The 57,671-nt window shown below is 42.6% G+C and carries 53 protein-coding genes and 4 pseudogenes (1 of these 57 running past the window's edge); 21 read left to right on the forward strand and 36 right to left on the reverse strand.

Annotated features, from left to right (window positions below; genetic code table 11):
* A pseudogene (locus FTU90_RS11225) lies at positions 1-110 on the forward strand (IS5/IS1182 family transposase); the annotation flags it as partial.
* Entirely contained in the window at positions 92-352 is a 261-nt protein-coding gene (locus tag FTU90_RS11230; RefSeq protein ID WP_180072685.1) for a Shedu anti-phage system protein SduA domain-containing protein, read from the forward strand. The pseudogene FTU90_RS11225 and the gene FTU90_RS11230, both read left to right, overlap by 19 nt.
* Positions 353-463: 111 nt before the next feature.
* On the opposite strand, the pseudogene FTU90_RS16140 reads toward FTU90_RS11230, so the two are convergent.
* A pseudogene (locus FTU90_RS16140) lies at positions 464-568 on the reverse strand (arsenate reductase (glutaredoxin)); the annotation flags it as partial.
* Between FTU90_RS16140 and FTU90_RS11235 the strand changes: the two are divergent.
* A pseudogene (locus tag FTU90_RS11235) lies at positions 562-690 on the forward strand (arsenical resistance protein ArsH); the annotation flags it as partial. The pseudogenes FTU90_RS16140 and FTU90_RS11235 sit on opposite strands and share 7 nt — an antisense overlap.
* A 109-nt stretch (positions 691-799) precedes the next feature.
* Here FTU90_RS11235 and FTU90_RS11240 read toward each other — a convergent pair.
* From FTU90_RS11240 to FTU90_RS11250, 3 genes are all read right to left on the reverse strand, one after another.
* Positions 800-2,938, reverse strand: coding sequence for a TonB-dependent receptor (locus FTU90_RS11240; RefSeq protein ID WP_159138669.1), 2,139 nt, complete (start codon positions 2,936-2,938; stop codon positions 800-802).
* Between the two features lie 391 nt (positions 2,939-3,329).
* On the reverse strand, positions 3,330-5,732 hold the full coding sequence (locus tag FTU90_RS11245; RefSeq protein ID WP_159138668.1) for a glucose/quinate/shikimate family membrane-bound PQQ-dependent dehydrogenase: 2,403 nt from the start codon (positions 5,730-5,732) through the stop codon (positions 3,330-3,332).
* A gap of 170 nt (positions 5,733-5,902) precedes the next feature.
* Positions 5,903-7,144, reverse strand: coding sequence for a carbohydrate porin (locus FTU90_RS11250; protein WP_159138675.1), 1,242 nt, complete (start codon positions 7,142-7,144; stop codon positions 5,903-5,905).
* A 482-nt stretch (positions 7,145-7,626) separates the two neighbouring features.
* Between FTU90_RS11250 and FTU90_RS11255 the strand changes: the two genes are divergently transcribed.
* A complete protein-coding gene (locus FTU90_RS11255) occupies positions 7,627-8,235 on the forward strand; it encodes a DUF805 domain-containing protein (protein ID WP_004732088.1) in 609 nt (202 codons plus the stop codon).
* Positions 8,236-8,259: 24 nt separating this feature from the next.
* Positions 8,260-8,775: a hypothetical protein gene (locus FTU90_RS11260; protein WP_159138667.1), complete on the forward strand. Its 516-nt coding sequence runs from the start codon at positions 8,260-8,262 to the stop codon at positions 8,773-8,775.
* Positions 8,776-8,897: 122 nt separating this feature from the next.
* Here the strand turns inward: FTU90_RS11260 and FTU90_RS11265 are convergent, their stop codons facing one another.
* Positions 8,898-9,545: an HAD-IA family hydrolase gene (locus FTU90_RS11265; RefSeq protein ID WP_100329157.1), complete on the reverse strand. Its 648-nt coding sequence runs from the start codon at positions 9,543-9,545 to the stop codon at positions 8,898-8,900.
* 98 nt (positions 9,546-9,643) lie between these two features.
* Between FTU90_RS11265 and FTU90_RS11270 the strand changes: the two genes are divergently transcribed.
* A complete protein-coding gene (locus FTU90_RS11270; RefSeq protein WP_100355901.1) occupies positions 9,644-10,411 on the forward strand; it encodes a hydroxymethylpyrimidine/phosphomethylpyrimidine kinase in 768 nt (255 codons plus the stop codon).
* 74 nt (positions 10,412-10,485) lie between these two features.
* On the opposite strand, the gene FTU90_RS11275 is transcribed toward FTU90_RS11270, so the two are convergent.
* The 17 genes from FTU90_RS11275 to acnD all read right to left on the reverse strand — a co-directional run bounded on the left by FTU90_RS11275 (position 10,486) and on the right by acnD (position 24,739).
* Entirely contained in the window at positions 10,486-11,541 is a 1,056-nt protein-coding gene (locus FTU90_RS11275) for a DUF1176 domain-containing protein (protein WP_159138666.1), read from the reverse strand.
* Positions 11,542-11,571: 30 nt separating this feature from the next.
* On the reverse strand, positions 11,572-11,790 hold the full coding sequence (locus tag FTU90_RS11280; RefSeq protein ID WP_159138665.1) for a hypothetical protein: 219 nt from the start codon (positions 11,788-11,790) through the stop codon (positions 11,572-11,574).
* Between the two features lie 32 nt (positions 11,791-11,822).
* The gene (locus FTU90_RS11285; protein WP_159138664.1) at positions 11,823-12,263 is read right to left on the reverse strand and encodes a nuclear transport factor 2 family protein; all 441 of its coding nucleotides are present in this window, start codon (positions 12,261-12,263) and stop codon (positions 11,823-11,825) included.
* 487 nt (positions 12,264-12,750) lie between these two features.
* Complete coding sequence (locus FTU90_RS11290; protein WP_005097963.1) at positions 12,751-13,116, reverse strand: 5-carboxymethyl-2-hydroxymuconate Delta-isomerase; 366 nt, start codon at positions 13,114-13,116, stop codon at positions 12,751-12,753.
* 124 nt (positions 13,117-13,240) lie between these two features.
* Positions 13,241-13,579, reverse strand: a complete 339-nt coding sequence (locus tag FTU90_RS11295; RefSeq protein ID WP_005097964.1) for a zinc ribbon domain-containing protein YjdM — start codon at positions 13,577-13,579, stop codon at positions 13,241-13,243.
* A gap of 122 nt (positions 13,580-13,701) precedes the next feature.
* Positions 13,702-14,148 (reverse strand): SRPBCC domain-containing protein, encoded by a 447-nt coding sequence (locus FTU90_RS11300; protein WP_005169565.1) that lies wholly within the window; start codon positions 14,146-14,148, stop codon positions 13,702-13,704.
* Between the two features lie 239 nt (positions 14,149-14,387).
* On the reverse strand, positions 14,388-14,777 hold the full coding sequence (locus tag FTU90_RS11305) for a ribonuclease E inhibitor RraB (protein ID WP_074383475.1): 390 nt from the start codon (positions 14,775-14,777) through the stop codon (positions 14,388-14,390).
* A gap of 259 nt (positions 14,778-15,036) precedes the next feature.
* On the reverse strand, positions 15,037-15,969 hold the full coding sequence (locus FTU90_RS11310; protein ID WP_180072687.1) for a DUF4041 domain-containing protein: 933 nt from the start codon (positions 15,967-15,969) through the stop codon (positions 15,037-15,039).
* Between the two features lie 585 nt (positions 15,970-16,554).
* The gene (locus FTU90_RS11315) at positions 16,555-17,220 is read right to left on the reverse strand and encodes a pseudouridine synthase (protein WP_005169561.1); all 666 of its coding nucleotides are present in this window, start codon (positions 17,218-17,220) and stop codon (positions 16,555-16,557) included.
* Between the two features lie 83 nt (positions 17,221-17,303).
* On the reverse strand, positions 17,304-18,017 hold the full coding sequence (locus FTU90_RS11320) for an SIMPL domain-containing protein (RefSeq protein WP_180072689.1): 714 nt from the start codon (positions 18,015-18,017) through the stop codon (positions 17,304-17,306).
* 96 nt (positions 18,018-18,113) lie between these two features.
* Positions 18,114-18,362: a DUF6868 family protein gene (locus FTU90_RS11325; protein WP_005097975.1), complete on the reverse strand. Its 249-nt coding sequence runs from the start codon at positions 18,360-18,362 to the stop codon at positions 18,114-18,116.
* Positions 18,363-18,893: 531 nt separating this feature from the next.
* Positions 18,894-19,157, reverse strand: coding sequence for a hypothetical protein (locus tag FTU90_RS11330; RefSeq protein ID WP_159138661.1), 264 nt, complete (start codon positions 19,155-19,157; stop codon positions 18,894-18,896).
* Between the two features lie 113 nt (positions 19,158-19,270).
* On the reverse strand, positions 19,271-19,492 hold the full coding sequence (locus FTU90_RS11335; RefSeq protein WP_005097977.1) for a hypothetical protein: 222 nt from the start codon (positions 19,490-19,492) through the stop codon (positions 19,271-19,273).
* A gap of 149 nt (positions 19,493-19,641) precedes the next feature.
* On the reverse strand, positions 19,642-20,019 hold the full coding sequence (locus tag FTU90_RS11340) for a hypothetical protein (RefSeq protein WP_171509129.1): 378 nt from the start codon (positions 20,017-20,019) through the stop codon (positions 19,642-19,644).
* Between the two features lie 272 nt (positions 20,020-20,291).
* Positions 20,292-20,435, reverse strand: a complete 144-nt coding sequence (locus tag FTU90_RS11345; protein ID WP_004645925.1) for a zinc ribbon-containing protein — start codon at positions 20,433-20,435, stop codon at positions 20,292-20,294.
* Positions 20,436-20,545: 110 nt separating this feature from the next.
* A complete protein-coding gene (locus FTU90_RS11350) occupies positions 20,546-22,054 on the reverse strand; it encodes a hypothetical protein (protein WP_159138660.1) in 1,509 nt (502 codons plus the stop codon).
* A 69-nt stretch (positions 22,055-22,123) separates the two neighbouring features.
* Positions 22,124-24,739 carry a Fe/S-dependent 2-methylisocitrate dehydratase AcnD gene (gene acnD, locus FTU90_RS11355; protein ID WP_159138659.1) on the reverse strand — a complete coding sequence of 872 codons (2,616 nt, stop codon included), beginning with the start codon at positions 24,737-24,739 and terminating at the stop codon, positions 22,124-22,126.
* Positions 24,740-25,523: 784 nt separating this feature from the next.
* On the opposite strand from acnD, the gene FTU90_RS11360 reads away from it, so the two are divergent.
* Both FTU90_RS11360 and FTU90_RS11365 read left to right on the forward strand, forming a co-directional pair.
* Complete coding sequence (locus tag FTU90_RS11360) at positions 25,524-27,632, forward strand: multicopper oxidase family protein (protein ID WP_159138658.1); 2,109 nt, start codon at positions 25,524-25,526, stop codon at positions 27,630-27,632.
* Positions 27,633-27,748: 116 nt separating this feature from the next.
* A complete protein-coding gene (locus FTU90_RS11365; RefSeq protein WP_180072691.1) occupies positions 27,749-28,474 on the forward strand; it encodes a folate-binding protein YgfZ in 726 nt (241 codons plus the stop codon).
* 52 nt (positions 28,475-28,526) lie between these two features.
* Here FTU90_RS11365 and FTU90_RS11370 read toward each other — a convergent pair whose 3' ends face one another.
* A complete protein-coding gene (locus FTU90_RS11370; RefSeq protein ID WP_005097984.1) occupies positions 28,527-28,772 on the reverse strand; it encodes a hypothetical protein in 246 nt (81 codons plus the stop codon).
* Positions 28,773-29,199: 427 nt separating this feature from the next.
* On the opposite strand from FTU90_RS11370, the gene FTU90_RS11375 reads away from it, so the two are divergent.
* The gene (locus FTU90_RS11375; protein WP_159138657.1) at positions 29,200-29,997 is read left to right on the forward strand and encodes a tetratricopeptide repeat protein; all 798 of its coding nucleotides are present in this window, start codon (positions 29,200-29,202) and stop codon (positions 29,995-29,997) included.
* Positions 29,998-30,012: 15 nt separating this feature from the next.
* Positions 30,013-30,255, forward strand: a complete 243-nt coding sequence (locus FTU90_RS11380; RefSeq protein WP_005097986.1) for a hypothetical protein — start codon at positions 30,013-30,015, stop codon at positions 30,253-30,255.
* A 1-nt stretch (position 30,256) separates the two neighbouring features.
* On the opposite strand, the gene FTU90_RS11385 is transcribed toward FTU90_RS11380, so the two are convergent.
* The 3 genes and pseudogenes from FTU90_RS11385 to FTU90_RS11395 all read right to left on the reverse strand — a co-directional run bounded on the left by FTU90_RS11385 (position 30,257) and on the right by FTU90_RS11395 (position 33,714).
* Positions 30,257-31,183: an AEC family transporter gene (locus FTU90_RS11385; protein WP_005097988.1), complete on the reverse strand. Its 927-nt coding sequence runs from the start codon at positions 31,181-31,183 to the stop codon at positions 30,257-30,259.
* Positions 31,184-31,245: 62 nt separating this feature from the next.
* On the reverse strand, positions 31,246-32,355 hold the full coding sequence (locus FTU90_RS11390; RefSeq protein ID WP_159138656.1) for an NADH:flavin oxidoreductase/NADH oxidase: 1,110 nt from the start codon (positions 32,353-32,355) through the stop codon (positions 31,246-31,248).
* Between the two features lie 93 nt (positions 32,356-32,448).
* Positions 32,449-33,714, reverse strand: a pseudogene (locus tag FTU90_RS11395) (carbohydrate porin).
* Between the two features lie 397 nt (positions 33,715-34,111).
* On the opposite strand from FTU90_RS11395, the gene mutM reads away from it, so the two are divergent.
* Together mutM and FTU90_RS11405 are read left to right on the forward strand one after the other, a co-directional pair.
* The gene (mutM, locus tag FTU90_RS11400) at positions 34,112-34,972 is read left to right on the forward strand and encodes a bifunctional DNA-formamidopyrimidine glycosylase/DNA-(apurinic or apyrimidinic site) lyase (RefSeq protein ID WP_159138654.1); all 861 of its coding nucleotides are present in this window, start codon (positions 34,112-34,114) and stop codon (positions 34,970-34,972) included.
* Positions 34,969-35,253 carry a peptidylprolyl isomerase gene (locus FTU90_RS11405; RefSeq protein ID WP_005097992.1) on the forward strand — a complete coding sequence of 95 codons (285 nt, stop codon included), beginning with the start codon at positions 34,969-34,971 and terminating at the stop codon, positions 35,251-35,253. Before mutM ends, FTU90_RS11405 begins: the two co-directional genes overlap by 4 nt.
* 101 nt (positions 35,254-35,354) lie before the next feature.
* On the opposite strand, the gene mscL is transcribed toward FTU90_RS11405, so the two are convergent.
* Positions 35,355-35,795 carry a large conductance mechanosensitive channel protein MscL gene (gene mscL / locus FTU90_RS11410; protein ID WP_005097993.1) on the reverse strand — a complete coding sequence of 147 codons (441 nt, stop codon included), beginning with the start codon at positions 35,793-35,795 and terminating at the stop codon, positions 35,355-35,357.
* Positions 35,796-35,977: 182 nt separating this feature from the next.
* Positions 35,978-37,816 (reverse strand): translational GTPase TypA, encoded by a 1,839-nt coding sequence (gene typA / locus FTU90_RS11415; RefSeq protein WP_005097994.1) that lies wholly within the window; start codon positions 37,814-37,816, stop codon positions 35,978-35,980.
* 174 nt (positions 37,817-37,990) lie between these two features.
* Here typA and FTU90_RS11420 point away from each other — a divergent pair, with 174 nt between their 5' ends.
* The 3 genes from FTU90_RS11420 (at position 37,991) to FTU90_RS11430 (ending at position 41,925) form a co-directional block, all read left to right on the forward strand.
* Positions 37,991-39,361, forward strand: a complete 1,371-nt coding sequence (locus tag FTU90_RS11420) for a uracil-xanthine permease family protein (RefSeq protein WP_005097996.1) — start codon at positions 37,991-37,993, stop codon at positions 39,359-39,361.
* Between the two features lie 66 nt (positions 39,362-39,427).
* A complete protein-coding gene (locus FTU90_RS11425) occupies positions 39,428-40,462 on the forward strand; it encodes a methyltransferase (protein ID WP_074383488.1) in 1,035 nt (344 codons plus the stop codon).
* Positions 40,462-41,925, forward strand: a complete 1,464-nt coding sequence (locus tag FTU90_RS11430; RefSeq protein ID WP_005097999.1) for an amino acid permease — start codon at positions 40,462-40,464, stop codon at positions 41,923-41,925. Before FTU90_RS11425 ends, FTU90_RS11430 begins: the two co-directional genes overlap by 1 nt.
* A gap of 51 nt (positions 41,926-41,976) precedes the next feature.
* On the opposite strand, the gene FTU90_RS11435 is transcribed toward FTU90_RS11430, so the two are convergent.
* A complete protein-coding gene (locus tag FTU90_RS11435) occupies positions 41,977-42,510 on the reverse strand; it encodes a peptidase C39 (protein ID WP_159138652.1) in 534 nt (177 codons plus the stop codon).
* Positions 42,511-42,613: 103 nt separating this feature from the next.
* Positions 42,614-43,678, reverse strand: a complete 1,065-nt coding sequence (gene omp38 / locus FTU90_RS11440; protein WP_159138651.1) for an outer membrane protein Omp38 — start codon at positions 43,676-43,678, stop codon at positions 42,614-42,616.
* A 375-nt stretch (positions 43,679-44,053) separates the two neighbouring features.
* Between omp38 and FTU90_RS11445 the strand changes: the two genes are divergently transcribed.
* Both FTU90_RS11445 and FTU90_RS11450 read left to right on the forward strand, forming a co-directional pair.
* On the forward strand, positions 44,054-44,575 hold the full coding sequence (locus FTU90_RS11445; protein WP_159138650.1) for a GspH/FimT family pseudopilin: 522 nt from the start codon (positions 44,054-44,056) through the stop codon (positions 44,573-44,575).
* Between the two features lie 110 nt (positions 44,576-44,685).
* Positions 44,686-45,861, forward strand: a complete 1,176-nt coding sequence (locus tag FTU90_RS11450; protein WP_159516686.1) for a thiolase family protein — start codon at positions 44,686-44,688, stop codon at positions 45,859-45,861.
* A 174-nt stretch (positions 45,862-46,035) separates the two neighbouring features.
* Here FTU90_RS11450 and FTU90_RS11455 read toward each other — a convergent pair whose 3' ends face one another.
* From FTU90_RS11455 to FTU90_RS11470, 4 genes are all read right to left on the reverse strand, one after another.
* Entirely contained in the window at positions 46,036-47,022 is a 987-nt protein-coding gene (locus FTU90_RS11455; protein WP_074383493.1) for a diaminopimelate dehydrogenase, read from the reverse strand.
* Between the two features lie 287 nt (positions 47,023-47,309).
* Positions 47,310-47,795, reverse strand: coding sequence for a DUF934 domain-containing protein (locus FTU90_RS11460; RefSeq protein ID WP_005098005.1), 486 nt, complete (start codon positions 47,793-47,795; stop codon positions 47,310-47,312).
* Entirely contained in the window at positions 47,788-49,431 is a 1,644-nt protein-coding gene (locus tag FTU90_RS11465; protein WP_005098006.1) for a nitrite/sulfite reductase, read from the reverse strand. Before FTU90_RS11465 ends, FTU90_RS11460 begins: the two co-directional genes overlap by 8 nt.
* Positions 49,432-49,687: 256 nt before the next feature.
* The gene (locus tag FTU90_RS11470; RefSeq protein WP_180072693.1) at positions 49,688-50,809 is read right to left on the reverse strand and encodes a CaiB/BaiF CoA-transferase family protein; all 1,122 of its coding nucleotides are present in this window, start codon (positions 50,807-50,809) and stop codon (positions 49,688-49,690) included.
* A gap of 213 nt (positions 50,810-51,022) precedes the next feature.
* Here FTU90_RS11470 and FTU90_RS11475 point away from each other — a divergent pair, with 213 nt between their 5' ends.
* The 4 genes from FTU90_RS11475 (at position 51,023) to FTU90_RS11490 (ending at position 56,343) form a co-directional block, all read left to right on the forward strand.
* A complete protein-coding gene (locus FTU90_RS11475; RefSeq protein WP_005169495.1) occupies positions 51,023-52,033 on the forward strand; it encodes an AraC family transcriptional regulator in 1,011 nt (336 codons plus the stop codon).
* Positions 52,034-52,203: 170 nt separating this feature from the next.
* Positions 52,204-53,409, forward strand: a complete 1,206-nt coding sequence (locus FTU90_RS11480) for an acetyl-CoA C-acetyltransferase (protein WP_180072695.1) — start codon at positions 52,204-52,206, stop codon at positions 53,407-53,409.
* 296 nt (positions 53,410-53,705) lie between these two features.
* The gene (locus tag FTU90_RS11485; RefSeq protein ID WP_180072697.1) at positions 53,706-55,841 is read left to right on the forward strand and encodes a 3-hydroxyacyl-CoA dehydrogenase NAD-binding domain-containing protein; all 2,136 of its coding nucleotides are present in this window, start codon (positions 53,706-53,708) and stop codon (positions 55,839-55,841) included.
* Positions 55,842-56,001: 160 nt separating this feature from the next.
* A complete protein-coding gene (locus tag FTU90_RS11490) occupies positions 56,002-56,343 on the forward strand; it encodes a hypothetical protein (protein WP_034608399.1) in 342 nt (113 codons plus the stop codon).
* 70 nt (positions 56,344-56,413) lie between these two features.
* On the opposite strand, the gene FTU90_RS11495 is transcribed toward FTU90_RS11490, so the two are convergent.
* Complete coding sequence (locus FTU90_RS11495; RefSeq protein ID WP_180072699.1) at positions 56,414-56,845, reverse strand: GNAT family N-acetyltransferase; 432 nt, start codon at positions 56,843-56,845, stop codon at positions 56,414-56,416.
* On the reverse strand, positions 56,839-57,671 hold the 3' portion of the coding sequence (locus tag FTU90_RS11500; RefSeq protein ID WP_180072701.1) for an SAM-dependent methyltransferase. It continues 391 nt past the right edge of the window; the window shows 833 of its 1,224 coding nt (coding positions 392-1,224); its start codon lies beyond the right edge, outside the window; it ends in the stop codon at positions 56,839-56,841. Before FTU90_RS11500 ends, FTU90_RS11495 begins: the two co-directional genes overlap by 7 nt.

The following is a 57,671-nucleotide window of genomic DNA, read 5'->3' on the forward strand; positions in this document are numbered from 1 at the left end:
AACTTAAACATTTTCGGATATTAACAGAACGCTATAGAAATAGACGGAAACGATTTGGTCTAAGAATGAATTTAATTGCTGGAATGGTGAATTGGATGCTCTTAAATTAACTTTCGCAAGAGATCTAGTTAACTATAATAATAATGGTGAAACAATCGCACAGAACTCTTACGATTCAAAAACAATATTAATTATTGGCAATTGGTCTGAAATTGATACAGATAACAAGAAAAACCAAGAAATAAAAAAGAAGACTTTTGAGCTATTTCGTCAAAATTCTAAGAATGTTGAAATTATTACCTTTGATGAACTTTATGATCGAGCCAAGTTTATTGTTGATCACCATCAATAGTTGGGACTTTATCTAGAATAAGTTTTCAATAAAATAAAAAACATATTAAATAAAAAGCCACCCTTGCGGTGGCTTTTTTATGATCTGATTTATCGTCTTCAATTCTGGAATTTATTTCAACCGCTTCCCTGCTTCATCAATAATCATTTCCCCATCTTCCTTGCTAAAAGCTGCGCGCTGCGGAGCAGAAAGAATATCTAAAACAACTTCTGATGGAGGAACTTTACAAGTTCACCCTCCTCACTCGCGGTCAGTCTGCTTATCTCACCGATCGATATTCTGAACGAGTCGAAAGTGCTGAGGAATTATCGAAACGGGTGAATCAGCAAAAGATCTAGTTTTATCTCAAATCCTCTGATCAACTTTTCAAAACTTAAATATTAAAAAATCCCGCTCAGGAAGCGGGATTTTGTTTTTTGAAAATTTAACAGCCCTAAATCATTTCAATTAAAATTCTTTTGTCACACTCAAACCAACGCTCCAGTTCCGCCCTTCTGCCGGCTCAAAGAAACGGTTATTGCTTTCATTAACAATCACCGAACCAGAATAGTCTTTATCAAACAGGTTATCGACACGCGCAAAAGTTTTGACAGACCAATCTTTCATATTCCAATTATAGCCAATATTTGCACCAGCGACTGTGTAGCTTGGTGCAGCATCCGAATTCAAGTCATTCACATAAATACGGTCTGAGTAACGCACATCGAGTCCTGCATGTAAGCCACTTTCAGGCTTCCAACCCAGACTTAAAAATGCCTGATTTTTAGCAATTCCCGGAATATAGTTTCCGGCTGCTACCCTTGGAACTAAAACAGTTACAGGCGTACTAGTACTTAGGATTTCAGGAATATCTGCATCAAAAGTAGCATCAATATAGCTATAACTTGCTTGTGCTTTTAAATCACGCCATATATTTTTATTCCAGGAGAGTTCAACACCTTCTCTTAAAGTTTTATCGGCATTACGGAAAGTAGAGCGACCATTGTCATTACCTGCAGAAACAATGTCATCCTGAGTCGTCGTATGGAAAACTGCAACAGTAAAATCACCTAAAATATTGGCAGATTTCAATCCCATCTCATAAGTTCTACTTTCTGCTGCTTTTAGATCAAGTGTGCGACTACTGCCATCTGCTGGATAAGACATTTCGGTAAAGGTCGGCGTTTCAAAGCCTTGTGCATAACTGACATAAGTCATCAGCTCAGGTAAAATCTGCCAGCTTAAAGCCATGGATGGCAATAATTTCTCATAAGTGGTTTTACCTGAATTATCACCATTTACATCAGTAATATAATGATCTTCTGATTTAAAATGCACATTGCTATAACGTAGCCCAGCATCTAGAGTCCAATCGGGAGCAAAGTGATAAGAAGCTTGCAAATATGGATCTAAATTCCACAGGGTATTGTCTTCATCACGACGTAACTCACCCTTAACTCCAAAAGTATTCCCTACATAATTTAGATAACCTTTTCTGTCTTCGGTCATGGCATCAACAGCAAGTCCAGCAATCAGTTTAGTATTTGGTAAAACATCTCTACCTGTCCAACGTAAGTCTGCACCATAAAACTGACGATCAAAATCAATTACACCACCTGGGTGTTTTTCTAATGACTGAAAAAACTTAGAAATTGATTGGTACTGGATAACGTCACGCTGCCCCCAATAGGCCACGCCATATAACTCATGCTGATCATTGATTGACTTATTCCAAGTAAGACCTGTTTGAAATTGCTCAATTTCTTTTCTTGTATTAAATCCCTGAATTCTACTGTCTATTTGTTTTGGATTTGCTTCCCAATCCTTTCTCTCTAGACCGCCCGGATCATTTGCTGCAATTTTAACGTAGTTATTGACCCAGTTAATTTTACTGCCATCTTCCAGATCCCAAGTCAGTTTCGCATTATTCAGGACTTTATGCGCACTGCTGTGGTCACGAAAACCATCGGTATCAAAATAAGATGAGCTGATGATATAAGCTGGTTCATCGGCATTTTCTGAACCACCTTGCAAAACCAGCTTGGTCTGCCCTTTATTCTGGCTCCCTGCAGAATGCCCCAGTTCAATCGAGTCAGCACCTTGCCCCTCTCGCGTGGTGGTTAAAATCGTTCCCCCCGAAGAGTTGCCATAGAGCGATGAAAATCCACCACCCAATACTTCAATATGGTCCAGACTGTTCAAATCAATATTCGAAGTTTGTCCCTGTCCATCCGGCATCGTCGCAGGGATTCCATCTACATATAAACGCACACCACGCACACCAAAACTGGAACGTGCCCCAAAGCCTCGCATCGAAATTTGCAGGTCTTGAGCATAGTTTTCACGATTATTTAACTGTAATCCCGGAACACCTTTTAATGTTTCAGAAAGGTTCACATTCAGGCTGTTATCTTGTTCTTGATTCAGATAATACACTGACGCCGGTGTGGTCAATCGCTCCCGATCGGTACGGGTCGCTTGAATGAAAATCGTGTCTAACCTTTGGACTTCTTGTGTGTCATTTTCTGCATAAATGTTCTGACCTGCGCAAGCAATCAGGCAGGACAAGGTCGATCTCACGAATGGAAATTTCGGGTTTTGGTACATAAATGACAGGCCTTATTTGAAAGTGGTTTAATGCGGCAAATACCTTATCGAGATGGCGTACATCTCATGATTCAATTCATTTTGTTTTAAGCATCGATATCCAATAAATGCGCTGATTCGATGACATATAGTTCGCTCAATGGATAGAAAAACTTTGAGCTTAAAATTCTGTGTTTGATAAATTCAGACTTGATTAATCCTTTATCTGAATTGCGCTTAAAATCAGCCATATACAAAGAATATTATTTTAATGCGATCTGAATGAAATTGAGCTTTCAGCAACAAATCAACATCATTTCTCTGTGTCCTTAAAACTCGATGTAGGCATTCAACAATACATAATAAAAAAGCCTGACGAATCAGGCTCCTTCATACTGATTTAAAAGTTTAACTATTTATTGTCTGGCAAGGCATAAGCCACCAGAGAGTCACCCATTTTGGTGCCAAAGGAACCATGACCACCCGCCATAATGACCACATACTGCTTGCCATTGGCTTCATAAGTCATTGGCGTAGCCTGACCACCTGCAGGAAGACGGCCTTTCCACAATTCATCACCGTTGTTCACGTTGATGGCGCGAATGTAGTTATCTTGAGTTCCACCCACAAACATTACATTACCCGCAGTTGAAATAGGCCCACCCAGCATCGGCACACCCATTTTGAATGGCGGCAATGGAATGCCCGGCATACTGTCACGAATGGTACCGATGCGGCGTTTCCAGGCCACTTCATGAGTATTTAAGTCCACACCTGCAACAAATCCCCATGATGGCTGTTTACACGGTAGACCGAATGGAGACAGGAACGCACTGATTTCAACACCATAAGGCACACCATACATCGGTTGAACACCTGCTTCTGTGCCTGCACCTTTAGCCGTCTTAGGACGGTTCGGATCTTGAGGAATCAGTTTCGATACAAATGGCAGGCCAATCGGGTTGGTCAATGCAATTTGACGGTCTGGATTCACCGACATGCCCCCCCATTCAAACACACCCAGGTTACCCGGGAAGACCAGCGTCCCATTTTCAGAAGGTGGGGTATAAATGCCATCATAATTCAGTTTATGGAATGCAACACGGCAGACCAACTGATCAAACATGGTCGCACCCCACATCTGTTTATCGGTCAATTTATCTTGTGGTGCCAGGTTAAAATCAGAGAATGGTTGAGTCTTAGAATAGAACTCGCCTTTGGTTTGAGGTCCGCGTTTCACAGATTGTGGTACCGGTTTTTCGGTAATCGGCACAATGGCTTTACCATTACGGCGATCCAGCACAAAAGCATTCCCGGTTTTGGTCAAGACATAAATGGCTGGAACCATATTGCCATTTTTATCTTTAATCTCGGTCAATGTCGGCTGTGAAGGTACGTCCATATCCCACAAATCATGATGGGTAGTCTGGAAGTTCCATACCAGCTTACCGGTCGTTGCATTCAAGGCCAGCATCGAGTTGGCATAACGCTCGTCCAGTTCAGTCCGGTGACCACCGTAAATATCCGGGGTACCGACACCCGTTGGTACGTAGACGATATCCAGCTCTGCATCATAGGCCAAAGGTGCCCAAGCATTTGGAGAGTTATGTACAAATTTTTGACCCGGTGCAGGAATCAAATTCGGATCTTCAGCGCCTGTGTCAAATACCCAAAGCAGTTCACCGGTATTGACATCATAACCACGGATCACACCCGATGGTTCTTCAGTTGAATAGTTATCTGTAGTTGAACCCGCAATAATGATCGTAGTGCCGGTTACTACAGGCGGTGAGGTTGGAATATAACCGCCTGGATATGGGAATGGCATATCTTTTTGCAGATCAACTTCGCCATTTTTACCAAAGTCAGAGCAGACTTTACCGGTGGTTGCATTTACCGCAACCAGACGCCCATCATTGACCGGTAAAATGACTTTTTGTGGACATTCAGCCGAGGTGGTTTTCTTCGCAGCGAGACTGCTTTCAAAACCAGCCGTATTGTTGACATCATAATAAGATACGCCACGGCAGGTTAAATGCTGATAGGTATGATCAGCTTTTAATTTCGGATCATAGGTCCATTTCGCCTTACCGGTTGCCGGATCAAGCGCTGTCAATTTCTGGTGAGTGGTACAGATGTACATGTTATCACCCACCTTAATTGGGGTAACCTGATTGGTGGTTTCACCCGAGTCATTTTCAGTCTTGAATTCGCCCGTGTGATATTCCCAAGCCACCTGCAAATCTTTGACATTTTCAGTATTAATCTGCTTTAACGGTGAATACCGTAAACCGGACTGGGTACGACCATAAGCAGGCCAGTCTTCATCTGCCACACCCGGGATTGGCTGGTGGGCTGCAGGCTGCTGAGATTTTAATTCACCGCGAATTTCTTGCGGGTCATTAAATACAGCATAAATCATGACAGCGATGGTAATAGCCAGTGAACCACCCAGGACAATTTTCGCACCTTTGCTTTGATCAAAACCGCGTGTTACTGCCGGAATCAGCAGGGCCAGACCAAACAGCCCTAAAATATCTAAACGCGGCGCAAGTGCAAAGAAATCTGAACCGACTTCCCACAGCCCCCACACCACTGTCGCCAAAACGAATATGGCATAAACAAGGAGTGCAGCACTTTTTCGTTTATACAAGAGAACTGCGGTCGCAATAAAGAGAATACCTGCAATGATGTAGTACCAAGACCCACCCAGCACTGCAAGATAAATCCCTCCAATCAGCAGTCCTATACCGAAAACAGCGGCAATGACCGCTAAAATCGTTTTCAGTACCGAACCTGATGATGAAGTATTCATATTGAACACCTATAAAAGTTTTTTTGAAAGTCCATGCACATGACAGGCATGAGCACCCTTATTGTTAAATTCTGAGTTATAAATACATCAATGTCTTAAGCAGGCATTGCCCATTACTGCAACAAAGCACCTAGAGATTCAATAGTGTATTTGCAACTAAAAACTATATTTTAAAATGAAGTATTAAACTTGATTCCGCCCACCCAGACATTTTCACCATCTTTATATGCACCGACGTGACGCACATATTGCACATTCGGGCGAATGGTGAGCCAATTAGTGGCATGTAAGCCATAATAAATTTCTGCATCGATTTCTTGATGACGATCAGTACTGACATCGTCATTCATGTTGATGCGTGCAATACCAAATGCGATTTCATCTTGAGGGCGTGAATCCATTGCACCCTTATAAACCAGCCCGATATTTTGCATATCACTGACATTATTGGTTTTGGAGTCATGCACTGTCGCATTCACAAAGCCGGTCAAACCACGCGAAGCATCTCCGTCATGTGCAGTTAATTGTTGCTTGGCAACGATCCAGCCACCATGGTGATGATCGGTTTGATCTGGATTGGAAATGACTTCAGCTTCCGACGTGCTGTAGTAATAACCGGCGCGGTATTCACCTGGCAATTTTTGTGTGCCCAGTTTAGGCATCCAGACCACTTCTGCAGGAAGCATTGCCCCTTTGGAGCCGTCCGTACTCAGATTAAACCCTTTACCACGTTCCAGATTCTCAGGGTTGTATTCATAAACACCGACCTGGGCATAAAATTCAGGGTTAATGTTGTATTTGACTCGTGCAGCCCATTGGCTTACCGGCCAGTTGTACCACTGATCGCCAACCCAATTCCCGACTTGTGAACCGCATAGGGCCAGATTCTGGAAATCGCAGTCAAAACTGTTGAAGTCTTCGCCTTCACCAAAGCGTCCGACTTTCACATCCAGTTTTTGTTCCAGGAATTTTTTCTTGATCCATAAATCAGTCAGGCGCCAGGTTTGACCACGGCCCCAGACTTCTTGCACTGAACTCAGATGGCCATTTAAAGCAGCAGCGCTTTGAGACAGTGACTGACCGTTACGCTGGGTCACTGTTATTTGTGCTTCGGTGTCTTGCCAGCCTGCAATTTTTACCAGATCCAGATGTGCCCCAAAAACAAACTGGTCCGCATATTCAGTTTTATGGTTTGAAGATCTTTGCGCATCGATCAAGGTTGCCATTTCACCGGTATAACCAAAACTGAAATCATAACCTTGGTTTTGGAGCGCTGTACGCTGCCCGTTCCAGTCACCGAGCATCCACGGGCTTTCTGAACTGAAAGCAGCTTCAGCATGCACAGTGGTCGTGGTTAAGATGAAAGAGGCACAGCAAAGGTAAAAGGCCTTCGATAATGGGGAGAGATACATTGAATGTGACACCTTCATCACCATATGAAGCTTTTTATTGTACGCCTGTTGATTTAAAAAAATTGTTACTAATAGATAAAAAGTATGAACAAAATGTTATATTTATTAGTATTATTATATACTTTTTGTAAATTTTAAATTTATAAGTATTTGTTTATCATTATATTAAATTTAATAACATCAAACCATAGCTCCAAAGAACAATTTGATATTCATCAGATAGATTTAGCTTTATTTTCTTATAATAAGTTCAGCGATAAGTCAGCGCCATTAATGTTTAATATTCTTCATTTCAAAGCATGCAACGCCATATTTTTTGTTGATTGAATACTGAATCACTATTGCGATAAGGCTTTTAAAAACATAAGAAAATTTCCGCCATTCCCCTATGAATTTTTAAAAATTAGATTATGCTAAAGTTATTCTGATAAGAAATTGCGTCGCTTTAAAACAATAATCTAGCTTAATAGACGAGAACAAGCATGAAAGGTTCAATCCTTGATTTTTCTATTCAACACAATACCGGTTTTATCTCGGGGGATGATAATCAGCGCTATAGCTTTAATGGCGCAGACTGGCGTAGTGAGCGTCCACCTTCACGCGGTGATCGGGTCGATTTTATCGTCAATACCGCGGGTGAAGCATCTGAGGTTTATTTAACCTCAGGGAGTTCTATTTATCTGGGAGAAAAAATTTCCAGTCAGCTTGGCAAATATTCAAATCTGGATCAAGCCGAGGAAAATTACAGCAGCATTGACTGGTTTGTAAAATGTCTGACCAACTATGCAAACTTTTCCGGCCGTGCACGCCGTAAAGAATTTTGGTTCTTTATGCTGTTTTGTGTAATTTTAGGCATTGTTGCTGAGGTAATTGATACAGTTTTAGGCACTAAACCGCTGGTGAATAGCCTGCTTAATCTGGCACTTCTAGTCCCAAGTCTGGCCGTTGGCGCGCGTCGCTTGCATGATGTAGGACGCTCTGGTTGGTGGCAATTACTGACGCTTACCGTGATTGGCATACTGGTACTGATCTGGTGGTGGGCAACTGAAACCAAGCAACAAAACAATGAGTATGGTGCTCCTGCCAAATAACCGAACCTTACAAATCCCGTCTTGATGCGGGATTTGTTTATCGATTATTTAATGACTAAATATCAGCAAAATCAGACTTTCTCCATGCTGCAAGATCAATTAGTGAAATTTCCAGATGCTGTATGGGTGCAAATCTATAAAGATAAAATGCAGCTGATGAATATAGATGGCACGATTACGCATACCCTGCTACCCGATGTGCCCTATGCCCATCCGCGGAGTATTATTGCCGACTTTGATGCAGCCGCGATGACGCTGAAACAACTGTTACCCTCATCGGTAATGAAGAAGTTATTTAGTTCTATAGCGCTGCTGCAAATTATGGATCTGCCTGAAGACGGTTTAACCGAAGTTGAAAAGCGCGCGTTACTCGAACTCGGTTATGAAAGTAGCGTGCAAAATGTCATCCTGTTTGACCATGCAGGAAATGCACTGACCAAAGCCAGAGTTCCCCCCCAACATCAGATGACGATCATCAACATTTTACTGGTGATCATCATTATGGTGGTGCTGGCATCGACCTGGTTTTTGACGCTTTAATTCTTTTAGCCCAAATTAAAAAATCCCGCACTGTGCGGGATTTTTTAATCTCAGCAGCTCAGTATGACCTAGCTGCTTTCTGCCTCAGAACCATCACGACCGTTCATAAGACTGTTTCATCTTCACTTAAAATAATTGAGCAACTGGTCAAAGTGGTCTATTTGATATTTGGGTTGTGCCAGCGCTAACTCTTGCTGACTGCCATAGCCATAGCTCACTGCAATCGAGTCAATGCCATTATGACGTGCGCCAAAAATATCGTATTCACGGTCACCGACCATGATGCAGCCTTCGGCCTTTAAATGTTGCTGTTCTAAAATATACTGAATCAGCTCACCTTTATTGGTTCTGTCACCATTGAGTTCGCTGCCATAAATTTCAGTAAAATACTGAGCCAGATCAAAATGCTCTAAAATCTGTTTGGCATAAACCGTCGGTTTTGCCGTAGCGACAAACAAACGATAACCACGGCGTTTCAGTTCTGCCAACGTTTCTGCCACACCCTCGAAAACGTGATTTTCATATAGGCCTTTCACTGCAAAACGTTCGCGATAAGCCATCAACGCCTGCTCAGCCAGAATATGATCGGTCTCGATATTTAAAAGTTTGGCCAGCGAGGCTTTTAAGGGAGGACCGATAATCCAGTCGATATTGATCTCATCGCTAATCGGATGACCCACCTTTTCCAGACCGTAACGCGCAGACGTGGTGATCCCCACTTTAGGATCAGTTAATGTCCCATCCAGATCAATTAAAATATTCTTAATCACAGCCCATCCCCTCTCATCAGCACCGATATAAATTAATATCGAGAGTTCATTCAAATTTGCCTATACTAATGTAATTTTAGTGAATGAAGGACATCATTTTGCGCCCTACCGTACTTTGCTTTTCCGGTTTAGACCCTTCAGGTGGAGCCGGTCTTCAGGCAGATATTGAAGCCATTGGTCAAAGTGGTGCACATGCAGCAATTGCCTGCACAGCCCTCACCATTCAAAATTCACAGCAGGTTTTTGGTTTTGAAGCGACATCTAAAGAGCTGCTGCTGGCTCAGGCCAATGCCGTGGTGAATGACCTGCCAATTCGCTGTATTAAATCTGGCATGTTAGGCACCACAGAGAATATCGCAGCACTGGCGGAGTTTTTGACTGCACATCCGGACTATCTGTATGTACTCGATCCGGTTCTGGTGGCAAATAGTGGCGGTTCATTGGGCAATCAGGCGACACTGGTCAAAGCATTTACCCAACTAATTCCATTGGCTACCCTTCTAACTCCGAATACGGTTGAACTGCGTGCTTTAACAGGTGAAGAAGACCTACAGCTGGCCACTCAAAAACTATTTGATATGGGTGCACAAGCAGTTCTGGTTAAAGGCGGTCATGAAGATACGCCGGATTATATTCAGAACAGTCTGTATATCGCGGGCAAGTTGATTAATGAGACCCGCTGTCCACGTCTGGAGGGTGAATATCATGGTTCGGGTTGTTCACTGGCCAGCTTTATCGCCGGGCGTCTGGCCATGGGTGATCAACTCAAAACGGCGGTACAGCATGCAGAAACCTGGTTGTTTGGGGTATTAAAAATTGCCGACATCCCTGTTCCGAATGGTCAGAGAATTCCAAAGCGCTTCTAAGATAATATTTTTTTAAATTCAAAAGCCTGAATGATTCAGGCTTTTTTTATCACTTCTATTTTTCGAGGGTATTTCTATTTACCCTGAATGACTGTGCTTACATAGGTCGGCAAATCCCAGGCACCGCCAGCAAAGCCCTTGCATTGTACGGTCAGGCTACTGAAACTTTTGACAAATGTTTTACCATCCCATGCCCATTCGTCCTGACTCAGACAATCACCCAAACCACGTACTTTATGCCCGGAAAATATCTGGCCTTGGCTAAAGGTTTCTCCGGAGGTGGTCACCAGTTGTCTCGGTTGCTTGTTTTGATCTATCAGCCAAAAACCGCTGCCCATATTATAGGCTCCACGCCAGCATGGAATCTGAACCAACTGATTTTGGGCATTAATGGGATAAATCGTCATGACGTCATCATCTAGAAAACGCTGGCTAAACAGCAAATCACATTGATCCTCGTTGGTGGTGGCTTTCAGTTTTCGAATCATCTGCTGACTGGCTGCCGTATTCAGTTTCGCTTGAGTGACTTTGCCTGACTGATATTTGGGTATCACAATTTTCGGTATCGCTGCAGCTTTGAGGACCGTCTGATCGGACTTTTTTCCCGGCCTGATCAAGGCTGAGGATGTAGAAAGTCGACGCTGAAATTCATCCATCTTCAGTAAAACCGCGCTGGCTCCGGCAGTCGATAAGTTCCATCGTGATTGAGCATTCTTAAAGACAACCGGACCTGCTCCCTGTACAGCTTTCAGCAAGGCTCGCGTTTGATCGGTACTGAGTTGCCCTATCCCCTCCCGATTCAAACCAATCATGCCATAAGGCGTGCTGGCAATTTGCAGCTGAAGCTGTCTGGTCGGTGTGGCAGCAGCTAAGGGTAAAATCTGGACCTGAGCTTTGATGCTACTGTTTGTCCCAGCAGCACGCTCTAGTAGCACCGAAACCGGCTGATCAATATCTTGATCCGATTGATAACCAGCAGCGCGGCAGGTGCCGGTATTATCACAGGCAATTTCCCAGTCTTTATGTGAAAAATGCAGGCCCTGAATGGCCGCCAGACTTAATGAGCTGATACTGGCCAGACCAAATGCGACACTCATTGTTTTGATGCTGTCTATCCATTGTTGTTTCATTATTTAGTCCTTAAATTGTATTCGGCCAGCCTAGTGCGGCTTCCTCACTGGAAGGTTCCAGCCGACCACTTTGACATTCTGCACATTCGGATTCCTCGCTTCATGCTCTAAGGTATCGATCGAATTTTCTAGCCTATCAAAGGTCTGAATTGCACCGCCCCACATCCTGGCTCCCTGACAATAGGCTTTGAGTATATTCAGTTTTTGCTGAATGGTGTCCTGATAAAGCATGCCTGTAATCATTTGCAAAGATATTGCACTTAATTTTTTGAGCTTATGACTTAACTGACGCTTTTGATCCTGCGCATCTTACGGGTTTCCAGTTGTACCGGTACTGAGGTATGTTGATGCAACAATTGCCATCGTCCCTGCTGCTTGCTGAGACACATACTGACCCGGCACCAGCCCAACTGGAAAATCGGCTCAATTACCGCATAATTCACCCGAACATAGCCATCGACCAAGGCTAAATCAGTGCTCACATGAATATTGACATCTTGACGCTCTATCCGGATTCCTTCAGGGATAAAAGGCCGATATTGCAACCAGAGTGCCTGATAGGCATCTATGCCTTTTATTTCAGTACTGACATCGACCAGACGGATATCTGGCCGGCATAATTGAATAATATCCTGGATCTCCAGACTGCATATGGCATGGTCCCATTGCTGAAGAAATGCCATGACTTCCTGACTCAGTTGTTCATCCCCAAAAACCTGCATAAAGTCCCCCTCAATCAGGTATTCAGACCTGAAATCGGAATTAAAATTGTCCCCAATTTCTGGTCTTTTGCTTTTCTTATTTTGATTATGCTCAAGCACTATAATTGCTTGGCTATCCCCTTTGTGTTATTCACTGCAATTCATCTGAATATTATTTAAAACATTATTTTGATTTCAATCTTTAAGTTAAGTCCAAAACTTCATGCAATCTGCATAGACATACCACATTACAGCCCTATCAATCTTTATTTTTATTTAAATCAGGAATAGAGAGTTATCTGAACCCACTTTAAGACTTCTGCGGTATTATTGTAAATGATCAAAAATGTCATTTATAAAAAAAATATGTTTATATTTTAATAAGATGAAATGAATTTAGGAATAGTATTCATGTTCGGTCGTCTGATTTATTTTAGACTGAGCAATTGTAAAGAGTTTAAATACAACTCTTAAGCTGTCGCGATGCCACACAGCTAAAAGCCAGAATTTAAATCGTGACTTTGCTATAGGTCTGCTTTGGCATTTCAATAATTTCGACACAGAGCTGAATTTTTAATTCGGGCTGTGGAGCAATAGATTGCTGCATCACCTCAAGCACCAATGCAGAAATCGCCTGACGCACTTCGACACTACGTCCACTCAATAGTGAGACTTTGGCATGTGCATAGGCCTGATCTGTCTGTGGACTCAGTCCAATCACATAATCCTGCTGCATAATTGCACGACTTTTTAAATCATCGGGATCGGTGACATAGCCTGCATTGAACAATGCCTGATGCATGGCTAGCAAGAGCGGCTGAGTCTGGAGCAGATGTTGAAGATTGTCAGAATATTCCAGATGCAGATGTGGCATACGAGTGATCTCGAATCAAAAACGTGAGGATTGGGACTATATAAAAAATAAACGCTGAATTTTAGCAATGAGACGATTTATCCACCGTCTCATGTCCAGTTAAAATTCTAGTCTGATGCCAGATTTAAGCTTTCTTTACATATTCAGATTTTAGCTTCATCGGGCCCATTCCCTCGATTTTACAATCGATATCATGACCATCAGCAGCATCGGGCAATAGGCGGATACTTTTGACTTTAGTACCCACTTTCACCACTGAAGATGAACCTTTGATTTTCAGGTCTTTAATCACCGTCACGCTATCGCCGTCCGCCAGCACATTGCCATGAGCATCCTTAATGATCACTTGTTCTTCAGTAATTTCGCCTTCTTTCCACTCATGTGCACATTCAGGGCAGATCAGTAGATCGCCATCTGCATAGGTATATTCAGATTGGCATTTTGGACAGTTTGGCAGACCCATAAGAACCTCGAAAAAGAGAAAAATTAAATAAATGAAACAAATAAGATCACAGTATAGCATCTTTGCAGAGATGCGCTTTTGAACAGGAGTTTCGTTGAAGGCCAGCTCATAATCATCAAGCATTAATTATCCGGGATATGCGGATTCACCAGCAAGGAAAGTAGCTGGAATGATTCCTGCCAACTCAAATGACATACCGCAGGCGGCACTAAATCGGGATAGCCGACCTGAATAATATGCAGGCCTGTACCGACTGAAACCTTTTCAAAGATCACAGTGACTTCTATTTCACCTTGCAGATCTGGTGTCGAAAACTGATCGGTATAACGCAGTAACTGATTGGGAATCACCTCATGATAAATCCCATGAAAATGGTGCTGGGTACCAGTGGAAAAATTGGTAAAGGTGGTTTTATAGCTGCCGCCAGGTTTGACTTCCGCATGTTCTACCTTGGCAATAAAGCCATGTGGCGCCAGCCATTTGGCCAGTGCATCCGGATGCACAAAGGCACGATACACCCGCTCCGGTGGTGCACTGAACACACGATGCATTTTTAAGGTGTAACTCATTTTTTTGTCCTTTGTTCTTATTATTTTTTTATTGCGGGATATTCCCTGCATTTGTTGTGACTAAATCATCAGCCTGAGTTAAGTACTCATCTGAGTTATTTTATCCAGTTTTGAGCTGGCTATATATAATGAGTATGTATCTATACTCAAGCTCAAATCTTCGTATAGCAATTAAATAAAGCAATAAAAAACCCGACAGACCGGGTTTCTTACTTTAAATCATTTAAATACAAGCATGCTCAGCTACTACGCAGGCTGCTTTCTTCTTCATCCAGCTCATCATCATAGACATAGGCCATGCAGCCCCAACCATCATATTCACCCTGAAATTCTGCAGCGATTTTGCTGAACCACTGTTCCAGATCCACAATATCTTCGTAGGCAGGCTCCATATACACATAAATCGTGATAATCCATTCCAGGGTCGCGCTTTCTTCATCCTGAAACAGGCTGATTTTTTGTTCTTCCTTTAAGAGATACAAGGCACAACGATCCGCCTGCGCTTCATCCGCAAAGGCAATCGAAAATTCAATTTCGTGCGCTTCTTGCAAGTCGTCGCCATCCTGATGCATTTGCCACAGTACATTGCCATTTTCATCGTCAGGGAATTGATTGTAATCACGTGACATAGAAGTATCCTTATTATGATGCTGTTTTATTCTGCATCTAAGATTAGCTGATTTTTAGACAATTATCGAGATCCGGACAAAAAATATTATCTTTTAACCATAAATAAACATATGATTTTTATAAATATAAAAATTATCTGTCAAATGGGTATTTCTTAAATATTTATAGCCTATCACGTCCGGGAATATCGGTCTTTCGCTAAAACCCTATTCGTTATCAGCTACCATCAAGACTGAGTACTTTTGATGCATATCAAAACTATACGGTCTCTGGATGCCGGCCTTCTTGTTTCATGTGCACAACCAGCGCAGCAAACTTTAATTCCTCTAAACGTAAATCCAGATAGGATGACTGAATCGTGGCCTGACTCAGTTGCTGTCCGGTATAATTCAGCAGGACATAATCATCCCTTAAGGCTTGCAACATCTGTCCCAAATTTTCTCTGTTTAATTGAGCAAGATATAAATCTGCCTTGCTATTAAAGGCCAAACTAAAGATTTCAATGATACTTCTACGGCGGCCGTCATCGATATAATTACAACTGGCGATCTGCTGTGTTGCTATGGCCTGCTGAATTTTTTCACGCACATCGAGCAGATGCCGAGCCGCATCCGTTTCACTATATCCTGCGATCAGCTGTTGTAAAAGTTGCGGTACTGGCAGACATAAACCGTAATGCTTGGCCTGGATTTTATGTTCCAGGGCATTCACTACGTCCTCTAAGTGCTGCTGTTGCTTGGCCTGTTGATAATAACCCGCTAAACTTTTTCTGGCCTGCTGTTCAACTTCGACTAAGGCTTTCGCTTGAAACTGGGCGAGATAGTCTTTCACGCTTTCAATATAAGCCTTGAGATCATCAATCATGATCGAAGCATCCAGTTTGGTCACTTCAACAAAATTTTCGGCCTGCAAAGTCCGGTTGATAATATATTGTTCGATATCACAGATATCCTGATATTTTTTATATTTATTCAGCTCAGTCGTTAAACTGCCATGCTGTACCCGCAGTTGGGTCACGTCATAATTCAGTTCATCGACTTGAGCGTCATAATCTGCCAGTCTGCTGCGTGAATGATCCAGATTTTCCTGTAAAAACTGGATATTGCTGCGTAATGAAGTCTGGATCTTCAAGCTCCAGAGCAAGGCACATAATAAAATACTCGCGAGAACGAAAAAAGCCATACTGAGCATTGTTCTGTCCTTTAACCCCGGGCATTGCCCTAAAACATCAAATTAAAAATTTATTATAAAGTACTGGTTAATTTTGCATCACTTTGACCAGATAATCAAAGCCATTAATCGCCACTAAGTCGTTCATTCATTTTATTTTTCTATAATTTTTTATGTGCAAGTCATACATCATGAATTGATTTGCAGCTTAAATCAAAACGATCCTGAAACAGCTAACGGTATTTTTTATATCAAAGGATATAATTTAAAAGTTTAAAATTAATGACAGTAAAATTAAAAAAACCAATAGAAATAAAGATATCAAACTTATAAAAGCAGATAAAGACAATAAAAATTCCTAAACTCATCATCAAGATATGCAGCCAGCATTCACCGGTATGTTCTACATCGACAGAAGATTGGGCAATGCATAAGTATTAGATTTCAAATAAAAAACATGAAAAACCATTAATTTTCAGAGCATTGACTGAAATAAATTCTCACAATTTTTAATTCAGGTAGCCGATTTTAAATGGCAAATACCATTTTGAATGACTGTAAAAATAGAACTAATTTGACCGGATACCATCGTTTTTATAATCCACATCAAAACGGAACTACGACTTCAATCTCAACCGGAACACCACTCAGCGGCTGGCTAAAAGCCAGATAATTGGCATGCAAAGCCATACGATTTAAAGGACTGCGCTGTGGTTCTGGATGATAGATTTTATCGCCAGTAATGGGATGACCCAGATACAGCATATGTACTCGCAACTGATGAGAACGGCCTGTGATGGGCGTGAGTAAAACCCGACTAATGTCTTGCTGGGGCAAATATTCTATTGCCTGATATAAGGTTTTGGCAGTTTTGCCCAGTTCATAATGCACCATCTGACGCGGACGGTTTTCCCAGTCGGTCATCAAAGGCACTTCGACGCTGCCCTGACCTTCAAGTTTGCCTTGTACCAGTGCGACATAATTTTTATGCACGGTACGTGCCTGAAACATTTTACTCACCGCCACTTCTGCATCACGGTGTTTGGCAAACATCAAAATACCTGAAGTGGCCATATCCAGACGATGGGTGATTTTAGCCTGCGGATACTGGTCCAGAACCCGCAAATAAGCACTGTCATGATGTTCAGCTAAACGCCCGGGAACCGACAATAATCCGGCCGGCTTTTCAATCACCACCAGATCATCATCTTCATAAACAATATGCAACGGTTCTTGCGGTGGGCAATAGACAAAGTCGGGGTTGATGGGCATTTTAGGAATACAGCATCTGGAACAATGCGCGCAAAATAACAAGCTGTATTTAACCTGTCAATCACCGCGCATAGCCAGATAAATTAATCTGCCAGATAATAATCCACCGTCGAAACTACACGGACTTTTTTCAAATAGGGGGTATTGCTGTCGCGATCTTCGATACTAAACATGCCCTGATTGGCGGACTTGATTTTCCCCAGACTGCTTTTTGAATCTGCGGCAAATTTTTCTGCCACACTGCGGGCATTTTCGGTGGCTTGTTCAATCATCGCCGGCTTAATGTCATTCAACTTAGTAAATAAATATTCGGTTCTTTGTCCGGAATCATCTCCAGCAAAGGCAATGCCTTTTCGACCCAAAGCCATCAGACGGCTTTGTGCCTTGCGTACTGCATCGATGTTGTGGGTATAGACGGTAATGGTCTGACTGGCAGTATAGCGCAGTGCGACATTGGCATCACCGCCGTATTGCTGGGCGTATTTATCGGTAATACTCGGTGAAGCACTGGTGATCTCTTCGGCACTAAAACCTTCATTTTTTAGAAAGGTCTGAATTTCCTGGGTATTGTTTTGCATGGTATCGTACAACTGGGCCAGATCCTGGCTGCCTGCGTTAAAACGGATCGGCCAGACTGCTACATCAGCTTTGATTTCGCGTTCCGACAAACCTTTGACCGACACAATACGTTCATACTGTTTGATTTTTAAGGCGCTATTGCCCAGAATCCATCCTGAAATTATCATCCCCAAAGCAATCAGGACACCCAAGATCAGTGCCGGTTTAAATTGATTCATCTGTTTCAACTCCTTTAAAATTCTGTTTTAGTTTTTATACACCCTACTGATCCAAAGCTATTTTTCTGTCATTCAAGATTCAGTTCAGCATAGCGCTTAACTTTGCTTGATTAAATAGATTGCAATTAAAGGCGCCAGGTTAAACAGCAAAATCCCAATTTTATACAATGCCATACCTGAATAATGAATCACATCGAAGCTGGCTTCAGATAGCCGGAACCATTTTCCATGCAATTGTTTCATCCAGTTTCGGGCAAATACAAAAACCGTGAACCAGAGCATGAGAATAGTGTAATTGATGACTAAGGAAAATAGCAGAAAACGACACCAAATATCGAGATTCATCATAATTCCCCACTGGGCGCAGCTGATGCTTTAAAAATAACAGATTTGATCTGGGAAAATGAGAACTGATTTGTATCATGCTTGAATTGAATCTTGGTTTAAGCTTTTGATTTATTGTTATTTTAATGATTTATCATATTTGCACTGCTGGAGAATTTTTTAGGGTGTTGGGAAAACGTCTAATGGTTTACTTCAACTATCAATCTTTGTAAGACTTGATCTTATAGCCTATAAACTTGTGGTCTATAGCGTCCTAAGCCGGATCGAGACCTTTTGGGTTCGTACTGCACTCGCGTTTTGCGCCGCTCACAGCATGCTACTCTTTCCGATCCCATCACACCCTTGAGAGCTATATTAGGCAAAAATGGACGGGATTAATTTCCTATGTTTTTTTAATTTTTAGATTTTTTGAAAATTTATTTCATTATTAAACTAAATTTAGGGAAATAAATTTCATTCTTCATTTTTTACGCTTTTTTATTCTATAAAAATGGCCTTTATTGCAATTTATCTTCAAGACATGATGACTATTTATTGAAACAAAGCAGCCTGAATCCATTGTGCGCTAAACCACCAGATACTGATCGCCGACATCCCGCACAGCAGATTGGCCAGAACTTTATTGAGTCTCGTCAGTTCAGAGCTATAGATTTTCAGATTCAGTAAATATGCCATCACGCCGTAGAGCAAACCAATTGCACCTCCAAACAGGATCAGAATTAATGGCCATGCGGAGTAGAAATGGGCTTTTTTATCTAATTTTCCTGATTCGGGTGCGTACTCTCTGATTTCCATATGTGTTTGCCCTCTTTCCAATATGTGCACATGCACTATTTCAAGGCAGATATTTCGCTGTTATTAAATATTTGCCGATTAGGACTTTGATTGAAGCAAGAAGCAGACCAGTTTTAGTGTACAAAAAGCTGACGGGTATGTTGGTTGATATAGGCGTTCAGGCCATCGCCATATCGGGCGAGCTGTTTCATGTTTTCGACATGCTGATCACCGGCACTGCTATAACTATAAGTATAGACTTTCGAGGTTTTCTTAAATTGCACCCGAATAAATTCGTTACCAATCTCATAATTGGCAACACCTGAGTCGTGATTAAGATCAAGATAATGTTGCAATTCGGCAGCCTTAAATACGGTGAATCTAGGCTTTTATATGGAGATGATTTGGTTAATTTTCAATCAAAATCAAGGTTCAAAAAGATGTAAATTTACAAAAAAACATCCCACTCAATGATGGGATATTTTTTTCAATCTAATTGAATTAATTAGCAATTAGGATCAACGACATAACTTGTCTGGTTAAATTTTTGCCATGCTCCAGTAGCAGCGCCATCTACAACCAGAATAGAAATAAGTCCCCAATCCAGGAAAATACCTAATAAAGTTGTTGGATCAAATGTTTTCTGTGGAATAACGGTGTTGGTTTGACAGCCTTGCTTCTCTGCCTTAATCACATAGTTTTCTTTCTTTTTGAAAGTATAGACAGTATTACGCTGTCCCATATATTCTTCATTGACATATAACTTAGCCAATTCATCATTACTACGGATATTCACAGTTTGGGTTGAACCATTAAACATCGTGGCACAGCCTGAAGTAAATAAGATTGCACTGCCTAGTACTAAAGCTGCAAATTTTTTCATTGTTTCACCCCGGAAATATCTAACCTTAATTTAAAAGTGGTTAGCTAATTTTTAAAGCAGACAAGCTATACCGTTTATATTTAAATTTCAAATAATTTTTTGAATTTATTAGGTTTTACTTTAAATTAATAAGTTTCTATACATATATGATTGGCTTTTTCACCCTGATCTTTTGATTGCTACCTAAAAGGTTAGCTAATAAACAGCAAAAAGCCCTATCGAGTAATAGGGCTTTCGTTCAAAACAGAGGGTAACTGTTTGAGTTGTTTTGCTTAGGCATTCTTATTGTTAAATTGATTGCCTTGGCATTTGGTACACGGTGGTAAACGATCAGTACCAATTTCTAAGTAGGTGCGGTGTCCGCATTGAACACAAAAATAGAAGCCTGTTCCGGGTTTTTCGCCAGCAGTAACCATCTTTGTTCTCCATGGTTTTAGAAATGGTCTGTCTAGTATAACCCTCTGGTGATGAATGTCTATTGTCCATTTTTGTAAATGATGATGGCATTTGGGCGAAGAACCTTAATTTATTGTTCCCTTTGTTTTGCAAGAACGATTACACCTACATAAGATGATTTGGCTTTTTGAAAATCATGTTTTTCATCCAACTTATCACCTAAATATTTAATACCTACACTTCCGGCTCCTATAACTGAGATAAGTTGCCCAAGTAAAGGCATAAAATTAACTGCCAGTGTTCCTCCTGCGAGCCCTAAAGTTTGTATATTTTTAGATCTATACTTGCTTTTTAATCCATCCAATTCTTTAATATGTTGCTTAATTTTCACATCCAAAAATTGAGAAAACTCTCTAGAAATATAATCTATGTCTTCAATTTTTACATTTGAGATTGAACTTATAAAAGTTCTCATTTCATTTTTAAATAAAATATGTTCATCTGCTTTTCTAAGTATCTTAATTTCCTCATCATTAAAATTAGCCAAATAGTCCAAACGTTGGGATGTCAAAACATTTAGAATTGTATCAGTCTGTTTATCAATGGGATTATCGGCTTTGAATGACCAACTCATCTTTGAAATTAAATTATAATAATGAGCATGTTCAGGAATACACAAATAAGGATTACTGCTCATTTCCTGAGAGTTTTCAAACAAATGATATTGCGGAACTAGCCTCTCAACTATTCCATTAACTATGATATGAATATCAGATGCCAAATTTTTTTCACACCAATCAGCTGTCCTATGTTGGCTCGCATAATCCCTATAATTAGTAATAGAATCTTTTAGATTATGAATTTCCATTCCATTTGGCGAAATAAAAAGCCTTTTCCCTTGTACAGCATTAAAAAAATCATTTGAGTACTTAGATAGATAATTTACTAAATCTTCTTCGCAATTAATTTTTACATTTAGATAGAAACTTAAAAACTCGAACAACAGATGATTTAGATTTTCTTTGGTTACATCATCCTTTTCTTCTAATAATTTTTCCCAACTAGGAAAAATGAAAAATGGTGGTATCTCAAAATCTTCTTCAAGTAGATCTTTTAAATTTAAGACGAAATATACAGCCTCGATCATTCTTAGATTTTTAAGCTTTTCATCACATCTTTCCTTCTCGATCCACGGTAAAATAGGATCAGGAATTAATACAAGATCTGTCAATAATAATGATTTACGTACAGCATTTAATTGTGTTTTTAAGAATCGAGAGCTTCCCCCTAAATTAATTTTAAATACATCTAAATTTTGTGCAGCTTTAAAAGCTTGTGCTGATTCACTAGTATATAGATTTACTAATTTTTCTAGAAAATCCTCACGTATTTGAATTAAATGTGAAAAATAAGAGATGTTATTTTTATTATTTTCATACATTTCCTTTAGATGTAGTCCTATTGATTCAAAATCTTTGAACTCATCAGGATTTTTGCCTACAAATTTGATAAAGAAATTATGAATGATTTCAAAATAACTTTTTTGATAGATAATTAACTGATGTAAAAATTCTGTATTCACTAAATCATCCAAAATAAAACTCCACTTTAAAGTAGGGTCTTTTTTAAATAACTTCAATCCACCCCAACCCTCCTTTAAAAAAGGAGGGAGTTCCCCTCTTTGATAAAGAGGGGTTAGGGGAGATTCTTAAACATTCCCTTCCAAGAAATCCTGTGCAAAGCGTTGCAACACCCCACCCGCTTCATACACATGCACTTCTTCTTCAGTATCCAGACGGCAAGTCACAGGCACTTCAATAATCTGGTTCTTACCATCATCGGTTGAACGCTCAATCACCAAAGTCAAAGTCGAACGTGGCGCGATATTACCAATCACGCTATACAGCTCAGTACCATCAAGACCTAAAGTCTTACGATCCGTACCCGGCTTAAACTCAAGCGGCAACACGCCCATACCAACCAAATTGGTACGGTGAATACGCTCAAAACCTTCCGCTACAATCGCTTCCACACCAGCCAGACGTACACCTTTCGCTGCCCAGTCACGACTCGAACCCTGACCATAATCCTTACCGGCAATAATGATCAACGGCTGTTTACGGTTCATGTAAGTTTCAATCGCTTCCCACATCCGCATCACTTCACCTTCAGGCTCAACACGTGCCTTCGAACCCTGCTTGATGCTGCCATCAGAACGCACCACCATTTCATTAAACAGTTTCGGATTGGCAAAAGTCGCACGTTGCGTGGTGAGATGATCACCGCGATGCGTTGCATAAGAGTTAAAGTCTTCCTCAGGCACGCCCATTTTTTTCAGGTATTCACCTGAAGCACTGTCAAGCACAATGGCATTCGATGGTGACAAATGATCAGTGGTGATGTTATCGCCTAAGATCGCCAGCGGACGCATATTTGACAAGGTACGCGGTGCAGCCAAAGCCCCTTCCCAATACGGCGGACGGCGAATATACGTACTTTGCGGACGCCAATCATACAGCGGACTTGCTGCTTTTTCATTCACACCTAAATCGAACATTGGAATGTAGATTTTTTTGAATTGTTCTGGTTTTACAGCAACTTTTACCAGAGCATCAATTTCTTCATCCGATGGCCAGATATCTTTCAGATAAATCGGGTTGCCGTCTTTATCGTTTCCAAGCGAATCTTTTTCGATATCAAAACGGATCGTACCGGCAATTGCATAAGCCACCACTAAAGGCGGTGAAGCCAAGAATGCCTGTTTCGCATATGGATGAATACGTCCATCGAAGTTACGGTTGCCCGATAACACCGCTGTTGCATATAGGTCACGGTCGATGATTTCTTGCTGAATCTTTGGATCAAGCGCACCCGACATACCGTTACAGGTGGTACACGCATAGGCCACGATACCAAAGCCCAGTTTTTCTAAATCTTTTAAAACGCCTGCTTCTTCCAAATACAAAGCAGCCGCTTTAGAACCCGGTGCAAAAGAAGATTTTACCCAAGGCTTACGGACCAAGCCCAATTCATTGGCCTTACGTGCCAGCAAACCGGCTGCCACGGTATTACGTGGGTTAGATGTATTGGTACAAGAGGTAATCGCCGCGATAATCACCGCGCCATCTGGCATTAAGCCTTCTGCTTCTTGCGCGCGAGCTGCTTCTAAATTACCGGCAATGCCTTTTTCTTTCAGGTCAGATGTAGAGACACGTGCATGCGGATTTGATGGACCTGCAATATTACGTGTCACAGTCGATAAATCGAAACGCAATACACGTGGATATTCTGCCTGAGTCATATCCGATGCCCACAGACCAATCTCTTTGGCATAAGTTTCAACCAGTTTGACTTGCTCTGCTTCACGACCGGTCAAAGTCAGATAATCAATGGTGTTCTGATCGATATAGAACATCGCAGCGGTTGCACCGTATTCCGGAGTCATGTTGGAAATCGTGGCACGATCACCCACTGACATGCTGTCGGCACCTTCACCGAAGAATTCTAAGTATGCCCCGACCACACGTTCTTTACGCAGGAATTCTGTCAGTGCGAGCACAATATCGGTTGCGGTAATGCCCGGCTGACGCTGACCAACAAACTCCACCCCAATAATATCTGGCAGACGCATCCAAGACGCACGCCCCAGCATCACGTTTTCGGCTTCGAGTCCACCAACACCAATCGAGATCACACCAAGCGCATCAGTATGTGGGGTATGTGAATCTGTACCGACACAGGTGTCCGGGAATGCCAGGCCATCACGGTTTTGAATCACCGGAGACATTTTCTCCAGGTTGATCTGGTGCATGATGCCATTACCGGCAGGAATCACATCGACATTTTCAAACGCGGTTTTGGTCCATTCAATAAAATGAAAACGGTCTTCATTACGACGGTCTTCAATCGCGCGGTTTTTCTCAAAAGCATCCGGATCAAAACCACCAAATTCCACTGCCAATGAATGATCGACAATCAGCTGGGTCGGTACCACTGGATTGACTTTAGCCGGGTCACCGCCCTGTTCTGCAATTGCATCACGTAAGCCGGCAAGATCGACCAAAGCCGTTTGTCCCAAGATGTCGTGACAGACCACACGTGCCGGATACCATGGAAAATCATGTTCCTGTTTACGCTCAATCAGCTGTCGCAAAGACTGTTCTAAAATGGCAGGATCACAACGACGAACCAGCTGCTCAGCAAGCACTTTGGAGGTATAAGGAAGTTTGGCATATGCGCCTGGCTGAATATCTTCTACGGCCTGACGCACGTCATAATATTCCAGCTGGGTGGATTGCAGCGGTTTACGGTAGTTGTTGTTCATAGCTTGCCTGCCCTCGTTTATTACTCTTTTTTGCACATCAAAATTTATTGATGACTTGTTTTTAATCAAGGCATTGTACGCTGCCGAAAGTCCATTTCCCAAATCTTATAATTTTCAATAGTTTAATTATAGAAATCGGTCTATTTTAATCAATTTGTTATCTGGCCTTTAGAATTTTGGCTCTAAACTTCTATTTTTTTGAAAAATCGTAGAAAATTCATCTCATTCTTTAGTATGAGACACTCACAACAGCATAAAAAATAATCAACATATAGGCGCAATAAACAGGCTTTATTTCATATTCATGCAACTTTTATGAGCTGTATTTTAAGCAGCGAATAGACCCTATAACCGATTAAAAGCCAACTATTAAAAGCCAAATAAGTCTCTTCTCTTACATTTAGGTCTTTATATGCAAGCGGCTTGTTGATAAAAACTGGATATTAAGCATATCTTCAAAACATCCTTATACAATAATTCCGAAAATCATCGTATTTCAGCGATAGAACCATTTAAAAGCTGTGTCCTGATTCAATTCCATAATTTTCGTAAGACTTTCTTACAAATTTTACAACTATTTTAATATGTATAAATATTATCGAATAATTAAAGATTTACATAAAAATTAGCACATTCAACACCAAAGAAAAAATACTTTAGACATACCGTTTATCTGCCTCCCCCTAATTTGGTGATAACAGTTCTTCTCTCAATTAAGTAAATCTAAACAGTAATTACTTCACAACAACAATACTCATCACAAAAGTAGATAAAGGTGATTACGATGTTACAGCTTGCGATTATCGGTGTCATAGCAGCGGTCATAGCCGTACTGGCATCAAACTGGAATGGAGCTAAAAATCCTCCTAACCCCTATAACCCTTCAAATCCAAATAATCCGTCAAATCCAAGTAACCCAACTCAGCCACCACCTGCTCCAACTGCACCGGATTCTCTGATCAGTAATCCGCCATTGCTACAGAAAAATGCCAAAGGCAAATACGAACTGATCATCGCGTATAAAACGGATAAGTTGTATAACCCCAGAAAAGGAACATGGGATCAACTGGTGCTCCGTGGCTATGTGACCAAGCCCAGTTTATTTAATAAGAAAAAAGCAGGTGAATATGTCGAAGACCGGCTGGTCGGGCCCCAGATTCGGGTCAAACAGGGAGAAACCTTTTCTGTGCATTTGAATAACCAACTGCCCACGGAGTCCACAGCAACCTGCCCAGAACATATTCTCGATGCGAATGACCCACATTGTTTTAATACCACCAATCTGCACACTCATGGCCTCTGGGTCAGCCCGCAAGGCAATAGCGACAATGTTTTCCTGAAGTTCAAACCACAGGAAAAATTTGACTATCAATTCAAAATGGAACCAAATCATCCTGCGGGTACTTACTGGTATCACGCTCATCTACATGGTTCAACGGCTATTCAGGTCTCTAGCGGCATGGCTGGCCCATTAATCGTAGAAGGCAGCCGTATTCCTCAAGTCAGGAATGGCAAAATCACATCGACGGGAGACATGGATATTCTGTGGAAAGATAAAGGCAAGAACAGCTATTCTAATGAAAATATCCTCCTGTTTCAGCAAATTCAGTATCGATGCACTCACCCGGCAGGCACGACCAATCTCAATAATTGTGATGCTGGTGAAGTCGGTATGCTGGAAGATTATCAAGGCCTGAATGCCTTTAATTCATGGGGAGCAAATCATTATTACACCTCGATTAATGGCAAAGTACATGGCGAGATTCAAGTTGAGCAAAACCAGTTTAAGCGCTGGCGTATGATTCATGGTGGTGTTCGCGACACCCTTGGTCTTATTATTAAGGAACTGCCAAAATCACAAAAATTTACCGCTGAACAAACCATTAAAGCTTGTTCTGAATTTCAGGAAGAAGACAAAAAAGCAGATTTTGATCAGCTCACCAGCTTGCCGGTCTATACCATTGCTCAGGATGGTTTAACCATGGATCATGTGCAGACACGTAGAATCTCGATATTTCAACCCGGTTACCGTCACGATGCGATGGTCGCCTTCCCAAACACGAATAGATACTGTATTTTTGACACCAACTTGAACATTGATGATGAAATCAATGCCATCCCTACATCCGGACAAATTACCCCTCAACTCGCTCCGGGTAATACGTTAAATGCCCAACTACTGGGATGGGTGAATGTCAAAGCGAGTAAATTAAAAGCGCAAACGCCAGCCCAGTTTTTACAAGCTCAGGCACAGAAAATTGGCTTAAACAAAGAAATTCAGACCCAGCTCTCACAGTTAAAGCTTTCTGCCTTTATCGACCATCCATCGCTGATGACCACTGAAATTGAAAATCGCTTAAAAAACCGTCCACCACAACGCTCAACCTTCGATGCCAGCTTTGGTCCAAATGGTAAGTTTGGCTACCGTTACAGTGATATTGAGGGAATCTATAGTTTTGGTGACCTCTTTACCGGCGCGGATGCAGTAGAAGGTGCATATGTACGGAAACTGGAATTTGGGCAAATTGATGAATGGATTCTTAGCAGTAATAACCTGAATCATCCTTATCATATCCATGTGAACCCCTTCCAGATTGTAAAAGTACTGGATCCAACGGGTAAGGATGTCAGCGATATTCCGCTGGCAGTAGATCCAAATCCTAATCTGGAAGATATTCAATACCGCGGCTTAAAAGGACAGTTTAAAGATACAATCTTTGTTAAACAGGGATATCAGGTAATTGTCCGCAGCCATTACAAGAAATTTGAAGGTGATTTTGTGCAGCATTGTCATATTCTCGATCATGAAGATCAGGGCATGATGGAATATGTTCGGATTTGTGGCGGTAAATTCCCTTGTGATTCGCCATTGCCGGCTAGCCATCACCACTAAATATTATCATTCCATAAAAGCCGATGATTTAGATTGTCGGCTTTTTTGTTTGCCTCTATTTGATGCTTGCTGCACAATAACTGCATTGATTTATAGTATTCAAACTGGGGCTTATCATGGCAACGTCTCCTGCTTTTACATTGTTTAGTCTGAATGGTGTTGATGCACAAAAATTCCTTCAAGGTCAGGTGACTTTGAATACTGAAACATTGGCTGAAAACCAGACACGTTATACCGCGATCTGTAGCTTGAAAGGCCGTATTCAATTTGGCTTATGGCTTAAAAAGCTCAGTCCGGAAAGCTTTGAAATTGTAAGTACTGACGATCAGGCCACTGAACTGGCGAATCATATTAAAAAATTTGGTGCCTTTTCAAAAATGAAACTGGAACTGGTCGGTACGGTTTATCCTGTGATCAATGATATTCATACTGACTTTGTTGCGACTGAAACCGATGTGGCGACCTGGGAGCAGCAAGCCATTGAATCAGGTCAGGCCTGGATTCAGGCGGCCACTGCGACCCTGTTTCAACCACAGGAATTGCGCTTACATCAACGTGAAAGCATTCACTATGACAAAGGTTGTTACTTAGGTCAGGAAGTCATTGCACGCTTATGGTTTAAAGCCAAGCCAAAACATTGGCTGCATCTGATTCAAGCGACGGGTGAAGCACCTGTAGTCGGCACTCAGCTCAACAACAATGTTGAAGTCGTGAATAGCATCAGTCTGAAGGATGGCTATAAAGCCTTGGTCGTAGCCAAACCTGACGCATTGGCCGAGTTGGGTCTAGAGGTTCTGAAACTTCCTGAGGCTTTGAGCGGTGATGTAGCACGTCCGCAATAATTCCGGTTTAGGCCCTAAAAAAGCCAAGAGTTAACTCTTGGCTTTTTTTGTTTTAGAAACCATGAAACAGCTTATTCATATCTTTCACCACATAATCTTTGAAGTGATAAGCACGAGCATGTTTGGCATCAAATTTTGTGGTTAATTCACCTTTTTGAAAGGTGTAGACCCGGTCTTCCTGACTAATCAAAAATTCTGCACCGAGCTTCATCAGCAGTGCGTCAATCTTGTCTTCATCCGCAATCGTTTCATCTACGTTAATTCTGTCATAGTGGCGTTTAATCGTTTTGACAAACATGGCTCAATCCTGGGAGGCTGATTTAAACCGAGATTTAACCAGAGAAGTTCCTTTAAGCAAAGTAATCCTTTCAATATCTGAATGATTGATAGGAAAGTTATCCAGATCAGTGATCTGGTTAAATCGGTATATCCTGCTTTGATGATTTATTTTGATTAAATCCCTTTCATAACTCAAGAAATGATAATTTTATTCATATTTAAATAGAGGTTGAACGCTCCTTCTCCCTTCGGGAGGAGGAGCATGCTGCGCAAGTCTCCGACAAGAAGATAGAATTTCATTTATAATAATTAAAAAATGATTTATGAAAGAACTCTAATGACAAATTGTATATTTACAAAGCACAAAATCCTTTTATGATGTAAGTGAAAATGATTAAAACCGCACCAAGGACTTAGGTGCCAGCAATAATAAGGTTATAGGAACCATGAAAAAGTTAATACTCGCTACTGTTCTTGCAGTTTCTGCGCAATTCACTCTGGCAAATACTGTAAAAGATCAGGCTGACCCCCAGTTTGTAAAAATTGAAGCCATGGTGAAAGCCAATAATTTCAAAGGCGCCTATGACGCCTTAAATCAATTGGCTAGTCAGGGAAATGCCCAAGCCATATATAACTTAGGCTATTTAACCCAGACCGGCCAGGGCACTGCCAAAGACGAGAAAAAAGCCATCCAGCTCTATGAACAGGCAGCCAGCAAAGGTTACCCTGTGGCCAATTATGTACTGGGCAAAAATTATGCGGCGGGTACATTAGGACTAAAGCAGGATTTAAGCAAAGCTAAACAGTATCTGGAACGTGCCTCAGCAGCCAACTTTGATGATGCCAGTGTAGATCTGGCTGTGCTGTTATTTGCTGAAAATACCCCTGCCTCAAATAAAATCGGACTACAAAAGCTGCAACCATTAATTACAAAAGGTAATATGCAAGCGATTCACGCCAAAGCCTTATATGACATCAGCTCTGGTTTTAAAAACAAAGATGAAAAACCGATTCAGCAAGGTTTAAGCAGTATTCAGGATCTGGCGAAAAAAGGCTATATCCCTGCCCTGATGGCTGTCGGCAATATGTTTGCCAATGGCAGTATCGTGCAGCAAAACTTGCCTGAAGCGAAAAAAATCTTTGCTGCATTGGTACAGCAAAATATTCCGCAGGCTAAAGAGTCTTTGGCAGCAGTAGACAAAATGATGGCGGAGCAGAAAAAAATACCTGCCAAAAAGAGTTAATTTGGTTTCGCCCCAATGAAAAGCGGAGCTTCGCAAGAAAAGTATCTTGCGGAGCCATACTCTCATCGCAAAACTCGTCAGCCAGCATCCACTGGTAAATTTGTCGCAAAAACAATCATTTTTAATCTTGCGGTACAATACACCGTATGCCTCAAACAGTTGCGGCTGACTTTTCTACCTGTAAAATATAATCATGAATTTAAAAAAGAAAATGCCAATATGGGGCTTTTTATAAGGAGAGAATCAATCCTGGAATGAGCTATCCCCACCACAAGGCAATTAGGCCGCTGGTCACGATAAAACCAGCGATGGTGCTCATCAGCAGTGGTGTTAAGGCTCGATCATTTAAACCATAGGCCTGTCCCAACATACCGAAGATTGTTGGCATCGGTAAGGCAGCAATCAAAGTACCCGCATGAACCATTTCCTGACTTAAACTGGTCAATTGACTGAGGCCAAGATACATCAGCAGCGGCATCATAATGTTGTTAGAAAACACCAGATAGAAACTTTGCAGATTAACGTATTTCAGGCTCATTCCCACAATACCGCCACCAATTGCAAACAAGGCCAATGGCGATGCTGTCTGCCCGATCAAGGCAAAAACCTGATCGATATAGAGCGGAATTTTAATCTGGAAAATCGCACAGGCCATACCCAGTACGACCCCCATAAATAAGGGGTTTGTTACTAAAGTCAGCACCACACTTTTAAAAATGGAGCCAAGATTTGCCTGATGCTGTGTTCCCAGCGCAGCCATGACCAGTACCAAAGGAATCAGCAACATACTTTCAATGATGACCACCAGAGAAGTATAAGTCATGGCCTGCTGCCCGATTAACAGACTAAGCACGGCCGTACCAATCAGTCCGGTATTCGACATCGCGGCGCCCAGCGACAATACTGCACTCTGCGAATGCGTATTCTGAAAATAACGGCGCATCATCCAGAAACCGCTACCATAGAGCAGTAAAGTTACGCTGCTATACACCGCAAAGTATTCAAAATACCAGATTTCATGCAGGTCTTTAGAGGCGAGAGACTGGAAAAACAGCAGAGGCAACGCCACTTTAATGACAAAAGCACCGACTGTACCCACTTGCTCTTTGTCTAACACTTGACTTTTTACAGTCAGATAACCCAGTGCCAACAATAAAAAAATGGGCACAATGACCGCAAAAATCATAATGCAGCGTCCTCATTTGCAATGAGTGACTATTATACGACCTTCCTGCTTAGAAAAGATTGTTAAAAAGGCTCAAACAGATGGTTTAGACCATGCGGGGCACTGCGAAGATATTGGGGTGAAATCTTTAGTTTTTCTTCAAGTGCCGCAGCTGCATGCCAAGGCCAATGTGGATCGTAGAGAATCGCCCGTGCAATAGCGATAGCATCGGCCTGCCCTTTTTGCAGAATATGTTCTGCCTGTTCTGCTTCGGTAATTAAACCTACAGCAATCACCGGAATATTGACGGCTTTTTTGATGGTATCTGCAAAAGGTACTTGATAGTTCGGTTTCACATCAATGTTCTGTTTGACATGTAAACCGGCACTGGAAATATGAATATAAGCTGTGCCCACCGCTTCGAGGGCTTTAGAGAGTTCAACCGAAGAATCAATATTCCAGCTATCCTCATGCTCCATCCAGTCACTTGCTGAAATACGCACTCCGATTGGATAATCTTCCGGAACTGCTGCCTGCATGGCTTGCAATACTTCCAGCGTCAGGCGAATCCGGTTTTCCAGTGAACCACCATATTTATCCTCACGTTTATTGGAAAGTGGCGACATAAACTGATGTAACAGATAACCATGTGCTGCATGTAGTTCAATCAGGTCAAAGCCTGCATCAACTGCGCGTTTGGCACTTTCTGCAAAGTTTGCAATGACCTGATCAATCTCTGCCTGATTCAGCGCTTTAGGAGGATGTTCGTCTGTCTGAAAAGGAAGATCACTGGCAGAAACAGTTTGCCAGCCATGTGCCTCATCCGGTTTAAACTGGCCTCTACCTGCCCATGGTTTATCTGTAGAGGCTTTACGTCCGGCATGTGCAAGCTGAATAGCAAATGGCATTGGCGATATAGATTTAACTTTGGCCAATAATGCTTTGATCTGGGCAGCTTGCTGATCATTCCACAATCCCAGGTCTGCATAACTGATACGACCTTCTGGTTGTACGGCAGTCGCCTCGACAATACAGAGTCCGGCGCCAGAGAGCGCATAATTCGCCCATTGCTGCTCATGCCAATACGTGATTTCACCCTCAGCTGTGGCTGAATATTGACACATGGGTGCAATAATAATTTTATTGCTGAGTGATAATGAACCAAACTTTAGCGGTTGAAATAATAATGTCACGTGGCAATCCCTCTTTATTCATGTGAAGTATGATCGGGCAATAAAAAACAGGCTTTAAAAAGCCTGTTTAGTTATAACGTGAACGATCACTTTTTAGAAGATGATGCGGCTGGTTAAACCAAGTAGCAGTGCATTATCTACGTTGTTGGTTGCCCCTGGATTGACTACATATTGCAGGTTTGGACGTAGCATCAGCCACTTTGTTGCATTATAGCTATAGTTGAGTTCGATATTGTATTCTGCATCGGTATTGAAAGCTGGACGCGACTCTGCAAAGCGATTATTCACGTGCACACGGTTAACTGCCAGACCCAAAATATCATTCGGTTGACTGTCGAGCAGGCCAATATATTTCACCCCAAGCTGTTGTGAATGATCGACTTTATTGGTTACACGGTCATGCCAGGTGAAATTGGCAAATGAATGCAGGCCCTGACGCCCCTGACCTGTTGAAGTTAATTGCTGTTCGATGGCCAACCAGCCTGCAAAGGTACGATCTTCAGCTTGGCCAGTGACAATATCTTTTTGATTGATTGGATCATCCGCAGTATTGTACATTCCACCCACACGGTAGCTACCCGGTAAGTTATTGATGAGTGATTTGGGTGTCCATACAATTTCTGCTGGAATGGTCACGCCATCGGCATGCTCAGTATCCAAACTCCAGCCTTGATCTTCTTTAGCCCCATTGCCATTGTCCGGATTAAACTCATAAACACCGACTTGTACTGCAAGTTCAGGGTTTAGCTGCTGCTTTATACGCGCACCCCATTGTGATACTGGCGTATTCATCCAGATATTGCCTTGCCATTTACCCATCTGCGCAGCACAAAATGCTGTACTGGCAAAATCACAGGCCATCACATTAAAGTCCATGCCCAGCCCCAAACGGCCAGCCTTAATACTCAGTCCTTGTTCTTTATAATTCTTTTCAATCTAAAGTTCACTCAGACGGCTATCCTGATTGCCACGCCCAAACGTACCTTGTGCATTGGCCATCTGTGGCGCTGATGGATCTTGCAAATCACGGATAGACGTACTTTGGCCTTGGCGCGCACTCATTGCAGCACGTACCGTGACACCGTTCCATCCTGCCAGTTTTTCCAGGTCCAGTTGAGTTCCCAACCATAACTGGGCAGAAGTTAATGGATCTGCGCCTGCATTCCGGCCACCATCCGCAAGATAGGCTGTATCAGTTAGCAGATTGGCTTCAAATTTAATTCCTTGCTGAGCCAGTTCTGTACGTTGACCATTCCAGTCCCCCAGTAAATATTGACCTTGCGGATCAAATGCAGATTCTGCCTGCGCGGTTGTCATGGCAGCCATTAATGACAATAAAGCGAAACCTAAATATTTCATGTAAAACCTAAACATTCGGAGAGAAAAACAAGCAAGGTTTTTAAAATTGCTATTAGGTGCATGAATTTACATAACTTTTCCTATAAATTCTTATTATTTTTTTTATTATTGATTAAACTTTTAGTTATGCCTTAATACAAAAAATATAATTTTATTTCAAAATAGTTAAATTATTTATATGTTTTTCAAAAACTTAGGATTTATTTATTTTTGCATTCCTTTTATTTCTTTAATTTTTGGTCTAAACATGCAAAAAAACAGCTTATTCTTTAAGCTCTTACACCTCCAATAAACATGAAATCCCCAGTCATTTTCTAATGGTTGCATCCCCATTAAGACTTGTAATCTCCGTAAATTCGCCCAATATTAGCTGCATCTCCCTCGCCTCTGATGTGTTATGCCTGAATTACCAGAAGTAGAAACCACCAAAACCAGTTTATTACCCTTATTAGAACAACGTGTAAAACGGGTTGAAATCCGTCAGTCAAGTTTGCGCTGGCCCATTCCCGAAAATATACAAAAGCTGGTCGGGCAGAAATTACTCAACCTGTCGCGCCGTTCCAAATATATTCTGGCTGAGTTTGAGCACGACACCATGCTCTGGCATTTAGGCATGTCTGGCAGCTTTCGTTTGTGTGAAACAACTGAAGAATTACGCAAACATGATCATCTGATTATTCAGTTTGATGATATTGAACTGCGTTATCATGATCCGCGTCGTTTTGGCTGTATTTTATGGCTGGATGCGCAGTCACAAAGCAAACTGATTGATACGCTGGGACCAGAACCCCTGAGTGAAAATTTTAATTCTCAGTATTTATTTGAAAAATTGAAAAATAAAAATGTTGGCACCAAAGTTGCGATTATGGATAACCATGTGGTGGTAGGTGTCGGCAATATTTATGCAACCGAAAGTCTGTTCAATATGGGCATTCATCCAGCACAACCCGCCTCGACTTTAAGCTTGGCACAGATCGAAAAATTAGTGCTGGAAATCAAGCGCATATTAAAACAGGCCATTGATTTAGGCGGGTCGACATTACGGGATTACACCAACGCCATGGGGGAAAATGGCTATTTTCAGCAAACGCTGCTGGCCTATGGTCGTGCCGGGGAAATGTGCGTGAACTGTGAGACCACGCTTGAAAATATTAAACTGGGACAACGTGCTTCTGTGTTCTGTCCAGAATGTCAGCCTTTGAAAAAGATGCAACTCCCTGTCAAAAAACTGGCAACTGTACAAGGGAAAAAGTCATGAAAACAGCCATTGTGCGTCATATTCTGGTTAAAGATAAAGAAACTGCCGAGCAGCTTAAAAAGAAGATTTTGAGTGGCGCTGACTTTAATAAAATCGCCAGACAATATTCAACCTGTAATTCTGCCAAGCGTGGCGGAGAACTGGGCGAAGTGAAAAAAGGCCAACTGGTGCCTGTCATTGATAAGCTGGTGTTTACGGCTGCTGAACGGGTCTTACATGGTCCGGTCAAAAGCCAGTTTGGTTTTCATTTGGTAGAAATTAAGTTCCGAATGGATTTTTAATCTTATAAATCTCTCCCCACCTCCCTTTAACAAAAGGGGGGATTTAGGCGGATTAAAAAAACGGCGCAAGAGGCGCCGTTTTTTTATTTGTGTCAGAACGCTTATGCTTCAGGACGTTTTTTCAATTCATCACGAATTTCACGCAGTAATTCGATATCTTCAGGGGTGGCTTCAGGTGCAGGTGCTTCTTCTGCCTGTTTACGACGAAGTTTATTCATCATTTTCACAAGTAAGAATACCACCCATGCCAACAACAGGAAATTAATCAGAATCGTTAGGAAGTTACCATAAGCAAATACATTCAGGCCTTCAGCCTGTGCATTTGCCAAAGAAGTGACATTATTAGGATTATCACCCAGTACCAGGAACCAGTTAGAATAGTCAACATCCCCACCTAAAATCCAGCTAACGATTGGCATGATGATATCTTTTACAAAAGAATCAATAATTTTACCAAATGCTCCACCAATAATGACACCGACCGCGAGGTCCATCACATTGCCTTTGACAGCAAACTCTTTAAATTCTTGAATAATACTCATTTTTTCTCCAATAATTCATTTTAAAGTTTGTGATGAATTATACATTAATTATAAGTGATTTCATTTTCATATAAGGTGATGTTTTTTATAAGTTTTATGGTTCTAGTTAAAATTTTAATACAAAAAACCGCAACCTTTGAAAAGATTGCGGCTTTAGGAATCTTAGATCAATAATTTACAGATTATTTACCTGAACGGTTACGTTTACGTTCGTTTTCAGTCAAATAACGCTTACGGATACGGATTGACTTCGGTGTTACTTCAACTAGTTCGTCATCTTCAATGAATTCAAGCGCTTGTTCAAGCGTATATTCAACTGCAGGAACAAGTGTTAATGCTTCATCAGTACCAGATGCACGTACGTTGGTTAACTGTTTTGCCTTAGTCGGGTTCACAGTCATGTCGTCAGAACGTGAGTTAATACCAATAATCATACCTTCGTAAACTTCTAACTGAGGCTTAGCGAATAGACGACCACGGTCTTGTAATGTGAACAATGCATAGCCCAGGCAAGTACCTTGAACCATAGAGATCAACACACCGTTTTGACGTTTCGCAACTTGGCCTTGTTTCATTGGACCATAATGCGAGAAGCTTGATGTCATGATACCCGTACCTGAAGTCATCGTCATGAATTCAGAACGGAAACCGATCAAGCCACGTGAAGGAACAGTTGCTTCAATACGGATACGGCCTTTACCGTCAACTTCCATATTGGTCATCTCGCCTTTACGGCTGCCCATTTGCTCCATTACAGAACCTTGGTGCTGTTCTTCAACGTCAAACGTCACGTTTTCGTACGGTTCTTGCATTTGACCGTCAATTTCTTTCAAGATGACTTGCGGACGAGATACACCCATCTCGAAGCCTTCACGGCGCATGTTCTCAATTAAAACTGAAAGGTGAAGTTCACCACGGCCAGATACTTTGAAACGGTCAGGACTGTCAGTGTCTTCAACACGTAATGCGACGTTGTGGATCAATTCGCGATCTAGACGCTCACGAATGTTACGTGAAGTTACGAATTTACCTTCTTTACCAGCAAACGGTGAGTTGTTTACCTGGAATGTCATTGTGACTGTAGGTTCATCTACAGAAAGCGGTGGAAGCGCTTCAACAGCTTTCGGATCACAAATCGTGTCAGAAATGTTCAATGCATCGATACCCGTTACGCAAACGATATCACCTGCATTGGCTTCTTCGATGTCCACACGGTCTAAACCATGATAACCCATGATTTTTAAGATACGACCGTTACGTGTTTTGCCTTCTTTATCGATTACAGTCACTTGCGTGTTCAATTTAACTGAACCACGTTGAATACGACCAACACCGATAACGCCTACGAAGCTGTTATAGTCAAGTGAAGACACTTGCATTTGGAATGGACCATCAACGTCAACTGCTGGCGGTTCAACGATGTCTACAATTGTTTGGAACAATGGCGTCATGTCGTCAGCAAGTTCTTCTGGAGAAGGACCCGCCACACCACGAAGACCAGATGCATAAACGACCGGGAAGTCTAACTGTTCGTCAGAACCACCTAAGTTATCGAACAAATCGAATACCTGGTCAATCACCCAGTCTGGACGTGCGCTTGGCTTATCAACTTTGTTAATAATTACGATTGGCTTCAAACCACGTGCGAACGCTTTTTGCGTTACGAAACGTGTTTGTGGCATCGGGCCTTCTTGTGAATCGACAAGAAGAAGCACGCAGTCAACCATCGACATTACACGTTCAACTTCACCACCGAAGTCGGCGTGTCCCGGGGTGTCCACGATGTTAATACGGTATTCAGTATTGGTACGTGCATCCGTCCATTTAATTGCAGTGTTTTTTGCAAGAATGGTAATACCACGTTCACTTTCGATAGCGCCAGAATCCATGACACGCTCAATCTCACCCGCGCGATCACCGAGAGCACCTGATTGTTGCAAAAGTTTGTCTACAAGAGTGGTTTTACCATGATCGACGTGCGCAATAATGGCGATGTTACGGAGAGTTTTAATATCTGACATGTAAATTCAATGCGTATGTAATTTGAGGGCAAATTATACAGAAAAATACAAAACTTTTATAGTCACTGTTACCACACTCCTCAACTTTTTTTAAGGAGATGGGCTTTTTTTGATTTTGTAAAGGCGTGTAACTCGATTAGAATAGCGCCACCCTGCCTTAATTTGCATTGACACATGTCTGATTTTAATCAATCTCCTCCTCCTAAAGATCAACTCGACCTGGTATATGGTCTGGATGATCGTCCAAAACCATTTATTGCTTTTTTAGCTGCATTCCAACATTTATTGGCAATTATTGTCCCGATCGTGACCCCTGGCTTGCTAATTTGTCTGGCACTTGGGGTATCCAAAGAAGATACCAACATGATTTTGTCCATGTCCCTGGTGATCTCGGGTATCGCGACTTTTTTACAGTCTAAAAAAGTCGGACCTTTTGGTGCCGGTCTGTTGATTGTTCAGGGAACCAGCTTTAACTTTATCGGCCCAATTATTGGTATTGGTTCAGCCATGGTTGCTGCCGGTACGCCAGTTGAGTCAGTCATGGCAGCAATTTTTGGTGTGGTGATTGCAGGTGCATTTATTGAAATGGGCGTGTCCCAGATTCTGCCTTGGATAAAAAAACTGATTACCCCTTTGGTGACCGGGATTGTCGTCCTTCTGATTGGTTTAACCTTAATTAAAGAAGGTCTAATCAGTATGGGCGGTGGTTATCAGGCCATGAGCGATAAAACTTTTGCCAATGCAGACAACCTAATCATGTCCTGCACAGTCTTGGCGCTGATCATTATCCTGAACCGTATCCGGATTACCTGGGTAAAAAGTTCTGCCATTTTGATTGCCCTGGTTTGTGGTTATATTCTGGCCGGCTTTATGGGCCATCTGGATTTTTCCGGCTTAAAAGATGCCCCACTGGTACAGATTCCAACTCCAATGCATTTCGGTTTAAGCTTCTCCTGGAGCCTGTTTATTCCGATGGCATTCATTTATCTGGTGACCTCTTTAGAAGCGATTGGCGATATCACGGCGACCTCAAAGCTTTCTAACCAGCCAGTCGATGGGCCAAAATGGATGCAGCGCATTAAAGGCGGTGTACTGGTCAATGGCGCCAATTCATTCCTTGCCGGTATTTTTAACACCTTCCCAAGTTCGGTATTTGCACAAAATAACGGTGTGATTCAGTTGACGGGTGTAGCGAGCCGTTATGTCGGCATCTGGATTGCTGCTTTACTGATCATTCTGGGTTTGCTGCCTGCGGTTGCCGGGATTATCCAGGCGGTTCCGCAAGCGGTACTGGGTGGTGCAGTGATGGTGATGTTTGGTGCAGTAGCAGCTTCCGGCATTAATATTCTGTCTGGCGTACATCTGGACCGCCGTGCCCTGCTGATTATTGCGATTTCACTGGCACTGGGTTTAGGTGTTGCACAAGTTCCACAAATTCTTGAGCATCTTCCTGAGTTATTCCGTAATATCTTTAGCTCAGGCGTTGCCACTGGCGGTATTGCTGCCCTTATTCTGAATGTTGTACTTCCTGAAACAAAGAAGTAATTTCATGTCCAAAGAACACTGTCTAGGTCAGACTTAGGCAGTGTTCTTTATATTGGAGAGATACCTATGGATCCTAAAAGCGAAGTTTTATTAAGACAATATGATTTTTTGTCGGGTCGCATCTTACTCATTAATGCACCGACAGATGATCTACTCGCTGAATTCGATGCCTCTATCAATCCCGCTGTCTGGACATGGAATTTTAATGATTTTCAATATTTCCAGTCGCAACAAGCAGATGTCCACTTTGGCGCAGAGATGCCTGAAGCTGAGTTTGATCAGGCGGTTATTTTTGTACCCAAGTCTAAAGAACTGCTCAATTATTTACTGCATAATGTGGCAGCACAACTTAAACCGGGCAGCAGTATTTTCCTGGTCGGTGAAAAGAAAGGCGGGATAGAGCGTGCAGCCAAACAGTTGCAGCCTTATGGTAAAACCCTCAAACTGGATAGCGCACGTCATTGCCAGCTTTGGCAACTGGTTCTAGACCACACGGTCGAGAAAAAATCACTTGCTGACTGGGCACAGCGTTATAGCGTCTCGACCCCGAATGGTGACCTGAATATTTGTGCCCTGCCAGGCGTGTTTAGTCAAAACCGTTTAGATATTGGGACTGCCACCTTATTACCTTATTTATCACAAGTCACCTCGGGTAAAATCGCTGACTTTGGTTGTGGCGCAGGTGTAATTAGTGCGTATCTGGCAAAGTTGAATCCGAAAAACCGGATTTTTGCCATGGATGTGGATGCCTTTGCGCTGGCCTCCACCCAAATGACCTTTGATGAAAACCAGCTTAGCCCTGAACAGATCGAAATTAAAGCGGTCACTGGCATTGCTGATGCACCCTTGTTCTTGCATGCCATTGTCAGTAATCCGCCTTTTCATATGGGAATCGAGACCGATTACACGGCCAGCGAAACCTTGTGTAAAACTTCGCGTCGTCATTTAAAATCAGGTGGCGAGCTTTGGATCGTGGCCAACCGTTTCTTAAACTACCCGACCCTGATTGAACAAAACTTTGGTCGCTGCACAGTGAAAGCGGATCAACAAGGCTTTAAAGTGCTGTTCGCTAGCACACAAAAAAATGTTAAGGAATCATGATGAGCGAAACGCAAAATACGATGCAGCTGCAGCGTAAGCTGGGTGCTCGTCATCTGAATATGATCGCCATTGGCGGATCCATCGGTACAGGTCTATTCCTGGCCTCGGGTGCGACCATTGCCAATGCCGGGCCAGGCGGAGCACTACTTGCTTATGCACTGATTGGTGTCATGATTTATTTCTTGATGACCAGTTTGGGCGAACTCGCCACGCATAATCCCACCTCGGGTGCATTTTTCACTTATGGCACTAAATATGTCGAGGGCGGTTTTGGTTTCGCCTTGGGCTGGAACTACTGGTACAACTGGGCCATTACCGTAGCTTTTGAGCTGGTTGCCGTTCAGTTCATCATGAAATTCTGGTTTCCCGATATTCCTGGTGTTTATTGGAGTGCAATTTTCCTGGCCATTATTTTTGGGATTAATGCCCTGACAGTTAAAGGCTTTGGTGAATCTGAATTCTTCTTCTCTCTGGTGAAAGTTGTCGCGATTATTGCCTTTATCATTATCGGTATCTGGATGATCGTGAAGATTATGCTGACCCCAGGCGCAGAAGCATTTGCCAACTGGAGTATTGGTGACGCACCTTTTGTCGGTGGTTTCCAAGCCTTAATTGGCGTGGCGATGATTGCCGGATTCTCCTTTCAAGGAACCGAAATGGTCGGGGTGGCTGCGGGCGAATCGAAAGATCCAAAGAAAACCATTCCGGTGGCAATCAAGCAGATTTTCTGGCGTATCCTGTTATTTTATATCGTGTGTATTTTCATTATCGGCACATTAATTGCCTACAATGACCCACGCTTATTACAGGCGGCTGCGACCGACAATATTGCGCTTTCTCCTTTTACCCTGCTCTATGAAAAGGCCGGCTTTGCCTTTGCTGCGAGCATTATGAATGCGGTGATTTTGACAGCCATTCTGTCTGCGGGTAACTCAGGCATGTATTCATCTACACGCATGCTATTTGATATGGCACGTAAAGGTAGTGCGCCAAAACTGTTTGGCCGTCTGGATCCACGTGGTGTACCGATGAATGCCCTGTATGCCACCACTGCGATCGCAGCACTGTGTTTCCTGACCACCTTCTTCGGTGAACAGGAAGTCTTTAACTGGCTACTCAATATGTCGGGCATGTGCGGCTTTATTGTCTGGCTCGGGATTGCGATTTCACACTATCGCTTCCGCAAAGGTTACTTGGCTCAAGGCTACAAACTGGAAGATCTGGCTTATCGCGCCAAGTTCTTCCCCTTTGCTCCTTGGTTTGCTTTTATTCTCTGTGCGATTGTCGTCCTTGGTCAAAACTATCAGGATGTTCTGGCAGGTCAATGGATGGGGGTTCTCTCGACCTATATCAGTATTCCATTGTTCTTGGCAATCTGGTTCGGATACAAATGGAAGAAAAAATCCAAACTGGTGTCTTATCAAGAGATGGATGTACAACCCATGAAACTTGATCAGGAATAAACCATCATAAATTAAAAAATCAGCCTACGGGCTGATTTTTAATTTCTTAGATTAGTTATGCCGCATGACAAAATTACGGTCATCGATCACAATCACTTGCTGACAGATCCCCTCTGCCTGACGCTGCTGCTCGAATACATCTGCCGGCATCGCATCAAAACTGTCAAAGAAACTGATCTCATGTTCATCTATTGCATAGATCAGTGAATGATTACCGACCCCTTCTAAGGTATCGTAGAAAACAATCACGAAACGGCCTGCTTCCACCTGCTGCTGGACTTCTGTATAAGAGATCACACGCTCTTCAACAGGTATTTTAAGTGTCTGTGCTTGTTGATAAAAATCAAGCTCGACTGGCTGTTTATCTGCATCATATTCGCTAAAAAAAGCAACATCCAGTCCCAGCGTCTGCAAAGCCACTGCAAGGGCAATAGTTGAAGTTCCCATTTCCGGATTGTGACGACAGAGCTGAACCAAGTCCGGAATATGCAGGTCAATTCCATAATGATGGAAAATCATCCAGATCGAGAAAATTCCGCTATTGGCTTCCAGATTTTGTAAATCTTCCGGAATTTCTATACTCACGCTTTTACTCAACTACATTTTCAGTGCCTAGGTAGTGTAGTCAAAATTCAGATATAAAAAAAGCGGCTCATAGGAGCCACTTTTTTAACAATTCAATAATTAATTATTGAGCTTGTTGTTGACCTTCAACTAGTACAGTACGGCTACCAGTGATCGTCGCGAATACACGACGGTTCATAGCACGACCTTCTTTAGTGTTGTTGTCAGCAATCGGTTGATCCCAAGCGAAACCTTGAGTAGACAAACGAGATGCATCTACGTTGTATTCATTCACAAGTGAAGATTTAACAGAGTTAGCACGAGCCAGAGATAAACGTTCGTTTAGTGCACGTGGACCAGTGTTGTCAGTGTGACCTTCGATGCGAGCAGTAGCGTTTGGATATTCAACTAGCTTCTCAGCAACTTTCGCGATTTCTGGTTTGTATTGATCTTTGATGTTTGATTTGTTGGTATCAAAGAACACACGAAGTTCCATGTTCAGGTCTTCAGTCAACTCTTGTGGAGCTGGAGCAACCGGAGTTACAGGCTCAACTGGAGCAACTTCTACTACTGGAGCAGCTGGCTTCAGACGGCCACCTAGAACTACGTTAAGGCCAGCAAGTGCTGTATAGTTCCAGAATTTTTCGTCAAAGTGGTAAGTACCACGAGCTTCAGTACGTAGTGCCAATGCATCGTTGATGTGCCAGAATGCACCGATACCCGCGTTACCTAGCGTACCTTCTTCTTCAAAACCACGACCAACACGACCTAATTGAACTTCATCAGCACCATCAAATTCATATTTGTAGTGACCCGCACCTAAAAGCATGTATGGCTTTACTTTGCTGTCATAGTTGCCAGTGAATACATCAGAAGTTGCATAGAAGTTACCTGCAATATTCTGACCTTTGTATTCAGCACCAGGTAGACCTGTCATATCGCCTTTTACTTGGCTATATTCAGCTTCAAAACCTAACCAAGGAGTAAGTTCTACACCAATAGCAGCACCTACAAATAAATCATCTTCCATTTGACCAGAAGTTGTTAACTCACCATCGTTACCGCCATTGTTGTGCTGAGTGTCTTGGAATGTATAACCTAACATCAACGGAGTAACAGTTACGCCTGCATTTGCAGCAGCAAAAGGTGCAGCTACAAGCATAGCTAAAGCAATACGACTCATTTTCATGGATTTATCCTCCAGAGATAACAATTGTTGTTCAAGCTCAAGCCCGTAATAGGCCATCCTGAGATAGGCTTTTTATTACCCCAGTTTTATTCTTAAGCTATTCACATGGCATCATACAAACACTTTATTATTTTTCCAAGTGCTTGATTAATTTAATCAAGTAAATTATTGACAAAATTACTTACAATTTCCGTTGTAATTCAGTAATTTTTTACTCAATTTTTTATTCTGAATGACCTATTGTGATTGCCAATTATTTTTTAATAGCTTTCTTGAATTTTGAGTAACAGCTAAATTACACGCTCAACAAAGCATAAAAAACGCATAATTAATAACATGTTTCCTATAAAAATAATATATAAATCAGGTAACTCTATGTATAGAAAAATAACAAGAGCGTTCACTATTGTTGAATTGATTATCTGTGTTGCAGTGCTTGCAATTTTGGCCAGTATTGCCCTGCCTTACTTTCATGAATATCAGTCCAGACAGGAAGCCAAACAGATTCCTATCAAATTATCTGCGGTTAACCGTTATGCACGTAGTCAGGCTGCCGTGTTTCACCAGAATATTGTGATCTGTCCCAGTCAGGATTCACTCAGCTGTCACCCCAATCAATGGAATAAAAATATACTGGTCTTTATTGATAAAAATAAAAACCGGCAAGTCGATGCAGGCGAACAAATTTTACACATTGATGCTCTAAATCTTAAATATGGCAACCTGAGTTGGCGAGGCGCATTAAGTTCACCAAGTGTCACTTATCAGGCACATACCGCCCTTCCGATTGGTTCGAATGGTAGTTTCTATTATTGTTCTGCTCAACTTTCCAGCCAGCAGCGTATTGTACTGAGTAAAATGGGGCATATCCGGGTAGAAAGCCTCTCCTCATGCTAACAGAACTATCCAGTTTAAGATTGACTGCGATTAACCCTTCAATCCTAGTTTTTTTTCAATATACTGCTTATGTTTGAGAAATTAATTAAAACTTATACGGAGATATAACAATGACCGACATCGTGATTGTCAATGGTGCACGTACAGCCATGGGTGGCTTTCAAGGCAGCCTTGCCAGTGTAACTGCTCCTGAACTTGGTGCCGCTTCAATTAAAGAAGCAATTGCTCGTGCAGGTTTACAACCCGCAGATATTGAAGAAGTCATTATGGGTTGTGTTCTTCCTGCAGGTTTAAAACAGGGACCTGCACGTCAAGCGATGCGTCAGGCAGGTCTTCCGGATTCGACTGGGGCAGTAACCATTAATAAGCTATGTGGTTCTGGCATGAAAGCAGTGATGCAAGCAGCCGATATGATTAAAGCCGGCTCTGCACATATTGTTGTGGCAGGGGGTATGGAATCAATGACCAATGCACCTTATGTGCTGCCTAAGGCACGTGGCGGGTTCCGTATGGGGCATGGTGAAATCAAAGACCATATGTTCCTTGATGGTCTTGAAGATGCCGAGACTGGTCGTTTGATGGGTTCATTTGCCCAAGATATGGCAAATACCAAAGGCTATACTCGCGAACAGATGGATGATTTCGCCATTCGCTCATTGAAACGTGCACAAACTGCTGTGAATGAAGGCTATTTTTCTGATGAAATCGTAGCAGTTACGGTAAAAACACGTAAAGGTGATGTGGTTGTTGATAAAGATGAACAACCCTTCAATGCCAATATTGATAAAATTCCAACCCTGCGTCCAGCCTTTGCCAAAGACGGTACCATTACCGCTGCCAATGCCAGCTCAATTTCTGATGGTGCATCAGCTCTGGTGATTAGCTCAGCGGATCATGCCGCAGCAAAAGGTTTAAATCCTTTGGCCAAAATTGTTGCCTATGCTTCAAATTCACAGCATCCTTCTGAATTTACCATAGCGCCAGTGGGTGCAATTCAAAAGGTTCTCGATAAAGCAGGTTGGAATGCTCAAGATGTCGACCTCTGGGAAATCAATGAAGCCTTTGCCATGGTGACCATGTGTCCAATGGATGAGTTCAAGCTTGATCCTGAAAAAGTCAATATTAATGGCGGTGCCTGTGCCCTCGGTCATCCTGTCGGTTCAACCGGTTCACGTATTATCCTGACTTTGATTCATGCGCTGAAACGTACCGGTGGTAAACGTGGTATTGCTGCACTTTGTATCGGTGGCGGTGAAGCGACTGCTGTGGCGATTGAGTTGCTTTAATTAAAAGTCTCCCTTTTAAAAGAGAGATTTAGAGGGATTTTAGAAATCCTCCCCTCTTGCGGAACATCGTTCCTCATCCTTTAATAAAGGAGGGGGAATTTTAGAAATCAAAAAGCCTCCGATTGGAGGCTTTTTATCGTCAAATATTCAAAGCTGTACTTTAAATGATAAGACTTAAAGAATTTCTTTACGAAGTTGCTCAGGTGATTTCATTGACAACAAGCCCGGTGCCACATCAAATGCTGTTTTTGCACCATACTGCTGCATTTGATTTAAACGATAAGTTGCACGTGCATAAGCAACTAAAACGCTGGCTGTAAATTCTGGATTACTTTCTAGTTTTAATGAAAACTCAAGCACTTGTTTATGTGCATCACTGGTGTTTCCACTACGAATCACAAAACCACCATGCGGCATACGCTGGTGATCTTGTGCTAAAGTTGCTTCATCAATGAAATTCACAGTCGTGTCATAGTCGGCAAAATAATCCGGCATGGTCACAATCGCTTGCTTCACTGCTTCTGCATCTGCACCCTCTGCAAGCACCACATAACACTCACGGGTATGTTTTTCTTTGGTCGTTAATACTGGACGAATACCACTACGTACTTTCTCAATTGCTTCTGTTGAAGGAATGGTATATTGCACCCCTGCTTTCACACCTTCTACACGACGAATGGCATCTGAATGACCCTGGCTTAAGCCTTTGCCCCAGAAAGTATAGGTTTCACCGTCTGGCAGTAAAGCTTCACCAAATAAGCGATTAATCGAGAACATGCCTGGATCCCAACCAATAGAGATCATCGCAGTTTTCTTGCTGGCTGTTGCAGGTGCATCGACCGCTGCATAATATTCAGGAATACGTGCGTGGGTGTCAAAACTATCGACAATATTAAACTGGCTGGCCAAGATCGGACCTTGTTGCGGTAAGTCGTCTTTTGAACCGCCACATAAAATCAGCACATCAATTTTATCTTGGAAATCTGTCAGTGAGTCCATATGGAACACTTGGGTTGCTGCGAAACAAGGAGATACCGTTTCAGGCGCACGACGGGTAAAAATACCCACAAGTTGTAAATCTGGATTCTTTTGAATGGCGGTTTCAACGCCACGACCCAAGTTGCCATAACCAGCAATACCAATACGGATAGAATTTTGCATAAAGACAAGTCACTTCATCATGAAAAAATTAAAAAAATAAATCAGATGACGATCCCATTAAAATCGCCCTCTTGATTGATTTTGCATACTCGAAAATTAGCGCTCTGCTCGCGTTACTCTCAGCATAAAGATACTTATGCTACAGCAATTCGCAGCAATTTAAAGCATTCAGGATAGTATAGAAACAATCATATCTATCGTCTAAAGCAAACAAAAAGCCTGCATTGCAGGCTTTTTGTTTATAAGAAAAATAGACTTATTTACAGACAAGCTTTTTAACCCTCAGGTTAGGCACCTGTTTGATAATTTGCCTGATTCACCGCGGTCGATGCCTGGTACGGATTTTTAAAATCATTTAAACCGGCAGCCGCCTCCTGAATGTCTTTACCTTCTTTAATCACGAAAGTATCGAAACCAGAACGCTTCATGTAGTTCAACACATCTTTGAATACATCACCAGTGGCACGAAGTTCGCCTTGAAAACCTTGACGGCGTAAAAGTGCTGCAAATGAATAGCCACGGCCATCATTAAAACCGGCGAATTCAATAAAGATTGCATCTAATTGAGCTAGCGGAAATTCATTGCTTTCAGGTGAAGCATCAACGGTTAAGTACAATGCTTTTTTACCTGAAACATGGCGAAGTTGATCTAACTGATCTACCGTCAGGACCACATCACCTTGTGGTAAAACACCCTCTTCACCGATGAGCTGGTAAGTATTTTCTGTCACTGTGCCATCTTTAGAGAGCACTGCGAGTGCGGTATTAAGCATATGCACGCTCCTTGAATGGTTGGATGCCAACACGGCGATAAGTATCGATAAACTCTTCAGCGTCCTGACGTAGATCAAGATAGGTATTTAGAATTTCTTCTACAATATCCGGCACCACATCTGCTGCAAATGACGGCCCAAGAATGTCGCCAATTGAGGCATCATGGTCTGCATTACCGCCAAGCGTGATCTGGTAGAATTCAGCGCCTTTTTTATCAACACCCAAGATCCCGATATTACCGACATGGTGATGACCACAGGCATTCATACAACCAGAGATGTTCAAGTCCAGTTTACCCAAGTTGTAAATGGTATCCAGATCATCAAAACGGCGTGAAATCGCTTCAGAAATCGGAATCGATTTTGCATTGGCCAATGAACAGAAATCACCGCCCGGGCAGCAGATGATGTCGGTCAAGAAACCGATATGTGCACGTGCCAGGTTGTTTTGTTCAAGGGTTTGCCATACAGCAAACAAATCTTTTTGCGGCACATCGACCAACGAGATATTTTGTTCATGCGTGGTACGTAATTCACCGAAAGTGTACTGATCGGCAAGGTCTGCAATCAGGTTCATTTCTTCAGTGCTGACATCACCCGGTGCAATGCCGGCACGTTTCAGTGAAATCGTCACAATACGATAACCTTTCACTTTATGGGCATTGGTATTGATATTGAACCACTGTTTGAATTTTGGATATTGCGCAAACAATTCAGTAAAATCTTCATCTGCATAATCTTGATAATCAAATGGGGTGAAGTTTTCATCCATTTTTGCCAAGGTATCTGCATCGATTTTCAAAGTCTTAACAGTATGCGCAAATTCAGCTTCAACTTTCTCAGCAAATACCGCTGGCGTTAAAGCTTTGACCAAAATTTTGATACGGGCTTTATATTTGTTGTCGCGACGACCATGCAAGTTATACACACGAAGCACTGCTTCAAGATAAGCAATCAGGTCTTCACGTGGCAGGAACTCACGGATAAAGCTGCCAATCACTGGCGTACGGCCAAGACCACCACCCACTTTGATTTTATAGCCCATTTCGCCGGCTTCATTACGCACAATATATACACCGATATCGTGGAATGCAGTGGCGGCACGATCGGTTTCTTCAAGCGCAGAGACTGCAATCTTGAACTTACGTGGCAAGAAGGCAAATTCCGGATGGAAAGTTGACCATTGACGGATCAATTCACAGGTCGGACGCGGATCGGCAATTTCACCAGCCACTACACCGGCATACTGATCCGTCGTGGTATTACGGATACAGTTGCCTGAAGTCTGAATCGCATGCATTTGCACGGTCGCCAGTTCAGCCAGCATATCTGGCACGTTTTCCAGTGCCGGCCAGTTAAACTGGATGTTTTGACGGGTCGAAATATGCGCGTAACCACGGTCATATTCTTTAGCCAAATCAGCCACTTTACGCAGTTGCTTTGAGTTCATCAAACCATAAGGCACTGCAATACGTAACATCGGCGCATAACGCTGTACATACAGACCATTTTGCAGACGAAGCGGACGATACTCATCTTCGGTGAGTTTACCGGCTAAATAACGTTCCGTTTGGTCACGGAACTGTGCAACACGTTCATTAATCAGTTGCTGATCGAAATCAGTATATAAATACATGGCGTACAGCTGCTAGTAGTTTCTATTATATCGATCGCAAGGATAGCGAGATTAAACCTATCAATAAAATGCTTTTTATACATATTTCATAGCTGTTTTATTGATAAGCCTGCCAAAGTTTCACTGATATCACGGTTTAGCGCATTTAGTGTAGTTTTAAAGCAATAATGCTTTAATTCATCAATCGTTAGCAGTTATCTTCATATAGTGATATTTCAATCTTTTACCCTTTTTGTCTTTTAAATAATTAAAAATATTACCATTTTTCACTCTCACCCAAAAACTGACCGGCAAAATCATAACGTATCTTTGAACGTGAAAATTTAATCGGACAGGCCAGTTGTGCTTCGGTCTGCTGACTATCAGGTTTTAATGGAACCTGTACTAGCCATTCTCGCTGTTGCGCTAAATCAGAATGCAAAGCTTCTTCAAGTTTTAGCACCGGCTCGACACAGACATCCAGCGCTGCGAATAGTGTTTGCCATTCCGATAATGGTTTTGACTTTATTCTATTTTGAATTACCTGTTTCACCGCAGCACAATCTTCTGGAGCAAAAGAATTGCCTTTTTCTAGAATAATCGGCAGTTCTAAAGCCTGGGCCAATCCCTGCATAAATTGAGGTTCCAGACTGCCAATCGACAGATAACGTCCATCCTGTGTTGCATAATAGTCATAGAAAGTCCCGCCATTCAGATAGCCAGACTCAGGTCGTTGATGCTGATTGCCAGCCAGACTGGCGGATGCGGCCAGATTATTCATGGTGACCACACAATCGGTCATGGAAATATCAATATATTGACCTTTACCGCTGCGCTGGCGTTCGATCACCGCCGCCAGAATCGCAATTACGGCATGCATGGAACCACCGGCTATATCGGCAACCTGAATACCTAAAGCAGGTGGCCCACTTTCAATCCGGCCACTGTGTCCAGCAATACCGGACAAGGCCAGATAATTAATATCATGTCCTGCTTTCGCTTTATAAGTACCGGTTTGGCCATAACCAGTGATGGAACAGTAAATTAATTTGGGGTTAATTTCGCTTAAGATTAAGTAGTCCAGTCCAAGCCGTTGCATCACGCCGGGACGGAATTGCTCAATCACAATGTCATAATCTGCAATCTTGGATTTGACCAGTTCGATATTGGTCGGATCTTTCAAATCCAGTGCTACCGATTGCTTGTTTCGGTTCAGATAACTCTGTGAAGTGGCCTGTCCATTGGCAAAGGGGGGCATTAATCGCAACAGGTCCGGGCGGGTCGGTGATTCAATATGCACAACCTCGGCGCCGAGATCAGCCAGATATAATGTCGCGAATGGGCCCGGCAATAATGTAGAAAAGTCTAGAATTTTCAATCCTTTTAAGGTATATGACATTGGAGTATTTGCTCTACTTATATTGCTTTTTTCAGCATCATAGAAACATAAATGCATAAAAACAATGTCATGTTCAGCCATTTACCTTGATAGTTTCGGCAATCTAATATGTAAGAAAATGGCAAAGGTGTTCTTGTAAATTGCCATTGCTTTATTATTTTTCGTCATTTAGGTCAAATATTAGTGAACATTAAAGAGACTGAAGGATTAAACATGAGTCGTGATACGATCAGTATCCATTTCGTCAATGCAGCCTTATCTGGCGTCAAGCGCTTAGGCATGGATGTCGATACTTTATTGTCTCACGTCGGAATTGAAGCAGAACTGCTGCATCAACCTAAAGCCCGTATTTCACCTGAACAATATACCCGCTTTATTAAAATGTTATGGATGGTGACCCAGGACGAGCATGTTGGCTTTGACAAACAGCAACGCCGATTGGGCACTTTTGCCATCATGTGTCAGCTCATCATTCATGCCAAAACCTTAGGTGATGCACTGGAACTTTCTTCGCAGTTCTATAAACTCTTCGGTGATGACTGGTCGGTGACCCTGGAACGTGACAAACACGAAGCACGTCTGGTGCCCCTCATTCCAAATGCGATGGATCCGGATCATTTTATTACCGAAAGCATGCTGATGATCTGGCATGGTCTGGCATCTTGGCTGATTGAACGTCGTTTACCGCTGGAACGTGTGCATTTTAGCTATCCACGTCCAGCCCATGCCGATGAATATGATGCCCTGTTCTTTGCGCCGGTAATGCAGTTCGACATGCCACGCACCGAAATCACCTTTGCTGCGGACTATCTGGACCTGCCGATCCGTCAGAATGAAGAAACCTTAGAGGAATTCTTGAAAGCTGCGCCTGCTCAGCTCTTGGTGAAGTTTAAAAATACCAACTCGCTGACCTCAAGAATCCGTGATGTATTGAAGAGCCAGATTGGCGAAGAAATGCCGACATTAAACGATGTCGCGTCAATGCTGTATTTATCTCCTCAAACCTTGCGCCGCCGTCTGGCAGCCGAAGGTAAAAGCTATCAAGGCGTGAAAGATGCCCTGCGCCGTGATGCCGCGATTCATCTGTTATTGAATCCAGATCTAACCCTCGAAGATGTCGCGCAGCAGGTCGGTTTCAGTGAAACCAGTACCTTCCATCGTGCCTTCAAGAAATGGACCGGTGTAACCCCAGGTCTATATCGCCAGTTGCATGGTTATCATTAATTAAAATTCTGGATATCCTCTTCTCCAGCCCAGGTTTCCAGACCTGGGCTTTTTTTATTGGCAAAAATCATCAAATGATCTGGTCCGTTCTCGTCATTGCACTTCAAAATTTAAGTATTACACTCGAGTCATTAGAATAATTTTCAGCAAATTAATAAAAGGGACATGCTATGAGCGAGGCATATATTATCGACGCCATTCGCACGCCACGCGGAAAAGGTAAAAAAGATGGATCTTTACATCAAGTCAAACCCATTTCATTACTGACTGGCTTGCTTAACGAACTTCAGGCACGTCATCAATTTGATACATCAAAAGTCGATGATATTGTGCTGGGTTGTGTCACTCCGATTGGTGATCAAGGCGCCGATATTGCCAAAACCGCGGCGATCGCAGCGGGTTGGGACAATGATGTCGCCGGTGTACAAATCAACCGTTTCTGTGCTTCCGGTCTGGAAGCTGTCAATCTGGCTGCACAAAAAATCCGTTCTGGCTGGGAAGATCTGGTCGTTGCAGGCGGCGTCGAATCCATGTCCCGCGTGCCGATGGGTTCCGATGGCGGCCCTTGGGCACTGGATCCTGAAACCAATATGGCCTGTGATTTTATTCCGCAAGGTATTGGCGCGGACTTGATTGCCACGATTGACGGTTATAGCCGCACCGACATAGACCAGTTTGCCGAGCAATCCCAGAAGAAAGCCGCTGCCGCACAAGCCAATGGTTATTTCAACGCTTCTGTTATCCCGGTCAAAGACAAGGCCGGTGTGGTGATTCTGGACAAAGACGAATTTATCAAACCGACCACAACTGCTGAAGGCTTAGGCAAACTCAATCCTAGTTTCGCGACCATGGGACAGATGGGCTTTGATGCCATCGCCCTACAAAAATATCCTGAAGTTGGCACGGTGAATCATGTGCATCATGCCGGGAATTCTTCCGGAATCGTCGATGGTGCAGCCGTAGTTCTCATCGCATCAGAACAAGCGATCAAAGAACAAGGTTTAAAACCGCGTGCCAAAGTACTGGCCACGGCGCTGGTCGGGGCTGATCCTACCATTATGCTGACCGGCCCTGCCCCGGCAGCACGTAAAGCTTTGGCTAAAGCTGGCTTGACGATTGATGATATTGACCTGTTTGAAGTCAATGAAGCTTTTGCTGCGGTGGTGATGCGATTTATTAGCGAACTCAATGTTGATCCAGCGAAAGTGAATGTGAATGGTGGTGCAATCGCTATGGGTCATCCATTGGGCGCAACAGGCGCGATGATTCTGGGAACTTTACTGGATGAGTTAGAACGCCAAGGCAAAAAACGTGGACTAGCCACACTGTGTGTCGGTGGCGGTATGGGCATCGCCACCATTATTGAATTGGTTTAACTCAAATATTTAAAGTGTTTGATTCACGTTTTAGTCATATGCAACCTGAGCAAAACCAAAGCACTGCTTTGGTTTTAGCGCAAGATCATTGTTTTACAAAATTAATAGATTTTGCGTATGACAATGGTTTTGCCTACTTTTGCTAAATGAGAAATACATTTCGTAAGGCAGGTCGAACTGAAGCTTAAACCAAGAATTTAGATGAATTTGGAAAGGCTCCGGAATAAGGAAAATTTCTAAAATCTAATCAGGATATTAATGCCAAATTCATCCCATTATGATCTGGATAAAAATTTATGAGCGCAATTCAATATCAAAAAACTGAAGATAATATCGTCATTCTGACCTTTGATTCTCCAAACCAGTCTGCCAATACCATGAATGCAGATTTTCGTAGCGCTTTGGCTGAAACCGTAGAAAAACTCAAAGCTGATGAAAATATTACTGGCATCATTTTCCGGTCTGCGAAAAAAACCTTCTTTGCCGGTGGCGATCTGGATGAACTGATTCAAGCTACACCTGAACATGCGACTGAATTCTTCAACATGATTGAAGAGATGAAAGCACAGATGCGTTATATCGAAACCCGCGGCATTCCGGTTGTGGCTGCACTAAATGGCACAGCACTGGGCGGTGGCTGGGAGATTGCTCTGTGTGCCCATCATCGTATTGCCTTGAATGACCCTAAAAGCAAGTTTGGCCTGCCTGAAGTCACACTGGGTTTACTACCCGGTGGCGGTGGTATTGTCCGTAGCGTGCGCCTGCTCGGCCTGCAAAATGCCTTTCCCTTGTTGATGGAAGGCAAACAGTTGGGTGTAGAGAAAGCCCGATCTTTAGGGCTGATTCACGATGTGGCAGACAATACCGATGAACTCTTAGACAAAGCCATTGTCTGGATCAAAGCCAATCCGAAGTCACAACAGCCTTTTGATGTAAAAGGCTACAAAATTCCGGGTGGTAGTCCTTCAACGCCAGCAGTTGCACAGATGCTGGCGATTGCCCCAGCGATGCTGCGTGATAAAACCAAAGGTTGCTATCCTGCACCTGAAGCAATCATGTCGGCAGCGGTAGAAGGTGCTCAGGTCGATGTCGATACGGCGCTGACCATTGAATCGCGTTACTTTACTTATCTGGCCACCGGTCAGATTTCTAAAAATATGATCGCTACTTTTTGGCATGGATTGAATGCGATCAAATCCGGTGCCTGCCGTCCCCAAAAGATTGCGAAATGGAAAGCCACTAAAATTGGCATTCTGGGCGCAGGCATGATGGGCGCAGGCATTGCTTATGTGACTGCCAGCAAAGGCATTCAGGTTATTTTAAAAGACATTTCGATTGAAGCGGCTGAAAAAGGTAAAGCTTATAGCCAGAAACTGCTGGATAAAAAAGTAGCTCAAGGACGTTTATCTGCTGATCAACGAGATCAGGTTTTAAGCCTGATTCAAGCGACTGCATCCAATCAAAATCTGGCCGGTTGTGACCTGATCATTGAAGCGGTGTTTGAAAATCCCGCACTGAAAGCTCAAGTCACACAAGAAGCAGAACAGTATCTTGCCAGTCATGGCGTGATGGCATCAAATACTTCGACCCTGCCTATTACAGATTTAGCTCAGGCTTCAAAAAATGATCAAAACTTTATCGGTCTGCATTTCTTTAGTCCGGTCGATAAAATGCAGCTGGTCGAAATTATCAAGGGTCAAAATACTTCAGCAGAAACACTGGCCAAAGCCTTTGATTTTGTCCAGCAGATTGGCAAATTACCGATTGTGGTAAATGACAGCCGTGGCTTCTTTACCAGTCGTGTCTTTGGTACGTTCGTTCAAGAAGGTTTGCGCCTGCTGGCAGAAGGCGTGCATCCGGCACGGATTGAAATGGCCGCACTCAAAGCCGGTATGCCAGTCGGGCCTTTGGCCATTCAGGATGAAGTGTCCTTGACCCTCTCCGAACATGTGGCCAATGAAAGATACAAAGCCTTAGAAGCACAAGGTCAGACCATCACCAAATCACCCGCAGATGAAGTTATTCACAGTATGATTCATGAGTTTAACCGCAAAGGTAAGGCTGCCGGGGCAGGTTTTTATGATTATCCAGAAAATGGTAAAAAGCAGCTCTGGACGGGTCTCAACCACTGGAAAAAAGAGGTTGATCTTTCTGAACAGGAAATGATAGATCGTTTGCTGTTTGTGCAGGCACTGGATACCGTGCGCTGTCTGGAAGAAGGCGTGCTGGAGTCTGTGGTCGATGCCAATGTCGGTTCCATTTTTGGCATTGGCTTTGCAGCCTGGACGGGTGGCGCGGTGCAATTCTTAAATCAGTATGGTCTGGCCAAGGCGCTGACCCGTGCCAAGGTACTCGAAAATAAGTATGGTGAACGCTTCAAAGCACCGCAACTCCTGAAAGACCGGGCAGCAGAAGGCCAGCCAATTCAATAATTTTGAGCTCTAAATAAAAAGAGGAACTGAGTTGCTCTTTTTATTTTCCGGATCTAGCTGAATCACTGGATACACTCGTCTAATGACAGATTTTGATCTGCTTTTTGATCAATTTATGTTATAAAGTTACATAAGTTTGATATCCACGTGGGTAAGACCTATGACTGATCACAGTTCACCTGAAAAATCCCCTTGGGGTTGGAAAGCACTTATTATCTTCTGTATTTTAGGTGGATTATTCATGTTTATTTTTTGGCTTGCGGTGACGAATGAACCGGATTACATGCCAAGCCAGCAAAATAAACAGACGACCCAGCAGCATGCTTTTAAAAATGCACCGACCATGTCTCCTGAAGCAATTGCGAAGGCTCAAGCAGATCGTGAGGCACGTGCGACTGCCAATACGGCTCATTCCGATACAACAGCGAATGAACATAATATGTCAACTGAAGAACATGCCAACATGGAGAGTGCCGAGCATAGCTCAGCGCATGGCCACTGATCTTGATTCAGTAAGGGCGTAAAAAAGCGAGGTCAATGCCTCGCTTTTTTGTATCTCAATAACTAAAAAATTAAAGCTTTAAATACATATCAATATGCGGGATGCCGCAATCCAGATAGTCTTCGCCCTGAACCTTAAAACCCAATGCCTGATAAAAACCGATGGCATGTACTTGCGAAGACAGTTTTAAATCTTTTCGATGATCTGCTTTGGCATAATCGATAATCGCCTGCATCAATTGCTGCCCGATTTTCAAGCCACGATGTGACTTTAACACTGCAACACGACCTACACTGTTATTCGCCAGCAATCTTGCAGTGGCTATCACATGACCCTTTTCATAGACCACAAAATGGATGGAAATGGCATCTTGCTCATCCCATTCCTCTTCAGCGGCAATATTCTGCTCTTGAATAAACACGGCTTCGCGAATGGGTTTGGCATGCTTCGCTAAATCCTCCCAACCACCCGAAACAATTTTAAACTCTGAATCCTTTAGCATTTAGAACCAATCCCCTGCTGATCCCACTGATTATTCAATAACAATTCCAGTGAATGTTTTTGGATAGCGTACATTTCTTTCAAGTCCTGAATCTGTTTCAAGACCTCCTGATCGGGTTGTTGGTAATCTTTGCGTTTCGTCGCCAGAATCATTTTATTTTTACTGGTATGTTCCAGTGCCACAAACTCAAAAACTTTGGTTTCATAACCATAGGCTTTCAGCAATAACGCACGAATGGTATCGGTCAGCATTTCTGCCTGTTGACCGGCATGAATACCAAATTGCAGCATCGGACTCAGCACTTTTGGCGCCTGTAACTGTGGGCGCAATTCCTTATGGCAACATGGCGCACACATGATCATCTGTGCATTCAGGCGAATACCGCTGTGAATCGCAAAATCCGTTGCCACATCACAGGCATGCAAAGCGATCATTACATCCAGGCGTTTCGGTGCATAAGTACGCACATCGCCCTGAAAAAAGTCGAGCTGATCAAAGTCAGATTGTTGCGCGACCTTTTGGCAGAACTCGACCATTTTCGGATTCAGTTCCACCCCTGTAACCCACGGCGTCTCACCATGTTTTTGCATATAGTCATATAAAGCACAGGTCAGATAGCCTTTACTGGAGCCAAAATCCACCACACGCAGACCTTCGACTTGTGGCTTGAGCTGCGCCAATGCACCCGAAAAAATCTCGACAAATTTATTAATCTGTTTCCATTTACGCGCCATGCTCGGAATGATCTGCGCGTTATGATCGCTAATGCCGAGATGCTGTAAAAAGATGCTGTCCTGATCAACATAACGTTGTTTAATCCGGTCAT

The sequence above is a fragment of the Acinetobacter sp. YH12200 genome (assembly GCF_013418175.1).
Classification (GTDB): domain Bacteria; phylum Pseudomonadota; class Gammaproteobacteria; order Pseudomonadales; family Moraxellaceae; genus Acinetobacter; species Acinetobacter pseudolwoffii.

What these genes read in the sequence shown, in the direction of transcription:
- acnD (WP_159138659.1), bottom strand. Translation starts at nt 24,739, where the DNA reads ATGAACAACAACTACCGTAAACCGCTGCAATCCACCCAGCTGGAATAT.
- FTU90_RS11365 (WP_180072691.1), top strand. Translation starts at nt 27,749, where the DNA reads ATGGCAACGTCTCCTGCTTTTACATTGTTTAGTCTGAATGGTGTTGAT.
- typA (WP_005097994.1), bottom strand. Translation starts at nt 37,816, where the DNA reads ATGTCAGATATTAAAACTCTCCGTAACATCGCCATTATTGCGCACGTC.
- FTU90_RS11260 (WP_159138667.1), top strand. Translation starts at nt 8,260, where the DNA reads ATGCGGGATTTGTTTATCGATTATTTAATGACTAAATATCAGCAAAAT.
- FTU90_RS11430 (WP_005097999.1), top strand. Translation starts at nt 40,462, where the DNA reads ATGAGCGAAACGCAAAATACGATGCAGCTGCAGCGTAAGCTGGGTGCT.
- FTU90_RS11310 (WP_180072687.1), bottom strand. Translation starts at nt 15,969, where the DNA reads ATGCTCAGTATGGCTTTTTTCGTTCTCGCGAGTATTTTATTATGTGCC.
- FTU90_RS11480 (WP_180072695.1), top strand. Translation starts at nt 52,204, where the DNA reads ATGAGCGAGGCATATATTATCGACGCCATTCGCACGCCACGCGGAAAA.
- FTU90_RS11475 (WP_005169495.1), top strand. Translation starts at nt 51,023, where the DNA reads ATGAGTCGTGATACGATCAGTATCCATTTCGTCAATGCAGCCTTATCT.
- FTU90_RS11360 (WP_159138658.1), top strand. Translation starts at nt 25,524, where the DNA reads ATGTTACAGCTTGCGATTATCGGTGTCATAGCAGCGGTCATAGCCGTA.
- mutM (WP_159138654.1), top strand. Translation starts at nt 34,112, where the DNA reads ATGCCTGAATTACCAGAAGTAGAAACCACCAAAACCAGTTTATTACCC.
- FTU90_RS11240 (WP_159138669.1), bottom strand. Translation starts at nt 2,938, where the DNA reads ATGTACCAAAACCCGAAATTTCCATTCGTGAGATCGACCTTGTCCTGC.
- FTU90_RS11405 (WP_005097992.1), top strand. Translation starts at nt 34,969, where the DNA reads ATGAAAACAGCCATTGTGCGTCATATTCTGGTTAAAGATAAAGAAACT.
- FTU90_RS11340 (WP_171509129.1), bottom strand. Translation starts at nt 20,019, where the DNA reads ATGAAAAAATTTGCAGCTTTAGTACTAGGCAGTGCAATCTTATTTACT.
- FTU90_RS11485 (WP_180072697.1), top strand. Translation starts at nt 53,706, where the DNA reads ATGAGCGCAATTCAATATCAAAAAACTGAAGATAATATCGTCATTCTG.
- FTU90_RS11320 (WP_180072689.1), bottom strand. Translation starts at nt 18,017, where the DNA reads ATGAATCAATTTAAACCGGCACTGATCTTGGGTGTCCTGATTGCTTTG.
- FTU90_RS11375 (WP_159138657.1), top strand. Translation starts at nt 29,200, where the DNA reads ATGAAAAAGTTAATACTCGCTACTGTTCTTGCAGTTTCTGCGCAATTC.
- FTU90_RS11285 (WP_159138664.1), bottom strand. Translation starts at nt 12,263, where the DNA reads ATGCAGGTTTTTGGGGATGAACAACTGAGTCAGGAAGTCATGGCATTT.
- FTU90_RS11330 (WP_159138661.1), bottom strand. Translation starts at nt 19,157, where the DNA reads ATGGAAATCAGAGAGTACGCACCCGAATCAGGAAAATTAGATAAAAAA.
- FTU90_RS11315 (WP_005169561.1), bottom strand. Translation starts at nt 17,220, where the DNA reads ATGCCCATCAACCCCGACTTTGTCTATTGCCCACCGCAAGAACCGTTG.
- FTU90_RS11495 (WP_180072699.1), bottom strand. Translation starts at nt 56,845, where the DNA reads ATGCTAAAGGATTCAGAGTTTAAAATTGTTTCGGGTGGTTGGGAGGAT.
- FTU90_RS11290 (WP_005097963.1), bottom strand. Translation starts at nt 13,116, where the DNA reads ATGCCACATCTGCATCTGGAATATTCTGACAATCTTCAACATCTGCTC.
- omp38 (WP_159138651.1), bottom strand. Translation starts at nt 43,678, where the DNA reads ATGAAAATGAGTCGTATTGCTTTAGCTATGCTTGTAGCTGCACCTTTT.
- FTU90_RS11470 (WP_180072693.1), bottom strand. Translation starts at nt 50,809, where the DNA reads ATGTCATATACCTTAAAAGGATTGAAAATTCTAGACTTTTCTACATTA.
- FTU90_RS11425 (WP_074383488.1), top strand. Translation starts at nt 39,428, where the DNA reads ATGGATCCTAAAAGCGAAGTTTTATTAAGACAATATGATTTTTTGTCG.
- FTU90_RS11300 (WP_005169565.1), bottom strand. Translation starts at nt 14,148, where the DNA reads ATGAGTTACACCTTAAAAATGCATCGTGTGTTCAGTGCACCACCGGAG.
- FTU90_RS11465 (WP_005098006.1), bottom strand. Translation starts at nt 49,431, where the DNA reads ATGTATTTATATACTGATTTCGATCAGCAACTGATTAATGAACGTGTT.
- FTU90_RS11295 (WP_005097964.1), bottom strand. Translation starts at nt 13,579, where the DNA reads ATGGGTCTGCCAAACTGTCCAAAATGCCAATCTGAATATACCTATGCA.
- FTU90_RS11370 (WP_005097984.1), bottom strand. Translation starts at nt 28,772, where the DNA reads ATGTTTGTCAAAACGATTAAACGCCACTATGACAGAATTAACGTAGAT.
- mscL (WP_005097993.1), bottom strand. Translation starts at nt 35,795, where the DNA reads ATGAGTATTATTCAAGAATTTAAAGAGTTTGCTGTCAAAGGCAATGTG.
- FTU90_RS11490 (WP_034608399.1), top strand. Translation starts at nt 56,002, where the DNA reads ATGACTGATCACAGTTCACCTGAAAAATCCCCTTGGGGTTGGAAAGCA.
- FTU90_RS11450 (WP_159516686.1), top strand. Translation starts at nt 44,686, where the DNA reads ATGACCGACATCGTGATTGTCAATGGTGCACGTACAGCCATGGGTGGC.
- FTU90_RS11255 (WP_004732088.1), top strand. Translation starts at nt 7,627, where the DNA reads ATGAAAGGTTCAATCCTTGATTTTTCTATTCAACACAATACCGGTTTT.
- FTU90_RS11250 (WP_159138675.1), bottom strand. Translation starts at nt 7,144, where the DNA reads ATGTATCTCTCCCCATTATCGAAGGCCTTTTACCTTTGCTGTGCCTCT.
- FTU90_RS11305 (WP_074383475.1), bottom strand. Translation starts at nt 14,777, where the DNA reads ATGTCACGTGATTACAATCAATTCCCTGACGATGAAAATGGCAATGTA.
- FTU90_RS11380 (WP_005097986.1), top strand. Translation starts at nt 30,013, where the DNA reads ATGAAAAGCGGAGCTTCGCAAGAAAAGTATCTTGCGGAGCCATACTCT.
- FTU90_RS11245 (WP_159138668.1), bottom strand. Translation starts at nt 5,732, where the DNA reads ATGAATACTTCATCATCAGGTTCGGTACTGAAAACGATTTTAGCGGTC.
- FTU90_RS11385 (WP_005097988.1), bottom strand. Translation starts at nt 31,183, where the DNA reads ATGATTTTTGCGGTCATTGTGCCCATTTTTTTATTGTTGGCACTGGGT.
- FTU90_RS11345 (WP_004645925.1), bottom strand. Translation starts at nt 20,435, where the DNA reads ATGGTTACTGCTGGCGAAAAACCCGGAACAGGCTTCTATTTTTGTGTT.
- FTU90_RS11420 (WP_005097996.1), top strand. Translation starts at nt 37,991, where the DNA reads ATGTCTGATTTTAATCAATCTCCTCCTCCTAAAGATCAACTCGACCTG.
- FTU90_RS11460 (WP_005098005.1), bottom strand. Translation starts at nt 47,795, where the DNA reads ATGCTTAATACCGCACTCGCAGTGCTCTCTAAAGATGGCACAGTGACA.
- FTU90_RS11455 (WP_074383493.1), bottom strand. Translation starts at nt 47,022, where the DNA reads ATGCAAAATTCTATCCGTATTGGTATTGCTGGTTATGGCAACTTGGGT.
- FTU90_RS11325 (WP_005097975.1), bottom strand. Translation starts at nt 18,362, where the DNA reads ATGAATCTCGATATTTGGTGTCGTTTTCTGCTATTTTCCTTAGTCATC.
- FTU90_RS11445 (WP_159138650.1), top strand. Translation starts at nt 44,054, where the DNA reads ATGTATAGAAAAATAACAAGAGCGTTCACTATTGTTGAATTGATTATC.
- FTU90_RS11275 (WP_159138666.1), bottom strand. Translation starts at nt 11,541, where the DNA reads ATGAAACAACAATGGATAGACAGCATCAAAACAATGAGTGTCGCATTT.